Below are 50,000 nucleotides of genomic sequence, written 5' to 3'. Positions count from 1 at the left end.
TGACTCTGCGCCGAAAATGTACCGGGGCTAAATACACCACCGAAGCTGCGGATTGATACCAATGGTATCAGTGGTAGGGGAGCGTTCTAAGGACAGTGAAGTCAGACCGTAAGGACTGGTGGAGTGCTTAGAAGTGAGAATGCCGGTATGAGTAGCGAAAGACGGGTGAGAATCCCGTCCACCGAATGCCTAAGGTTTCCTGAGGAAGGCTCGTCCGCTCAGGGTTAGTCAGGACCTAAGCCGAGGCCGACAGGCGTAGGCGATGGACAACAGGTTGATATTCCTGTACCACCTCTTTATCGTTTGAGCAATGGAGGGACGCAGAAGGATAGAAGAAGCGTGCGATTGGTTGTGCACGTCCAAGCAGTTAGGCTGATAAGTAGGCAAATCCGCTTATCGCGTATGCTGAGCTGTGATGGGGAAGCTCCTTATGGAGCGAAGTCTTTGATTCCCCGCTGCCAAGAAAAGCTTCTAGCGAGATAAAAGGTGCCTGTACCGCAAACCGACACAGGTAGGCGAGGAGAGAATCCTAAGGTGTGCGAGAGAACTCTGGTTAAGGAACTCGGCAAAATGACCCCGTAACTTCGGGAGAAGGGGTGCTTTCTTAACGGAAAGCCGCAGTGAATAGGCCCAAGCGACTGTTTAGCAAAAACACAGCTCTCTGCGAAGCCGTAAGGCGAAGTATAGGGGGTGACACCTGCCCGGTGCTGGAAGGTTAAGGAGAGGGGTTAGCGTAAGCGAAGCTCTGAACTGAAGCCCCAGTAAACGGCGGCCGTAACTATAACGGTCCTAAGGTAGCGAAATTCCTTGTCGGGTAAGTTCCGACCCGCACGAAAGGTGTAACGATTTGGGCACTGTCTCAACCAGAGACTCGGTGAAATTATAGTACCTGTGAAGATGCAGGTTACCCGCGACAGGACGGAAAGACCCCGTGGAGCTTTACTGTAGCCTGATATTGAATTTTGGTACAGTTTGTACAGGATAGGCGGGAGCCATTGAAACCGGAGCGCTAGCTTCGGTGGAGGCGCTGGTGGGATACCGCCCTGACTGTATTGAAATTCTAACCTACGGGTCTTATCGACCCGGGAGACAGTGTCAGGTGGGCAGTTTGACTGGGGCGGTCGCCTCCTAAAGTGTAACGGAGGCGCCCAAAGGTTCCCTCAGAATGGTTGGAAATCATTCGTAGAGTGCAAAGGCATAAGGGAGCTTGACTGCGAGACCTACAAGTCGAGCAGGGACGAAAGTCGGGCTTAGTGATCCGGTGGTTCCGCATGGAAGGGCCATCGCTCAACGGATAAAAGCTACCCCGGGGATAACAGGCTTATCTCCCCCAAGAGTCCACATCGACGGGGAGGTTTGGCACCTCGATGTCGGCTCATCGCATCCTGGGGCTGTAGTCGGTCCCAAGGGTTGGGCTGTTCGCCCATTAAAGCGGTACGCGAGCTGGGTTCAGAACGTCGTGAGACAGTTCGGTCCCTATCCGTCGTGGGCGTAGGAAATTTGAGAGGAGCTGTCCTTAGTACGAGAGGACCGGGATGGACGCACCGCTGGTGTACCAGTTGTTCTGCCAAGGGCATAGCTGGGTAGCTATGTGCGGAAGGGATAAGTGCTGAAAGCATCTAAGCATGAAGCCCCCCTCAAGATGAGATTTCCCATAGCGTAAGCTAGTAAGATCCCTGAAAGATGATCAGGTTGATAGGTTCGAGGTGGAAGCATGGTGACATGTGGAGCTGACGAATACTAATAGATCGAGGACTTAACCATATAATATGTAGCAAATGTTATCTAGTTTTGAAGGAATATGCCTTCATAGTTTGGTGATGATGGCAGAGAGGTCACACCCGTTCCCATACCGAACACGGAAGTTAAGCTCTCTAGCGCCGATGGTAGTTGGGACCTTGTCCCTGTGAGAGTAGGACGTCGCCAAGCAACTAAAAACACAAGTCATTTGATTTGTGTTTTTTTGTATTGTTAAAAAGAACGGGAAAGAAGTAAGGGTGATACAAACACGTTGCCCAAGAGTTAATCATATTATATAAGAGATGGGTGTATATTTTTCTGTAAATTGTTAAGGATTAGAAGTATAAAATAGGTTCACTAAAATAGGGAGGGAAGGCTATGAAATTACAAAGTGAAGTTTGTATTGTTTGTGAGACAAAAAGAAAAGAAGGTATATATGTTTATAATAATTTAATATGCTATGAATGTGAAAAGGATATGGTGAATACAGAGACAGATGATCCGAAATATATACATTATTTAAAGCAGCTTCGAAAATTAGAAGTATCATATTTTTAAATAGGCATATGCCTATTATTTTTTTTGTTCTGTATAATAGATAGAGAATGAATAATAAGGAAGAGATGTAGATGAATCAAAATCGTATGCCTTTATATGAGGCGTTAATAGAGTTTAAAGAAAGAGGGCCGTTATCCTTTCATGTTCCAGGTCATAAGAATGGTTTAAACTTCCCTCAGGAGGCAATAAGAGAGTTTAAAGATATTCTATCTATTGATGTAACTGAGTTAGCAGGACTAGATGATTTGCATAGTCCGTTTGAATGTATAGATGAGGCACAACAATTATTGGCTGAAGTTTATAATACAAAGAGGAGCTATTTTTTAATTAATGGTTCAACAGTCGGGAACTTAGCAATGATTTTGTCTTGTTGTGGGGAACATGATATTGTTCTTGTACAAAGAAATTGCCATAAATCAATTATTAATGCTTTAAAACTTGCGGGAGCAAATCCCATTTTTTTAGATCCATGGATTGATGAAGCTTATAACGTACCGGTGGGAGTTCGTAACGAAATTATTAAGAAAGCAATTGAAAAGTATCCAAATGCGAAAGCACTCATTTTAACGCATCCTAATTATTATGGTATGGGTATGGATCTAGAGGCAAGCATCGCTTTTGCACATGCACATAAAATCCCTGTTTTGGTAGATGAGGCACATGGGGCACATCTGTGCTTGGGAGAACCATTCCCAAAGTCAGCATTAACATATGGTGCAGATATTGTAGTTCATTCTGCACATAAAACATTACCCGCAATGACAATGGGTTCCTATTTACATATAAATAGTCACTTAGTAGACGAAGAGAAGGTTACTACTTATTTAAGTATGCTACAATCTAGTAGTCCATCGTATCCAATTATGGCTTCCTTGGATATAGCACGCTTTACAATGGCGCGTATAAAAGAAGAAGGTCACAGTGAAATTGTTGAGTTTTTACGAAGATTTAAGGAACAATTACGTTCTATTCCCCAAATCGCCATTTTAGAATATCCGTTGCAAGATGAGTTAAAGGTCACCGTACAAACTCGTTGTCAGTTATCAGGGTACGAATTACAGTCTGTATTTGAAAAGGTCGGTATATATACAGAGATGGCTGATCCGTACAATGTCCTATTTATTTTACCCTTACAAGTAAATGAGGGATATATGAAGGTTATAGAGATGATCCGAGTAGCATTGCAACATTATGAGGTGAAAGACAAGAGGGAATCTATTCGTTATACTTATAAAGGTGAATTCTCTCTTTTACCGTATACGTATAAACAACTAGACGGATATGAAACAAAGATAGTATCTATAGAAGAGGCTGTTGGAATGATAGCGGCGGAAATGGTGATTCCGTATCCACCTGGAATTCCATTGATTATGTATGGAGAGAGAATTACTTCAGAGCATAAAGAGCAAATTATGTATTTAGAGAGAGCAGGAGCTCGTTTTCAAGGTAATACGAAATATATGAAAGTGTATGATATAGAAAGTAGGTTTTAGGATGAAGGGATTATTTGTAACAATTGAGGGCCCAGAAGGTTCAGGTAAAACAACGTTAATTAAAAGCTTATTGCCATATTTTGAAAAAAAAGCACAAAAGGTAATGGCGACAAGGGAACCAGGCGGTATTGCAATTTCTGAGGACATTAGGACGATTTTACATAAACAAGAATATACGATGATGGAAGCACGTACAGAAGCGCTTCTTTATGCTGCTGCGCGCAGACAACATTTAGTAGAAAAAGTTATGCCAGCACTTAATGAGAACTACCTCGTGTTATGTGATCGTTTTATAGATAGCTCTTTAGCATACCAAGGCTATGCAAGAGGATTGGGTATGGATAAGGTATTTGAAATAAATCGTTTCGCAACAGAGGACTGTATGCCTAGTTTAACAATTTATCTAGACATTGAGCCTGAGGTTGGTTTGGCTCGGATTGAAAAAGATGCAGGACGTGAAGTAAATCGACTAGATATGGAAGATATCTCTTTCCATAAACGTGTGCGCGAAGGGTATTTACAAGTTGTAGAACGTTTCTCGGATCGTATTGTATTGGTAAATGCTGATCAGCCGATGGAAAAACTTATAGAAGAAGTTGTTCAGATTATAGAAGATAAATTGTTATAATAGAAGGAAAGAATGAAATAAGTGAGGTATGCATTATGACGAAGACGTGGGAGCAGCTTTCTGCTATACAACCCATCGGTGTAAAAATGTTGATGAATAGCATTGCAAAAGAGCGTATATCCCACGCTTACTTGTTAGAGGGAGGGAAAGGGACAGGAAAGTTTGCGACAGCAATTCAAATGGCAAAGAGTTTCCTCTGTTCTGAGCGGAATGGGGTAGAGCCCTGCCATGTATGTACAAACTGTAAGCGAATTGATTCAGGTAACCACCCTAACTTACATATTGTAAAACCAGACGGATTATCTATTAAAAAGCAGCAAATTCATGATTTACAAGAAGAGTTTTCAAAAACAGGATTAGAGGCAAATAAAAAATTATATATTATTGAGCACGCAGATCGTATGACAGCAAATGCGGCAAATACACTTTTGAAATTTTTAGAAGAACCAAGTAGTGATACAACTGCTATTTTACTTACTGAACAAAGTCATCAAATTTTAAATACGATTTTATCTCGTTGCCAAGTTGTTACGTTTAGACCGTTACCTACGGAATCTTTAATTAGAAGATTACAGGATGAAGGGATTACAGCATCTTTATCGACACTTGCTGCTCAACTTACAAATAGTTTTGATGAAGCTTTAGCTTTATGTAGTGATGAATGGTTTGCACAAGCACGAGCTTTAGTGATAAAATTATGTGAAGCGCTCGAAAAAGATAAAACCTCTATTTTTTTTGTACAAGAAAAATGGGGAAAACACTTTGGAGAGAAAGAACAATTACAGCAAGGTTTAGATATGTTACTCCTTATTTATAAGGATTTATTATATGTTCAACTTGGAGAAGAAGATCGTCTTGTTTTTCATGATCAGAAAGAGATGTTTGAATCGTTTTCCTATGCTCAGAAGCGCATTGTATCAGCTCTCTTTAATATATTAGAGGCAAAAAATAGAATCAACGCTAATGTAAATGCGCAGCTTGTGTTCGAACAGTTAGTGTTGCGGTTGCAGGAGGGATGACCGTTTTGTATGATGTAGTAGGTGTTCGCTTTAAGAAGGCCGGAAAGGTATATTACTTTGATCCAAACCAGTTCGATATCTCTGAAAATGAGTTTGTCATTGTAGAAACGGTAAGAGGTATTGAATACGGAAAAGTAGTTATTACCAAAAAACAAGTTGATGAAAACGACGTTGTATTACCGCTAAAAAAGGTTATTCGTATTGCAAATGAAAATGATCGTACCATTGTTGAAGAGAACAAACATGCTGCCAAAGAAGCATATCAAGTCTGTCAACAAAAGGTAGTAGAGCATAATCTTGATATGAAACTTGTAGATGTAGAGTATACATTCGATCGTAATAAGATTATTTTCTATTTTACTGCGGATGGTCGGATCGATTTCCGCGAACTAGTGAAGGACTTAGCCGCAATTTTTAGAACAAGAATTGAACTAAGACAAATTGGTGTTCGTGATGAAGCGAAGATGCTAGGTGGTATTGGTCCATGTGGTCGTATGCTTTGTTGTTCTACTTTTTTAGGGGATTTTGAACCTGTATCCATTAAAATGGCAAAGGATCAAAATTTATCATTAAATCCTGCAAAAATCTCTGGTTTATGTGGTCGCTTAATGTGTTGCTTAAAATATGAGAATGATGAATATGAGGCAGCAAAGGAACAACTTCCTGATTTAGATCAACGTATACAAACCCCGCATGGTACTGGCCGTGTTATCGGATTAAATATTTTAGAAAGATTAATTCAAGTGGAACTAGTAGACAAGGAACGGATAGTAGAATATACGTTAGATGAGTTAGTGAATAAAGGGGTCGTTTCGAGTCAAACCACAGATTAATGAGGTGGGTGCTTGTGGAGAAAAAAGATATTTTTGAATCGGTTTCTAGTATGGAAGAGCAAATTGGACATTTATATAAACAGTTGGGAGAGTTAAAACAGCATCTTGCAGAGTTGTTGGAAGAAAACCAGCATATAAAAATGGAAAATAACAATTTGCGACACCGTTTTGAAGAAGTGCAGAATAAAGAAAAACAAAAAACTCAAAAACGTAAAGAAGTGAAGCCGAAAACAGATATTGGTGAAGGCTATGACAATTTAGCGAGACTGTATCAAGAAGGTTTTCATATTTGCAATCTACATTATGGAAGTGTACGTAAAGAGGGAGATTGTTTATTCTGTCTGTCATTCTTAAATAAAAAGTGAAATTACCTTTCCAATTATAATTGGAAAGGTAATTTTTTATACATGAAATAGGGTAGGTTAAGGGTAAGAAAAGGAGCAGTATATGAATTTATATGAAGATGAACGTTTAGATTACTTATTAGCACAAGACATGAAGATTATACAAAGCCCATCAGTATTTAATTTTTCTTTAGATGCCGTTTTACTTGCAGATTTTGCATGGGTACCAATTCAAAAGGGGAATTTACTTGATTTGTGTACAGGTAACGCGGTTGTTCCCCTTCTATTAAGTACAAGAACAAAAGGAAATATTACTGGGGTGGAAATTCAAGAACGCTTATATGATATGGGAGTAAGAAGTGTTCAATACAATGGGTTGGAGGAAAGAATTCACCTCATACATGGAGATTTGAAAGATATGCCAGAGAAACTTGGGCGTCATCAATATGATGTTGTTACATGTAATCCACCATATTTTCAAACACCTCAAACTTCAGAGAAAAATATGAATGAACATTTAGCGATAGCTCGTCATGAAATTATGTGTACATTAGAAGATGTTGTATCTGTAAGTAGTCAGTTAGTAAAACAAGGTGGGAAAGTAGCGTTTGTACATCGTCCAGGGCGATTACTAGACATTGTCACATTAATGCGTAAATATAAAATTGAACCAAAGCGTGTGCAATTTGTTTATCCTAAGGTTGGAAAAGAAGCAAATACATTGTTAATTGAAGGAATTAAGGATGGAAATGCAGATTTGAAAATTTTACCGCCTCTCGTTGTATATGAGAGCAATAACGAATATACAAAGGAGCTACGTTCGATTTTATATGGAGAAGAATAAGCACTTTTTTTATGTGGTAGAGTGCTCTGATGGAAGTTATTATGCTGGATATACAAACCATATAGAAAAGAGAATTCAGACTCATAATAGCGGCAAAGGGGCTAAGTATACACGCGTCAGGCTTCCTGTTGTTTTAAAATATGTAGAGACCCACGATGATAAGCGTACAGCTATGCAAGCGGAGTATTACTTTAAGCAATTAACGAGAAAACAAAAAGAGGCATATATGCAAAAAGGAGAACGCTATGTGGCAACAAAAAAGCTTTCAACAAAATGAAAAGGGAGTTTTATATTTAGTACCAACTCCTATTGGAAATCTAGAAGATATGACATTTCGTGCAATCCGAATTTTAAAAGAAGTTGATTTAATTGCTGCTGAAGATACGAGACAAACGAAAAAACTTTGTAATTATTTTGAAATTGAAACACCTGTTACGAGTTATCATGAGCACAATAAAGAAGTAAGTGGGAAGAAACTATTAGAGAAATTAGAGGATGGAAAGAATGTAGCACTTGTTAGCGACGCTGGTATGCCGTGTATTTCTGATCCAGGTTACGATATTGTCGTTGAGGCAGTAGCTGAGCAATATCATGTAATTCCGCTTCCTGGAGCAAATGCAGCCCTTACAGCATTAATTGCATCCGGTCTTGAAACAAAGCAGTTTTATTTCTATGGTTTCTTGCAGAGAAACAAAAAGGAACGAAAGATGGAGTTAGAAAAGCTTCGTTATGTACAAACTACAATGATGTTTTATGAAGCGCCTCATCGTTTAGACGATACTTTAATTTCGATGCAGGAAGTGTTGGGAAATAGAGAGATTGTATTATGTCGAGAGTTAACTAAAAAATTTGAGGAATTTATTCGAGGGACAATCGAAGAAGCAATTGAGTGGACGAAGCAAAATGAAGTACGTGGTGAGTTTTGTATTTTAGTAGCTGGTTCAACAGAAGAACCTGTTCCAGAAGAACAATGGTGGGAATCTCTTTCGGTATATGATCATATTGAATATTATATAAATGAAAAAAGTATGAATTCAAAAGAAGCGATTAAAACAGTCGCTAAAGATCGAGATTTGTCGAAAAGAGATGTATATCAAATCTATCATGTCGATAAAAAATAAGCTTCTCATAATTGAGAAGCTTATTTTGCTGTTTCGATATAATCTTGAAGTTCGTTTAAGATTTGCTCAGCGCCTTCTTTGCTTAAGATGATTTTACCTTCAGCTAAAGAAAGGTTACCGTCAGATACTTCACCAGTTACTTGGCAAGTCATGTTTGGTTTATATTTCTTTAAGATGATTTTTTCGTCATCAACATAGATTTCAAGAGCGTCCTTTTCTGCAATACCTAAAGTACGGCGTAATTCGATTGGAATTACTACACGACCTAATTCATCAACTTTACGAACAATACCAGTAGATTTCATAATTTTTTTCCTCCTAAATAAATAGTTTATAAGTTTCGAGTCTATTTTTAGATTCGTCATTTTTCGACAAAATACCCTATGGACATATGATACCAATCATTTACATTTCCGTCAATTCTTAAATTCTATATTTTTTAAAAAGATTTATAGATTTCTTATTTCTTATATATAATAGATTGAGAGGAAATTCCACAATTATTTACATTATTTTCTGAAAAAATAATAAATTAAAAGTGGAGATTGTATATTTTTGTGAAATATGAGCAATAGATGATAAAGATATCGAGCATTAAGACCTAAATTTAAAATTAGGTTGGCGTAAAGAAGATAAGTTAGATTTGGGCTGCTCGTAAAAGCCCAATTAATGTGGGCTAATAATTAGTAGGGAGGAACAAAAACCCTACTGATTAAAGTTTCACTTTATATATGAGTTTTTGATATACTGTTTATAAATACATATGAGGTTATTCGGGAGGTCCAAAACAATGACAGAGGAAAATAAGTCCTTTTATATTACTACCCCAATTTATTATCCAAGTGGAAAATTACACATTGGACATGCTTATACGACAGTAGCAGGAGATGCGATGGCACGATATAAGCGTATGCAAGGTTATAATGTGCATTATTTAACAGGAACTGATGAGCATGGACAGAAGATCCAAAAGAAAGCAGAAGAGTTAAATATTACGCCACAGGCATATGTTGATAACATTGTTGCAGGAATTAAAGAGCTTTGGGAGAAGATGGATATTTCTTATGATGATTTTATTCGTACAACTGAAGATCGTCATAAAGATGTTGTCGAAAAAATCTTTAAGCAATTAGTAGATCAAGGTGACATTTATCTTGATGAATATGAAGGTTGGTATTCTGTACAAGATGAGACGTTCTATACAGAGCATCAATTAGTAGATCCAATTATGGAAGGCGACAAAGTAGTTGGAGGAAAAAGCCCAGATAGTGGTCATGATGTAGAACTTGTTCGTGAAGAATCTTATTTCTTTAGAATGGGTAAATATGTCGACAGACTATTAAAGTTCTATGAAGATAATCCACATTTCATTCAGCCGGAGTCTCGTAAAAATGAAATGATTAATAATTTTATTAAACCAGGATTAGAAGATTTAGCGGTTTCTCGTACTTCATTTGACTGGGGAGTTCGTGTTCCTGGTAACCCAAAACATGTTATTTACGTATGGGTTGACGCACTATCTAATTATATTACGGCGTTAGGTTATGGAACAGCAAATGAAGAGAAATATAAAAAATTCTGGCCTGCAGATGTGCATTTAGTTGGGAAAGAAATTGTTCGTTTCCATACAATTTATTGGCCGATAATTTTAATGGCATTAGATTTACCTCTTCCGAAGAAAGTCTTTGCTCATGGCTGGATTTTAATGAAGGATGGAAAGATGAGTAAGTCAAAAGGAAACGTAGTAGATCCAGTTACATTAATCGATCGTTACGGATTAGATGCATTACGTTATTACCTACTTCGTGAAGTTCCATTTGGATCTGATGGTGTATTCACACCAGAAGGATTTGTGGAGCGTATTAATTTCGACTTAGCAAATGACTTAGGTAATTTATTAAATCGTACAGTAGCTATGATTGATAAGTATTTTAACGGAGAAATCCCTGCATTTAAAGAAAATGTGACGGAATTTGATGAAACGTTAGTAGCGTTTGCACAAGATACTTTGAAAAAAGTAGAAGAAGCAATGGAGAATATGGAGTTCTCTGTAGCGTTAGGATCTATTTGGCAACTAGTTAGTCGTACGAATAAATATATTGATGAAACACAACCATGGGTATTAGCAAAAGATGAGAATGATCGTGAAAAGTTAGCTTCTGTAATGGCTCATTTAGCAGAAGTACTTCGTCAAACAGGTATTATGCTTATGCCATTCTTAACAGTAGCACCAAGCAAGATGTTTGCTCAGCTTGGCCTTACTGATGAAGCTCATAAATCTTGGGAAAGTCTATCTACAATTGGCTGCATTCCAGCTGGAACAAAAGTAGAAAAAGGAAACCCAATTTTCCCTCGTTTAGAAATGGAAGTGGAAGTAGAGTACATTAAAGAACAAATGAAAAGCTCTGCTCCTAAAGTAGAAGAGAAAAAAGAAGAAGAACCGAAGGCAGAAGAAATTACAATTGATGATTTCTTTAAAGTAGAATTACGCGTAGCTGAAGTACTATCTGCTGAACCTGTGAAAAAAGCAGACAAGTTGTTAAAAATTCAACTAGACTTAGGCACAGAAAAGCGTCAAGTTGTTTCTGGAATTGCAAAATTCTATTCGCCGGAAGACTTAAAAGGTAAAAAGGTTATTTGTGTAACAAACTTAAAACCTGTAAAATTACGCGGTGAATTATCGCAAGGTATGATTTTAGCGGGTGAAGAGAATGGCGTATTGTCATTAGCATCAATTGACCAAAATCTACCAAATGGTACAAAAATCAAGTAATTAAGACAAGAAAAGAGATGTTTCACGTGTAACATGTGTGAAGCGTCTTTTTTCTTTTTACACTCTCTATTTTTGCATTAAGATTGTAGTATTGTTATCGTTAAGTTATTAAAGAACTTATTTTTGTAGAATAAACTTGATTTCAATATAAAAGGAGTTATGTATTATGTTGTTTGATACACATTCACATTTGAATGCAGAGCAATTCGAAGAAGATTTGCAAGAGGTTATTGCCCGAATGAAAGAAGCGGGAGTTACTTATACAGTTGTTGTTGGTTTTGATGAAGTAACGATAAAAAAGGCGATGGAATTAGCTGAAGCCTATGATTTTATTTACGCTGCGGTTGGCTGGCATCCAGTTGATGCAATCGACATGACAGAAGAACATTTAGCTTGGTTAGAAGAACTTGCTTCTCATCCTAAAGTCGTTGCACTTGGAGAAATGGGCTTAGATTATCACTGGGATAAGTCTCCAAAAGAAATACAGAAAGAAGTATTTCGTAAACAAATTGCATTAGCGAAAAAAGTAAATTTGCCGATTATTATACATAACCGCGATGCAACTCAAGATATTGTCGATATTCTAGAAGAAGAGAATGCAGCTGAAGTAGGAGGCATTATGCATTGCTTTAGCGGTAGCGTAGAAGTAGCAGAGCGATGTGTTGATATGAACTTTTTAATTTCGTTAGGTGGACCAGTTACATTTAAAAACGCTAAGAAACCGAAAGAAGTTGCTACGGAGATTCCATTAGAGAAATTGTTAATAGAGACGGATTGTCCCTATTTAACGCCGCATCCATTTCGCGGGAAACGAAATGAACCGAGTTATGTAAAACTCGTAGCAGAAGAAATTGCGAATTTAAAAGGAATTTCTTATGAGGAAGTAGCAGAAATGACAACTAAAAATGCAAAAGTTTTATTTGGTGTTGAATAAAAAGAACGGGGGAAACCTGTTCTTTTTTATTTTGAGAAAAACTAGTAGAAGTAATCAAGAAAATAAATGTGAATGATGAAGTGTTACAATAAGGACAGAGAACAAAGATTTTTCTATTCTATTTTTTAAAATATAAGAATGGGGAAAATAATAATGGAAAAGTCGTCATTTTTTTGTTTTACTAAGTAGAGACGAAATGAGTGTGGAGGCAAGCATGAAAATAAAAGAGATTATCGTTGTAGAAGGTAAAGATGATACAGTTGCGATTAAGCGTGCTGTTGATGCGGATACAATTGAAACGAACGGTTCAGCAATCGGTGATCATGTTATTGAGCAAGTTAAATTAGCGCAGCAAAAAAGGGGCGTTATTATTTTCACAGATCCGGATTATCCTGGAGAGCGTATTCGAAAAATTATTTCTGACAAGGTTCCTGGCTGTAAGCATGCTTTTTTACCGAAGGAAGAAGCGCTTGCTAAAAGGAAAAAGGGTGTTGGGATTGAACATGCTTCTAATGAGTCGATTCGCCGTGCTCTAGAGAATATACATGAAGAAATGGAAGCTTACACAAGTGAAATTAGTTGGAGTGATTTAGTCGATGCAGGCTTAGTGGGCGGAGAAATGGCAAAGAGCCGCAGAGAAAGAATGGGTAAGTTATTAAAGATTGGTTATACAAATGCAAAACAGTTACATAAACGATTACAGATGTTTCAAGTTTCAAAGGAATCATTTGCAGAAGCTTATAAGCAAGTAATACAGGAGGAAAAAAAATGAAGGATATCGCAACGCCAAATCGTACAAAAGACATTGTTGAAAAGTATGGATTTTCATTCAAAAAAAGTTTAGGACAAAACTTTTTAATTGATACAAATGTATTAAATCGTATTGTCGATCATGCAGAAATTGGTTCAGAAAGTGGTGCAATTGAAATTGGACCAGGTATTGGTGCATTAACAGAGCAATTAGCGAAGCGTGCTAAAAAAGTAGTGGCTTTTGAAATTGATCAAAGACTATTACCAATTTTAGATGAGACGTTAGCGCCATATGGTAATGTTACAGTTATTAATAAAGACGTACTAAAAGCAGATGTACATGAAGTATTTAATGAGCAATTTGAAGAAGGGCAAGATGTAATGGTAGTAGCTAACTTACCGTACTATATTACAACGCCAATTTTATTTAAATTGCTTGAAGAAAAGTTACCAGTTCGTGGATTTGTTGTTATGATGCAAAAAGAAGTTGGAGATCGTTTAGCTGCTAAACCTGGAACAAAAGAGTATGGTTCTTTATCGATTGCCATTCAGTACTATACAGAGGTTGAAACAGTTATGACTGTACCGCGTACAGTGTTTGTACCACAGCCAAACGTTGATTCTGCAATTATCCGCCTTCTAAAGCGTCCTAAACCGGTTGTAGAGGTGACAGATGAAACGTTTTTCTTTGAAGTAGTACGAGCAAGTTTCGCACAGCGCCGTAAAACTTTAATGAATAATTTATCAAATAATTTAAATGGTTTCCCGAAAGATAAGGAGTTATTGGATCGAATTTTAACAGAAGTAGGAATTGATCCAAAGCGAAGAGGCGAAACGCTATCTATTGAAGAGTTTGCAACATTAAGTAATGCATTAGTTCTTCATAAATTATCATAAGAATATGAAAGGGACAGTTCAAGTTGAACTGTCCCTTTTGTCACCTTTCGCTCTCTAAATTCATACTTTAAAAACAGGTAAGATGGCCTAATGAGTTTGGAGGTAGGAGAATGGTTTTACATGTTGGAGAATTAGTGGAACGATATTCTCATAAGAGGGATATTCTTTTTCGTATTATAGAAATAAAAGGCGAGATAGCTATATTGTTTGGAGAGGAAATTAGACTGGTGGCGGATGCGCCACTTGAAGATTTAATTAGTATAGATCAAAGAGAACATAAAAAAAGGGTGAAGCGTGAGAAAGAAACAATGGAGCGCACGTATCGTTTGTTTCAACAAGATTATGTACTGATGAAACAAAGGCATGAACATACTTCAACTGGTGGATACACAAGTGAGGTAAATTATTTTCAAATGCCGGGACGTGTATTGCATATAGATGGAGACCCTTTATATTTGCGCAAGTGCTTAGATTTATATAATAAAATTGGCGTTCCTGTTCAAGGTATTCATTGTAAAGAAACGGAGATGCATGAAAAAGTAGTAGACTTAATAGATCACTTTCGCCCAGACATTCTCGTTATTACAGGGCATGATGCATATACAAAATCAAAAGGAGTGAAGGGAGATTTAGCGGCATATAGGCATTCAAGGCATTTTGTACAGGCTGTTCGTGAAGTGCGAAAAAAATATCCATCATTGGATCAACTTGTTATTTTTGCTGGGGCATGTCAATCACATTTTGAGGCACTAATTCGTGCAGGGGCCAATTTCGCTAGTTCACCATCTAGAATTAATATTCATGCACTAGATCCTGTATATGTAGTTGGTAAAATTAGTTTTACTTCATTTATGGAGAGAGTCAATGTATGGGATGTCGTACGTAATACAATTACTGGTGAAAAGGGACTAGGTGGAATTGAAACGAGAGGGATTTTACGAACGGGATTACCTTTTCAACATTACGAAGAGTAAGCAGGATACATATGTATCTTGCTTTTTGTATGGAAGGATTTAAATGAATTTGGATAAAAAGAGGTAAGAACGTAAAGACTACGTAATGATACTTTTACAATATAGTATTTCTTCTATCTATTCAAACGCAGGATGATATTAGCTGTGAATCGCGGTTAATAATTAGGATAGATATATCGTGCTTTAAGTGTTCAATCTAAATTACAGCGAGGTGTAGCGAAGTATATGTCAAAACGTTTAGATGAAATTAAAAGCGAATTAGATCACCATCTTGGACAGCGACTTATGTTAAAAGCAAATAGTGGAAGAAGAAAAACTGTGGAGCAATCAGGTGTACTAGCAGAAACATACCGTTCCGTTTTTGTTGTACAATTGGATCAACAAGAAGATGCGTTGCAACGTGTATCTTATAGTTATGCAGATGTTTTAACAGAGACAGTAGAGTTAACATTTTATGGAGACCCTCATAATGAGGTCATTTTATAATCCATATATCATTACATATATTCCCATAAATGAAAAGCTATATTATTTTGCATACTAACTATACCGTAGCAAAATAAGGAGGGACTCTGCATTGAGTAGACGAAGAGGTGTCATGTCAAACCAATTTAAAGAAGAGCTAGCAAAAGAGCTTGGCTTTTATGATGTTGTTCAGAAAGAAGGATGGGGCGGAATTCGTGCGAAAGATGCTGGTAACATGGTGAAACGTGCTATAGAAATTGCAGAACAGCAATTAATGAAACGAAACCAGTAGTTGTAAGATACTTTCTGTGCTACGGTAGCCGAGGAGACATTCCTCGGCTTTTTGTACTCTAAAAGGTGCCATCATTTTACATAAGTAGTTTCATTCTGAATGCTTTTCGTTATAATTAGGGAAGTGTCATCGTCTTACTATAAATTTATGGTAAAATAAACGATAAAAGATTGAGTACATAGAGTGGGTGAATAGATTGAAGCTACTAGTGAAAGCACCAGCAAAGATTAATCTGTCGTTAGATGTACTGGGAAAAAGACAAGACGGATATCATGAAGTGAAAATGATTATGACAACCATTGATTTAGCAGATCGTCTAGAACTAACGGAATTAGCAGAAGACCGTATTGAAATTTTATCCCATAATCGGTATGTCCCAGACGACCAACGAAATTTAGCTTATCAGGCAGCGAAATTATTAAAAGAGAAGTTTAATGTAAAAAAAGGTGTATCTATTACTATTGAAAAAACGATTCCAGTAGCAGCTGGATTAGCAGGTGGAAGTAGTGATGCAGCAGCGACATTACGTGGTCTTAATAAATTATGGAATTTAGAGCTTACAATTGATGAGTTAGCAGAGCTTGGTGCAGAAATTGGATCAGATGTATCGTTCTGTGTATACGGAGGCACAGCAATTGCCACTGGAAGAGGAGAGAAAATTGAGCATATAAAGACTCCGCCTTCTTGTTGGGTTATTTTAGCGAAACCACATATAGGTGTATCTACTGCTGATGTGTATGGAAATTTAAAGTTAAATCGAGTTACACATCCAAATGTAGATAAAATGGTTGATGTCATAAATTCTGGTGATTATAAAGGAATTTGTGATACTGTTGGTAACGTTTTAGAAGATGTAACATTTGGAATGCATCCTGAAGTTGCCCGTATTAAATCACAGATGAAGCGATTTGGAGCGGATGCTGTATTAATGAGTGGAAGTGGTCCAACTGTATTTGGACTTGTACACCATGATTCACGAATGCATCGCATTTATAACGGATTAAAAGGATTTTGTGAACAAGTCTATGCGGTACGTTTATTAGGAGAGCGAGAAACGCTTGAATAAAGACGTATAATACGTTATGATTTGTTTAGAATATTCGTGATTTGAGGTGAGAGTATGAAAATTAGAAGAAGTACAAGATTAGTCGATATGACTTATTACTTGCTACAAAACCCTCGTCAGCTAGTATCTCTCACTTTTTTTGCTGAAAGGTATCAATCGGCTAAGTCTTCCATTAGTGAAGATTTAGTTATTATTAAGCAAACGTTTGAACAACAAGGGGTCGGCACATTGCAAACGATACCAGGAGCAGCAGGAGGAGTGAAATATATACCGTATATAAGTGAAGAAGAGGCAGATCTAATTATTGATGAGCTTTGTGGCTTATTTGAAAACCCAGATCGTATTTTGCCTGGCGGTTACTTATACATGACAGATTTATTGAGTAATCCTCGCCATATTAATGGCGCAGGTCGTTTGTTTGCTTCTGTTTTTGCTAGGCAACCAATTGATGCAGTTATGACGGTGGCAACGAAGGGGATTCCACTTGCTTATGCAGTGGCAAATTACTTAGATGTACCAGTTGTAATTGCAAGGAAAGATAATAAGGTAACAGAAGGTCCGACTGTTAGTATTAACTATGTGTCGGGTTCTTCTAAACGAATTCAAACAATGACGTTAGCAAAACGCAGTCTTCCAGAAGGGTCGAATGTTTTAATTATTGATGACTTCATGAAAGCTGGCGGAACAATTCAAGGTATGATGAGTATGCTAGAAGAATTCAAGGCTAATGTTGTTGGTATTGGTGTATTAGTAGAATCCACAGATATTGAAGAACGACTAATTAATAATTTTGTATCATTAATTCGTCTATCGGAAGTTGATGTGAAAGAAAAAACGATTCAAGTGGAAAAAGGGAATTATTCTCTTGCACCATTTGATGAAGGGCTTGTAGAGGCGGAATAAAAGATAGAGCAGATAGCTCTATCTTTTTTATTTTATTTATAGATTATAAAATAGATGGACAAACTGCCTTTCGTACACTATTTTTAAAGAGTAAAATAAATAATAAAAGGGTGAAAAGTATGAAAGTTGTTCAAACAAGCAAGGCACCACAAGCAATTGGACCTTATTCACAGGGGATTATTGTAAATAACATGTTCTATAGCTCAGGACAAATTCCATTGATGGCAAATGGGGAGCTTGTAACAGGAGATGTAACAGTACAAACAGAACAAGTATTTCAAAATTTACAAGCGGTATTAGAGGAAGCAGGTGCTTCATTTGATACAGTCGTAAAAACAACAGTATTTTTAAAGGACATGGATGATTTTAATGCTGTGAATGAAGTGTATAGCTCTTATTTCTCTACTCATAAACCAGCTCGATCTTGTGTGCAAGTAGCAAAATTACCGAAAGATGTTTCCGTTGAAATTGAAGTAATCGCCCTAGTTAAGTAACCTTTTGTAAGCGATAACCTCCACTAATCTCTATATTCAACTACTTTAAAAATTTTTATCTTAAAAATTTTTAAAAAATTAAAGGGAAAATAGAAAATTTGTGGAATTTATACAAATATATCGCTTATTTAGAAAAGGGTGGTGAACACAAGATGGAAGTGACTGACGTAAGATTACGCCGCGTAAACACAGAAGGCCGCATGAGAGCAATTGCCTCTATTACTCTAGACCATGAATTTGTTGTTCATGATATTCGTGTAATTGATGGTAATAATGGATTATTTGTAGCAATGCCAAGTAAACGTACTCCAGATGGAGAGTTCCGTGACATTGCACATCCAATTAATTCTGGTACACGCTCTAAAATTCAAGATGCGGTTTTAACAGAGTATCATCGTTTAGGCGAGTTAGAAGAGGTTGAGTTTGAAGAAGCAGGTGCTTCGTAAAATTCGAATGAAAAGGGCTTTTGACAAAAAGCCTTATAATTTTGTAGCAAACTCCTGTAAGCATTTACAGGGGTTTGTTTTTTTTGCTTTATATTTGGAAACTGTATAATTTATTAACATAAAAAGAAGAAACTACTAATTTTTTCAAAATCATTTTAAATAGTATAGCTTATTTCTTAAAAAAGATACTAAAGAGTAAAACATCTTATAAGAATTATGGTAAAATTTAATAGTTAAAATGTGTTTCTTGAAATATATGATGATTTAGGATAATATCTTTAATGGATAAATAGGTTGCGATGGAGGGTCTATATGTCAAACAGATTTGCAGTGATTCTAGCTGCAGGTAAAGGCACACGTATGAAGTCTAAGCTATACAAAGTGCTGCATCCTGTATGTGGAAAACCTATGGTACAACACGTAGTCGATCAAGTATCTCAATTAGGATTGCAGAAACTTGTAACGGTTGTTGGACATGGTGCTGAAATGGTACAAGAACAGCTAGGGAACGTAAGTGAATTTGCATTACAAGCAGAACAACTTGGTACAGCACATGCTGTAGATCAAGCTGCAAGTGTACTTGCAAATGAAGAAGGAACAACTTTAGTTATTTGTGGTGATACGCCTCTAATAACTGCTGAAACAATGGAAGCATTACTTCAGCAACATAAAGAAGCAGGAGCAATGGCGACGGTGCTAACAGCATACATAGAAGAGCCTGCTGGATATGGCCGTATTGTTCGTAATGAGAATGGTCATGTTGAAAAGATTGTTGAGCATAAAGATGCAAATGAGAAAGAATTAGCTATTAAAGAAATCAATACAGGTACGTATTGTTTTGATAATAAGGCTTTATTTGCTTCACTTTCTAAAGTTTCAAATGATAACGTGCAAGGTGAATATTACCTTCCAGATGTTATTGAGATTTTAAAAAATGAAGGTCATATCGTATCAGCTTATCAAACAGAGCAGTTCGATGAAACGTTAGGTGTTAACGACAGAGTCGCTCTATCGCAAGCGGAAATTATTATGAAAAACCGTATCAACCGAAAGAACATGGTAAATGGTGTTACAATTATTGATCCAAGTAACACTTATATTTCTGCTGATGCAATTATCGGTAGCGATACAGTTCTTCATCCAGGAACAATTATTGAGGGGAACACTGTAATTGGTTCTGATTGTGAAATTGGACCGCATACAGTAATTCGCGATAGTGAAATTGGAGATCGTACGACAATTCGACAATCTACTGTACATGATAGTAAGCTTGGTACAGAAGTATCGGTTGGTCCATTTGCACATATTCGCCCAGATTCAGTTATTGGAGACGAAGTACGCGTTGGAAACTTCGTGGAAATCAAAAAAACTGTCTTTGGTAATAGAAGTAAAGCTTCACACTTGAGTTATATCGGGGATGCACAAGTTGGAGAAGACGTGAATCTTGGTTGTGGTTCAATTACGGTGAACTATGACGGTAAGAATAAATTCAAAACTGTGATTGGTAATGGGGTATTTATTGGATGTAATTCAAACCTTGTTGCTCCAGTAACAGTTGAAGATGGTGCTTATGTGGCGGCAGGCTCTACAATTACAGAGAATGTTCCATCAAAAGCATTATCGGTAGCACGTGCACGTCAAGTTAACAAAGAAGACTATGTTGATCAATTGCTGAATAAGAAAAAATCATAATAATGTGGAGGGTTAATCTAGATGTCGACTCAATATCTAAATTCTAATTTGAAAGTATTCTCTTTAAACTCTAATAAGGAACTTGCTGAGCAGATTGCAAAGCATATTGGAGTAGGACTAGGAAAATGTTCTGTTGATCGTTTTAGTGATGGAGAAGTTCAAATTAACATTGAAGAAAGTATCCGTGGTTGCGATGTATTCATTATTCAATCTACAAGCTTCCCAGTAAACGAACATATCATGGAATTACTTATTATGATCGATGCATTAAAACGTGCATCTGCGAAAACAATTAATATTGTTATTCCTTACTATGGTTATGCGCGTCAAGACCGTAAAGCGCGTTCTCGTGAACCAATTACATCGAAACTTGTAGCAAACTTGCTTGAAACAGCAGGTGCAACTCGTGTAATCACTCTAGATTTACATGCTCCACAAATTCAAGGGTTCTTTGATATCCCAATCGACCACTTAATGGGTGTACCGATTCTTTCTGATTACTTTGAAACAAAAGGTCTTAAAGATATCGTAATCGTGTCTCCTGATCATGGTGGTGTAACTCGTGCGAGAAAAATGGCAGATCGTCTAAAAGCGCCAATCGCTATTATTGATAAGCGTCGTCCTCGCCCGAACGTTTCAGAGGTAATGAACATTATCGGTAATATTGAAGGCAAAACAGCGATTTTAATTGATGACATCATTGATACAGCTGGTACAATTACATTAGCAGCAAACGCTCTTGTTGAGAACGGTGCTTCTGAAGTATATGCTTGCTGTACACACCCAGTATTATCTGGTCCAGCAATTGAGCGTATTCAAAATTCAAACATTAAAGAGTTAGTTGTAACGAACTCTATCGTATTACCAGAAGAGAAGAAAATCGACAAAGTACATGAACTTTCAGTTGCTCCATTAATCGGAGAAGCAATCATTCGTGTATACGAAGAAGAATCTGTGAGTGTATTATTCAATTAATTGGATAGAATGAGACGTAACCAAAATTGGTTACGTCTTTTCGTATCGAAAAAAGAAAGTAGTGGTACAAGAATGAAATTGATAGTAGGACTTGGGAACCCAGGTAGAGAATATGAATTAACAAGGCATAATATTGGATTTATGGCCATTGATGAACTTGCGAAGCGTTGGAACATTTCTTTGAATGAACAAAAATTTAAAGGTGTATTTGGTGCAGGGTTTGTTAATGGAGAAAAGGTAATCTTATTAAAGCCGCTAACATACATGAATTTATCTGGGGAAAGTATTCGTCCACTTATGGATTATTATAAAATTGATGTTGAGGACTTCGTTGTTATGTACGACGATTTAGACATTCCTGTAGGTAAATTGCGTCTTCGCATGAAAGGTAGTGCTGGTGGACATAATGGTGTAAAGTCAACGATTTCGCACTTAGGAACACAAGAATTTCAACGTATCCGTATGGGAATTGATCGCCCGAAAAATGGAATGAAGGTAGTCGATTATGTATTAGGACGCTTTACATCTGAAGAGATTCCGGATGTTAACCATTCTATTGAAAAAGCAGCGGATGCATGTGAAGAGTGGCTAAATAAGCCTTTTCTTCAAATCATGAATACTTTCAATAGTTAAAAATGAGATTGGGAATATTTCTCTTTTGTTTTACCCATACTAGTAGTAATTGAATTTTTAGGAGGCTAGTATGGAAGGGTATTATTATTGCAGACACTGCGGAGGTAATGTAGGCTCCATTAACGCAGAAAAAGTATATAGCGACGTTTTATTTCAACTAACGGAGCAAGAAGTAGTAGAAATGATTCATTTTCATGAGAATGGAAATATATATATAAAAACGATTTGTGAATCGTGTCAAGAAACGCTCGCATCTTATCCTGAGTATTATGAGTATGAAAAATTTCTGCAATAAAATGTTGTCGCTTTGGCATGTCCAAAGCATTTTTCTGTTTTCCTTTTCCAAAATATTTGCATAAAATAGAATGACTTGCTCTTTATGTTGAGAGGAGTTTTAAAAATGATAGGTTTATTAGAGCAATTTTATAAAAATGAAGAGATACAATCGGTTATTAATGGGTTAGAAGATGGGTTAAAAGAACAACTTATATCAGGGATGGCAACGTCTTCTCGTTCATTATTAATGGCGGCTTTATATAAAAAAACAAAAAAATCACAATTAATCGTGACACATAACTTATACCAAGCACAAAAAGTACATGAAGATTTAGTGGCGTTACTTGGTGAAAAAGATGTGTGGTTATATCCAGTGAATGAACTGATAGCATCGGAAATTGGAGTTGCAAGTCCAGAATTGAAGGCGCAACGTATAGAAGTGTTAAATCGCTTGGCTGCGGGAGAGAATGGAATCATTGTAGCGCCAGTGGCAGGATTGCGTAGATTTTTACCAATAAAAGAATTGTGGAAGCAAAAGCAAGTTGAAATCAATCTAGGGCAAGAGATTGATTTAGATGCGCTCTTGCATACTTTACATCATATTGGCTATGAACGTAAGTCGATGGTAGAAGCTCCAGGGGAGTTCAGTTTGCGTGGGGGAATATTAGATATTTATCCTTTAACTGAAGAACTACCATTTCGTATTGAATTCTTTGATACAGAAGTCGATTCTATTCGATTATTTGATGTGGATGAACAGCGTTCTCAAGGTAAAAAAGAAAACGTTAGGTTTGGTCCGGCAACAGAGTTTTTATTTTCACAGGAAGAATTAAAATCAGGAATTCAGCATCTTGAAGAAGGCTTGACTAAGACGATGCAAAAACTTTCTGATGATAAACTAAAGACTAAAGTGCTTGAGACGGTAAGTCATGAAATTGAGATGTTGAAAAACGGGCAAAGTATAGAACAGATGTTTAAATACTTATCTATTTTCTATAAAGAACCTGCTAGTCTGATAGATTATTTACCAGAAGATGGTGTTGTAATTTTAGATGAGATTTCCCGTATTCAAGAAACAGCATCACATCTTGAAACAGAAGAGGCGGAATGGTATATATCACTTCTTGGTGAAGGAACAATTATTCAAGATTTATCTTTCTCTCACCCATTCGAGGGGTTTCTTCATCATAAAAAAAGAAGTTTTGTATATTTAACGTTATTCTTGCGTCATATCGCACACACACATCCGCAAAATATTGTTAATGTAACATGTAAAACAATGCAAGATTTCCATGGACAGATGAATTTGTTAAAAACAGAAATTGATAGATGGAATGAAGGGCATTTTACGACTGTTGTACTCGGAACAGATGATGAACGTGTGAAAAAATTACAACATATTTTAAGTGATTATGATATTGAGGCAGATATTGTAGAAGGTACAGATATTTTATTGCCTGGAAGGTTACAAATTGCTGTAGGTGATTTACATGCAGGATTTGAAATGCCGATGCAAAAGCTTGTTGTCATTACTGAAAAGGAGCTTTTTCATAAGAAAGTTAAAAAATCACAACGTAAACAAAAGCTATCGAATGCTGAACGTATTAAAAGTTATTCGGAATTAAAAGTTGGAGATTATGTAGTTCATGTAAATCATGGTATAGGTAAATTTTTAGGTATTGAGACATTAGAGATTAATGGTGTTCATAAAGATTATTTAAATATTAAATATCAAGGTAATGATAAGCTATACGTTCCAATTGAACAAATTGATCAAGTTCAAAAATATGTAGGATCTGAAGGTAAGGATCCGAAAGTTTACAAATTAGGTGGTAATGATTGGAAAAAGGTTAAAACGAAAGTTGAAAAATCTGTACAAGACATTGCGGATGACCTAATTAAACTATATGCTGAGCGCGAAGCTTCAAAAGGCTATGCATATACGCCAGATACGGCAGAACAACAAGAGTTCGAATCATCTTTCCCATACCAAGAGACAGAGGATCAGTTACGTTCTATTGACGAGATTAAAAAAGATATGGAACGCGGACGCCCGATGGATAGGCTCCTTTGTGGTGATGTAGGGTATGGGAAGACTGAAGTGGCTATTCGTGCGGCATTTAAAGCGATTATGGATGAAAAACAAGTTGCAATTTTAGTACCGACAACGATTCTTGCGCAGCAACACTATGAAACAATTCGAGAGCGTTTTCAAGATTATCCAATCAATATAGGCTTATTAAGTAGATTCCGTACGAGGAAACAACAAAATGAAACAATTAAGGGCTTAAAGGATGGAACAGTAGATATTGTAATCGGAACACATCGTATTTTATCTAAAGATGTTACTTATAAAGATTTAGGGCTTCTTATTATTGATGAAGAACAAAGATTTGGTGTGACACATAAAGAAAAAATTAAACAATTGAAGGCGAATGTTGACGTATTAACATTAACGGCAACTCCGATTCCGCGGACGCTTCATATGTCTATGCTTGGTGTGCGCGACTTATCTGTTATTGAGACACCACCAGAAAATCGTTTCCCAGTCCAAACGTATGTAGTCGAGTATAATCCAGCGTTAATGCGAGAGGCGATAGAGCGAGAGCTTGCAAGAGGTGGTCAAGTTTACTTCCTATATAACCGTGTAGAGGATATTGAAAGAAAAGCAGATGAAATTTCGATGTTAGTTCCAGATGCCCGCGTAACCTACGCACATGGGAAAATGAACGAAAGCGAATTAGAGTCTGTTATGCTATCATTTTTAGAAGGACAGCATGATGTTCTTGTAAGTACAACAATTATTGAGACGGGTGTAGATATTCCGAATGTAAATACGTTAATTGTATTTGATGCAGATCGTATGGGATTATCACAGTTGTATCAGCTTCGTGGGCGTGTTGGACGTTCTAATCGTGTTGCATATGCATACTTTGCATATAAACGTGACAAAGTGCTGTCAGAGGTTGCAGAGAAGCGTCTACAAGCAATTAAAGAGTTCACGGAACTTGGATCTGGTTTCAAAATTGCGATGAGAGATTTATCTATTCGTGGAGCAGGTAATTTGTTAGGGGCAGAACAGCATGGATTTATTGATTCTGTCGGATTTGATCTATATTCTCAAATGTTAAAAGATGCAATTGAACAGCGTAGAGGAACAGATGGGGCTGAAAATATAGTTAATGTTGAAATTGACTTAGAGGTAGATGCATACTTACCAGATGCTTATATTTCAGATAGTAAGCAAAAAATTATGATGTATAAACAATTTAGAGGTGTTTCTGCAATTGAGGATATTGAAGAATTGCAGGAAGAAATGATCGATAGATTTGGCGATTATCCACAAGAAGTTGGTTATTTATTACAAATTGCAAATATTAAAGTGTTGGCAATGAAAGAACAAATTGAATTAATTAAGCAGAATAAATTTGAAGTAACATTCCTGTTTTCTGAACAAGCAAGTCAAAATATTGATGGTGGAAAATTATTCATGCTCGGAAATAGTTTTGGACGTATGATTGGTTTAGGAATGGAAGGATCACAATTGAAAATTGTTATGAAAACAAATGGCTTAGAGACATCGAAGTGGTTAACGATTGCTGAAAATTTATTAAAAGGCTTACCAGATGTAAAAAAAGAAGTAATAAATGCCTAAAATAAGATAAAAAAATACAATTCGACGTGCATAGAAGAACTAATGTGTAAAATACTATATCTAACAGTTGGTGATTTTTACATGAACAGGTAAATTCACCACTTTGATCATCAGTAGAAAGTGAGGCAGCATTAGAATGAAAGCAACTGGAATCGTACGTCGAATTGATGATTTAGGCAGGGTCGTAATCCCGAAGGAAATTCGTAGAACTTTACGTATTCGAGAAGGAGACCCACTAGAAATATTTGTTGATCGCGATGGAGAGGTAATTTTAAAGAAGTATTCTCCAATTAGTGAGCTAGGTGATTTTGCAAAAGAATATGCTGATGCTTTATATGACAGCTTAGGACATAATGTGCTTGTGTGTGATCGAGATTCTATCATCGCAGTATCAGGCGTATCGAAAAAAGAATACTTAAATAAAAGTGTTGGCGATTTAATTGAAAAAACGATGGAAGAACGAAAGTCTGTTATTATGACGGATGAAAGTGATATTTCCATTATTGATGGTGTAACAGAAAAGGTTCATTCTTATACAGTTGGACCAATTGTTGCAAACGGAGATCCGATTGGAGCCGTCATTATTTTTTCAAAAGAAGCTATTATAAGCGAGATCGAGCATAAAGCGGTTAATACTGCTGCCAGTTTCTTAGCGAAACAAATGGAACAGTAAGGGTATATTGATTTTAGAAGTAGCAATCTTTCCTAATTATGATCTTTCTTTTTGAGAAATCAATTATTTGGAGATATATGTATATTGAATGAAGGTAGCACTTTGCTACCTTTTTTCGTTGAATATTTTTAACGTGTAGGAACTCATTATTACCCGTGTTGGGAAGGGAGTTTGTTCTTTTCTTTATGATATAATACGAGAGGTGAGAATAGAAAAAGGAGTTTTCTTGTATGGAAGCGAAGAAGTATCAAGCCTTTTGGCGTGGGGCTATTATATTAACGATTGCAAGTTTCGTTACAAAAGTATTAAGCGCTTTTTACCGTATTCCATATCAAAATATAGCGGGGGATATTGGGTTTTATATTTACCAACAAATTTACCCGTTTTATGGATTTTGTTTAATTTTAGCTACTTATGGATTTCCTGTTATCATTTCGAAAATGGTTGCAGAACGATTAGAGCGGGGAAAACAAAAAGAAGCAGAAGAAATTATTTGTGTATCTTTTTGGTTCTTATTAGGAATTGGTTTTATAGGCTTCTTTACATTGTTTTTTGGGGCCGAAACAATTGCGGTAGCTATGGGCGATATACACTTAGATAAGTTACTACGTGTTATTTCATTTTCATTCTTATTGATGCCATTTTTGTCTGTAGCAAGAGGGTATTTTCAAGGATTTAATAATATGATGCCAACGGCTGTTTCGCAAGTAATAGAACAAACAATTCGAGTTTCTATTATTGTATTTTTATCGCTATTCCTAATTGCTCACGGATTTGATTTATATACAGTTGGTGCAGGAGCTATGTTAGGCTCAATTGCGGGTGGTCTTATTGGGATTATTGTACTTATATTGTATATGCGTCAAGATTTTCGTTCTATATTCTTCAAAAGTGCAGCGAGAATTAAGGGTAAAAGGAAGATAGTTAAAATCCTTTTTTGGCAGGGGTTAGCGATTTGTGTTAGTAATTTAGTGCTTATTTTTATACAGATGGCTGATTCAGTGTCCTTTTACAGCTTACTTATTGGTGCGGGAGAACAGGCTGAAAATGCAAAGGTATTAAAGGGTGTTTATGATAGAAGTATTCCGCTAATGCAATTAGGTACTGTTGTGACGACTTCTTTCTCGTTGTCACTTATTCCGATTATTACAGCGGCGAAGGAAAGAGGAGATCTTTCCTTTATTCAAGAAAAGGTAAAGTTAGCAGTGAAAATAACATGTGTTATTGGACTTGCAGCAGCTATTGGACTAACTTGTATTATTCAACCTACGAATATTATGTTGTTTGAAAACAGTGATGGATCAGATGTTTTATCTATTTTATCGTTATCTATTTTATTTAGTTCATTGTCAATTACGACAGCTTCTATTTTACAAGGATTGGGGCAAACGTTTAAGCCAGCATTATTTGTTGTATTTGGAGGTTGCTTAAAGTTAGCGTTAAATTATATATTCATGCCTTATTTTGGTGTGAAAGGTGCAGCCTTTGCGACTTTATGTGCGTTAATTATAATCTCTGGACTAAATACTTTGTTGCTTACGAGAGCTGTATCAGGGTCACTTATCAATAAGCGAAATATGTTAGGGATAGTAATTAGTGGTATCTGTATGGGATTTGTATTAATGATGTTCACACGTGTGTTACAGATGTCTGGATTAGTAATTGATATGGAACATAGAGGAAGCGCGACACTTGAAGCGTTGTTAGGTGTAGCCATTGGCGGATTGACATATATGTTTTTTATTTTGAAATTACGTGTATTTACAAAAAAAGAATTAGGAACCGTTATGAAACAAGAGAAAAAAGAAGGTTCATTGAAGAAGAGTGGATAGAGGTGACTGGTTGTGAGTGGAATCATTACTATTTTAGGTTTAGGAGCTGGTGAATTAGATCAGCTAACGATGGGTGTATATCGAAAAATAAAAGAAGCAGACCATCTGTTTGTTAGAACGAAAGAACATCCAGTTATAGAAGAATTGGAGAAAGAAGGCGTACAATATACGTCTTTTGATGCTGTATATGAAGCACATGATACGTTTGAAATTGTATATGAAACAATTGCGAATAAATTGCTAGAACAAGCTGAAGGTACAGAAATTATCTATGCTGTTCCCGGGCATCCACTTGTAGCAGAAAGAACAGTTCAGCTACTGTTGGAAAAAGGAGAAGTTTCAAATGTTGAAGTGCGAATTGAGGGTGGACAAAGTTTCCTTGATCCTATGTTTGCAAGTCTAAAGATTGATCCGATTGAAGGATTCCAATTACTTGATGCTACATCATTTGAAAGAGGGCAATTAGAACTGCGTCAACATTTAATCTTTTGCCAAGTATATGATGCATTCGTTGCATCTGATGTGAAATTAACATTAATGGAGATGTTACCAGATGATTATGAAGTGTATATCGTAACAGCTGCAGGAACTTCATTTGAACAAGTAAAGAAGGTACCGTTGTACATGTTAGATCATGAAACGGAATTGAATAATTTAACGAGTGTGTACGTGCCGCCAGTTCAGGAGCGTGCGTCCTTGTATCAACAGTTTGATGTTCTTAGAGAAATTATTGCGGAACTTCGTGGTCCAAATGGTTGTCCGTGGGATAAAAAGCAAACACATCAATCATTAAAGAAATATTTAATTGAGGAAGCTTATGAAGTGTTGGAAGCAATCGATGAAGAGGATGATGATCACTTAGTAGAAGAATTAGGTGATATATTATTACAAGTTATGCTTCATGCTCAAATCGGAGAAGATGAAGGTTGGTTCTCTATAGATGATATCATTCGAACTCTATCTGAGAAAATGGTTCGTCGCCATCCGCATGTGTTTGGAAATACGGATGTAAACAGCGCTGATGAAGTGATTGCAAATTGGGAAGAAATTAAAAAACAAGAAAAAGGATTCGTGAAAGAATCTGTTTTAAATGGCGTTCCCAAAAGTTTGCCGCAGTTACTACGCGCCTATGAAATTCAGAAGAAAGCTGGTAAGGTTGGATTTGATTGGGTTGATGTGCAACCGATGATAGAGAAAGCTTTGGAAGAATGGCAAGAGTTCCAACAAGAGGTTACAAATATGGATGAGAAAAAGATGCTGGGTGAGTTTGGTGATTTACTATTTGCATTTGTTAATATAGCTCGTCATTACAAAATAGATCCAGAAGAGGCGTTACGTTCAACTAATGAGAAATTTACTGGTCGTTTTTTATACATGGAGGCAAAAGTAGCTGAAATGAATAAAGAGATGAAAGATTTATCATTAGAACAGTTAGATGTTTTATGGGAAGAAGCGAAACAGACAGAGCGTTAATAGGGGGATTTGATATGCGTCTAGATAAGTTTTTAAAAGTATCACGTTTAATTAAAAGAAGAACATTAGCGAAAGAAGTAGCTGATCAAGGAAGAATATCTATTAATGGTCAAGTGGCAAAAGCAAGTTCTGATGTGAAAGTAGCTGACGAATTAACAATTCGTTTTGGTCAAAAAATAGTGACTGTGAAAATAAATGAATTAAAAGAAACAACTAAAAAAGAAGATGCAGCAAATATGTATAGCTTAGTTCGTGAAGAAAAAGTAAAAGCGGAAGAAGGCTTGTTCTAAAATCATTTATCCCCTCATACATTACTATTAGCTAGTAAAAACCTATGGGGGGATTTACGTGAATAATGGTTACTCACCTACGTCTTCTAATCAACAAAATGTTTCTGTAGAGCATGACATTATTATGCGTGGCAGGCGTATAATTGATATTACCGGTGTGAAGCAGGTAGAGAGTTTTGATAGCGAAGAGTTTTTACTAGAGACCGTAATGGGTTTTTTAACAATTCGTGGTCAAAATTTACAAATGAAAAATTTAGATGTGGAAAAAGGTATTGTGTCGATTAAAGGGAAAGTTAATGAGATGCTGTATATTGATGAAAATCAAGGGGAAAAAACTAAAGGTTTCTTTAGTAAGTTGTTTAAATGAGCTTAACAATTCAGTTGTATACAATGCTTTCAATGATTGGAATGGGTGCTTGGATTGGAGCGTCTTTAGATACATATCAACGTTTTTTAAAGCGCCAAGAACGTAAACGTTGGCTTGTATTTATACATGATATATTATTTTGGATTGTCCAAGCATTATCCGTCTTTTATGTATTGCTTCTCGTAAATGAAGCTGAGCTACGTATATATGTGTTTTTGGCATTATTATGTGGTTTTGCGGCATATCAAAGCTTACTGAAGGCACTATACATGAAGCTGTTAAATTTTCTCATCTATATTTTTATGCAAACAACATATTTTTTTGTTCGAATTATACAGCTACTCATGATAAAACCTGTTATTATTATAGCGCAGCTATTTATTGCATTTATATTATTCTTATTTCGTATACTGCTTTCAATTGGACATGTGTTATGGAAAATGGTGATTTGGATATTACTTTTCATATGGAAAGTTTTTTTCTGGCCTGTTCGATTTATTGCTTCGCTCATATGGAAACTTCTCCCTAATCGTGTTAAACTTTTTATAGTGAAACATATAGGGTTCCTGCAATATATAGCAAAATTGAAGGGACATATCTTCCAACTATGGGAGCATATAAAAAAGAAGTTAGGGGGACCTCGGAAATGAGGGAACTGAGACAAAGAACAATCGAAAAACAGAGTCCAAATCCTGTTAAAGAGCATATAATACAAACGGATGAGAACAGGAAGCGACTTTATCGCCGTTTAGCGGTTTTTCTTGTCTTTACTTTTACAATTATTGCGAGTATTAGTGTAACGTTTTATCAACAAAACAGTTCCATTAAAGCAAAAGAAGCAAAAGTTAAGGACATGAAAAAAGAACTGGATTCATTAACGAATAAAGAAAAAAGTCTAAAAGACGAAGTTCAAAAGTTAAATGATGAAGAGTACGTATTAAAGATTGCTAGAAGGGATTATTTCTTCTCTGGTAAAGGGGAGATAATTTTTCCTGTTTCTAAGTAGAGTATGTCTTATTGACACTATATTTTAGGATTATATATAATAAAGTAAAATTTGACTTTTTAACCACTAAGGAGGAGCATTTTTTTTATGTCAATCGAGGTAGGCAGCAAGTTACAGGGTAAAGTAACAGGTATTACAAATTTTGGGGCTTTTGTGGAGCTGCCAGAGGGCTTAACGGGTCTTGTTCATATTAGTGAAGTTGCTGATAACTATGTAAAAGATATTAACGATCACTTAAAAGTGGGCGACCAAGTAGAAGTAAAAGTTATTAATGTTGAAAAAGATGGAAAGATTGGTTTATCTATCAAAAAAGCGAAAGAACGTGAAAAAACAGAAGGAGATCGTCCACGCGGTGAATACCAACGCGGTGGTGATCAACAACGTTCTGGACGTCCACAACGTAATAATCGCTCTTTCAACAGAGATAATCGCGGTGGCGGTAACGACCGAGCTCCGAAAGAAACATTTGAGCAAAAGATGGCACGCTTCTTAAAAGATAGCGAAGATCGTTTAACTTCTTTAAAGCGTAACACAGAGTCTAAACGTGGTGGCCGTGGCGCGCGTCGCGGATAATAAGGACGTTTAGTTTTTAACATATAGAGAGGTACCCAGAGTGATGGCTCAGGGTGCTTTTTTATATGTTAAAAATATTTTTAAAAAAGTTTTTGAGATGTGTTGACTTTAATTAGTATCTGATGTAAGATAATAATTGTCCGTTAAATAAGACGACATGGCGGTGTAGCTCAGCTGGCTAGAGCGTACGGTTCATACCCGTGAGGTCGGGGGTTCGATCCCCTCCGCCGCTATATTTAATTTAACGGCCCGTTGGTCAAGTGGTTAAGACACCGCCCTTTCACGGCGGTAACACGGGTTCGAATCCCGTACGGGTCATCTAAAAAGATCATGCAAATTTGCATGATCTTTTTTTGTTAAATAAATTAAGATATACAACACTTCTACAAAATCACCCTATATTTTCTGAATATTTAATTAAAATCTCAAAAATAACTTACATACCGTGTATATCTGTAGAGTTATTTCGAATAAAAAGTCGAACGATTATAAAAGTGAAAACTGTTGTTTTGACAAAAAAACCAACAATCATCTTTTATAATGACAGTAATTAAACTATGCAGGTGGTGTTAAAAATATGCCTAAAGCAGGAAGGAATACTATGAATACAAGTGCATTGGCAATGAATGAGAGTCAGCTTGGAGGAATAAAGTGGACGAGTAAGTTGCGAATGAAATTTGAGCAAGTTTTCTTTAGATGGGGATTTATTATTGTTGTTATTGGTTTTCTTTTGGGACGAGCATATATATTAACAAATATTTTACCGTTTGCACTGCCATTTTTTGCTGCTGTTTATGTTATGAAGCGGGATAAGATGCCGCTAGCATTTTTAGCTCTAATGGGAGGAGCTCTTTCGGTATCGATAGATAATTTGTTTTTTACCTTTGCATCTATCTTTACCTTCTTCATTTATAATATCTTCTTTAGTCGATTTACACGTAAAACTGTTGGACTTGTTCCATTTCAAGTATTTATCTCCGCATTAACCGCACACTTAGTTGTTGTATATTTTGCGCAACAAACTGTCACCATGTACGATTTACTCGTTAGTACCATTGAGGCTGGGCTTAGTTTCGTATTAACTATGATATTTTTACAAAGCGTCCCGCTTTTAGTGGAAAGGAAAGGAAAACAACAGGCATTAGAGACGGAAGAAATTGTTTGTTTGATTATATTACTAGCATCTGTTTTAACGGGTACAACAGATTGGTTTGTATATGATGCTTCTATTCAACATATTTTTACAAGGTATTTAGTGCTAGTATTTGCATTTATTGCAGGTGCTGCCACAGGATCCACAGTAGGGGTTGTAACAGGACTAATATTAAGTTTAGCAAATGTGTCTAGCTTGTCTCAGCTTAGCCTTCTTGCTTTCTCTGGATTGCTTGGTGGATTGTTAAAAGAAGGGAAGCGTTTAGGTGTTAGTTTAGGTTTATTAATTGGGACAAGCTTAATTACATTATATGTGGACAAACAGACAAATATTGTAACAACTTTAATTGAGTCAGGTGTAGCGATTGTTATCTTCTTATTAACACCGAAGCTTGTTTTGGATCGTATTGCTAAATTTATGCCAGGTACACAAGAGCATTCGCAAGACCAACAACAATATTTAAGAAGGATGCGTGATGTTACAGCAAATAAAATCAACCAATTTGCAAATGTATTTGCTGCTTTATCTAATAGCTTTTCTGTATATGGGTATGTAGAGGAAGAAGATAAAGAGACAGAAGCAGATTTGTTTTTGAGTACAATTACTGCGAAAACATGTCAAACATGCTTTAAAAAGGATCAATGCTGGGTAGTGAATTTTGATAAAACGTACGATTATATGAAACAAATAATGAATGAAACGGAAGAAGGAACCCTGCAACATAATCGTAAATTAGTTCGTGAGTGGGACAAGCATTGTGTGAGAGGGAAAAAAGTGACGGATTTAGTAGCGGGTGAATTAGATCACTTCTATGAGGGACAAAAATTACGAAAACAAATGAAGGAAAATCGTAGAATAGTAGCGGAGCAACTATTAGGTGTATCAAAGGTTATGGAGGATTTTGCTAAGGAGATACAACGAGAGCGTGAAAATCATCAAGTGCAGGAAGAACAGATTATGCAAGCATTCCGTGATTTTGGTGTCGAAGTAGAGCATGTTGATATTTATTGTTTAGATAGAGGAAGTATTGATATTGAAATGTTAATTCCAGTTGCATCTAATGAACATGGTGAATGTGAAAAGTTAGTTGCACCGATGCTTTCGGATATCCTTAAAGAAAATATTGTCGTTAAACATGAAGAAAAGTCTTCTTATCCAAATGGCCATAGTTTAATATCATTTGGTTCGGCGAAGACGTATTCTCTTGATACAGGATTGGCTACAGCTGCAAAAGGCGGTGGATTTGTTTCGGGTGACTCTTATGCGATGATGGATTTAAGTGTTGGTAAATATGCACTTGCAATTAGTGATGGTATGGGGAATGGGCAAAGGGCTCATATGGAAAGTAAGGAAACGGTGAAATTATTACAAAAAATACTCCAATCGGGCATTGATGAAGAAATAGCAATTAAGTCTATCAATTCAATTCTTTCTTTGAGAACGACAGAAGAGATGTTTACGACGTTAGATTTAGCTATGGTAGATTTGCGGGATGCGAGTGCAAGGTTTTTAAAGATTGGATCGACGCCGAGTTTTGTTAAACGCGCAAATAATATTTTGAAAATTGAAGCAAGTAATTTGCCGATGGGAATCATTGAAGATGTTGAAGTTGATGTGGTGGGTGAACAATTAAAAACGGGCGATATTCTTATTATGATGAGCGATGGGATTTTTGAAGGAGCACAGCATGTGGAGAATCATGAATTGTGGATGAAACGAAAAATTAAAGAATTGCAAACCGAAGACCCGCAAGAAATTGCTGATATCATTATGGAAGAAGTGATTCGCTCTTGTGATGGTTATATAAATGATGATATGACTATTGTAGTGGCAAAAGTGAAGAAAAATATGCCGAAGTGGGCTACGATTCCGATTGTAGGAATGCAGGCGCAGTAAAATGTAAGTGGAATGTTTATCTATAATTTGATTTTAAAAACCTAGGTGAATACCTAGGTTTTTTTGTGGAAAAAGGTAATGTTATTAATTTTGTGAATATACACGGAGGATGTAAGATAAAAATGTAATTTTTGTATATCTTTTTTTTGCACAATGTTTGTAAAAGTTGTACCATTGTAGACAAGGCAACTAACGTTGCTGTTCTTGTTTAATGAAAGGTGATTACGAAGTTGAAAGATACATTTGTTGAAAAAGTAGATGACTTTGTAAAGCAGCATGATGTATTAAAGAATGATTCAACAATTGTTGTGGGAGTTTCTGGTGGTCCTGACTCGTTAGCGCTTTTATATTATTTATTAGAAAAAAGAGCGGAAAAACAGTTGAAAATTGTAGTAGCTCATGTGGATCATATGTTTAGAGGTGATGAATCTCATGAGGATTTACGGTTTGTGCAGGGCCTTTGTGAAGAACTGGGAATTATTTGTGAAACGATAAGGATTAATGTATCACAATATCAACAGCAATACGGAATGAATGCACAGGTTGCTGCTAGAGAATGCAGATATGCATTTTTGGAAAGAATAATGAAGAAATATGATGCAAGATATGTTGCTCTTGGACATCATGGAGATGATCAAGTCGAGACAATTTTAATGCGTCTTGTAAGAGGGAGTACTCCGAAAGGATATGCAGGAATTGCAGTGAAGCGTCCTTTTCATAATGGGTATTTAATTAGGCCGTTACTTGGGGTAACGAAGGAAGAAATTGTTGATTACTGTAATAAGCTAAATTTAATGCCACGTATAGATCCGAGTAATAAAAAGGAAGTATATACAAGGAATCGATTACGTAAATATGTCCTTCCTCATTTGAAAGAAGAAAATCCACAAGTGCATGAGAAATTCCAAAAATTTAGCGTGCAGATGCAAGAGGATGAGGCTTATTTGCAGGAATTAGCTTTTGAGAAAATGAATAAAGTAATTACAAAAAAAATTGATAAACAAATTAGCTTATCAATTCCTGCCTTTGAATCCATGTCTATGCCTTTACAAAGAAGAGGGATTCAACTAATATTAAACTATCTTTATGAATATAAGATTCCATCTTCTCTTTCTTCCATACATATTGACAAGGTGATTGAGTTTTTTAAGCGGACACAACCTTCAGGTTCACTTGATTTTCCAGGTGATTTGAAAATTGTTCGTACATACGAGGAGTGTAGCTTTAGATTTAAACAAGAAATTGTTTCTCCTTTTTTACAAGATTTATCAGTACCCGGGACCATTACGCTATTGAACGGGGATGAATTTGTAACAGAGGTGAGCGAAGATATACCAAGTAACATGAATGAAACAGTATTTGTTGCTAAGTATAATGATATATCATATCCACTTCGTATTCGTTCTAGGGAAAATGGAGATCGCATGTCAATACAAGGTATGAATGGCACGAAAAAGATAAAAGCTATTTTTATCGAAGCAAAAGTACCGAAAGAAAAAAGAGAAGAATGGCCGGTCGTTTGTGATGCAAGTGGGACCATTATTTGGGTACCCTTGTTGAAGCGATCTGCATTTGCAATTTCGAAAGAGATGGCAAAGAAGGATAAATATATGATTATTCACTACAAAAGCAAGGAGTCTTCCGGGAGGATAATGAAATGATGAATCAAGATATCGAAAAAGTATTAATTTCTGAAGAGCAAATACAAGAAAAGGTGCGCGAACTAGGTGCAATTGTTGCAGAGGATTATAAAAACACAGTACCTCTTGCAATTGGTGTATTAAAAGGCGCAATGCCATTCATGGCAGATTTATTAAAGAGAACAGATACATATCTTGAAATGGATTTTATGGCTGTATCTAGTTACGGTCACTCTACAGTTTCAACAGGCGAAGTGAAAATTTTAAAAGATCTTGATACTTCTGTAGAAGGTCGCGATATTTTAATCGTCGAAGATATTATTGATAGTGGTCTTACACTAAGCTACTTAGTAGACTTATTCAAATATCGTAAAGCGAAGTCTGTAAAAATTGTTACATTATTAGATAAGCCAACAGGCCGTAAGGTTGATCTGAAAGCGGATTATGTTGGATTTACTGTTCCACATGAATTTGTAGTAGGATATGGATTAGATTATAAAGAGCAGTACCGTAATCTTCCTTATGTAGGCGTATTAAAACCAAGCGTTTACTCAAATTAATTAAATATAGGCTTCACAATTGTATAGGAAAGTTTTTCTATGTTACGATTTACTATAGTGTTTATGCCGTGAGAGGAGGTTAGGAATGAATCGTATCTTCCGTAATACCATCTTTTATTTACTGATATTCTTAGTAGTAATTGGAATCGTGAGCTATTTTAATGGTTCGACACAAAAAACGACATCAGTTAGCTACGACAAATTCATTACTAAACTAGAAAGCGGTGAAGTGCGTAATGTGCAACTTCAACCGAAAAATGGTGTATTTGAGGTAAAAGGACAATTTAATAACTCTAGCCAAGGAGAACAATTTGTTACTTATGCACCAAATACTGAGGAATTACAAAAGAAAATTAATGATAAAGCGAAAGGTGCCGAAGTTAAGTATCAACCAGCAGAAGAAACAAGTGCCTGGGTAACATTCTTTACTTCAATCATTCCATTTGTCATCATCTTCATTTTATTCTTCTTCTTATTAAACCAAGCTCAAGGCGGCGGTAGCCGTGTTATGAACTTCGGGAAAAGTAAGGCGAAGTTATATAATGATGAAAAGAAAAAAGTTCGTTTCAGAGATGTTGCTGGTGCGGATGAAGAGAAACAAGAACTTGTTGAGGTAGTTGAATTCTTGAAAGACCCTCGTAAGTTCTCTGAAGTTGGTGCTCGTATTCCAAAGGGTGTCCTATTAGTTGGACCTCCAGGTACAGGTAAAACTTTATTAGCACGTGCTGTTGCAGGTGAGGCTGGCGTTCCATTCTTCTCTATCAGTGGTTCTGACTTCGTAGAGATGTTTGTCGGTGTCGGTGCATCACGTGTACGTGATTTATTTGAAAATGCAAAGAAAAATGCTCCTTGTATCATTTTCATTGATGAAATTGATGCAGTAGGGCGTCAACGTGGCGCAGGTCTTGGTGGTGGCCATGATGAGCGTGAGCAAACGTTGAACCAATTACTTGTTGAAATGGATGGATTCGGTGCAAACGAAGGTATTATTATCATCGCTGCGACAAACCGTCCTGATATTCTTGATCCAGCATTATTACGTCCAGGTCGTTTTGACCGTCAAATTACAGTAGATCGTCCAGATGTAAATGGCCGTGAAGCTGTACTGAAGGTGCATGCTCGTAATAAACCGCTTGATGAGAATATCAACTTAAGAGCAATTGCAACTCGTACGCCAGGATTCTCTGGTGCTGATCTTGAAAACTTATTAAACGAAGCTGCTTTAGTAGCTGCGCGTCAAGATAAGAAGAAAATTGATATGAGTGATATTGATGAAGCAACGGATCGCGTTATTGCAGGTCCGGCTAAGAAAAGTCGTGTTATCTCTGAAAAAGAACGTAATATCGTTGCTTTCCATGAAGCGGGTCATACTGTAATTGGTGTTGTTCTTGATGAAGCTGATGTCGTTCATAAAGTAACAATTGTCCCTCGTGGTCAAGCTGGTGGATATGCAGTAATGCTTCCGAAAGAAGATCGTTACTTCATGACAAAGCCAGAGTTACTTGATAAAATCACTGGTTTACTTGGTGGTCGAGTAGCTGAGGAGATTGTATTTGGTGAAGTGAGTACAGGTGCTCACAACGACTTCCAACGTGCGACGGGCATTGCAAGACGTATGGTTACAGAATTCGGTATGAGTGATAAGCTTGGACCAATGCAATTTGGTAGTTCGCAAGGTGGTCAAGTGTTCTTAGGAAGAGACTTCCATTCAGAGCAAAACTACAGTGATGCAATTGCGCACGATATCGATGTAGAAATGCAAACGATTATGAAAGAATGTTATGCTCGTGCAAAAGACATTCTTACTGAAAATCGTGATAAGCTAGATCTTATTGCAAAAACGTTACTTGAAGTAGAAACGTTAGATGCTGAGCAAATCAATCATTTATGTGATTACGGCAGATTGCCAGAACGTCCAACATCTTCAGATGATGTGAAAGTAAACATCAACATGAAGAAAGACGATGAAGATAAAGAAGATAAGTAAGAAACGAAGGAGTGACTATCGTCACTCCTTTTTTGTTTGTTAAAACCTTTGTTAATTACTATTGAGAACTTAGTGGATAAAGTAATTTAAGTAAAACTAGTATTAAAAATTGAAATAGAGAGCAATCTTTTTGTAAAATGATGAGGATAGGAAAGCTGATTATATAAGTATGTGTGATATGATGTTTTTATAAGTTTTATACATACTGCACAAATATAGATTAAATAAGATAAGTGGTGAGAATATGATTTTTGTATTGGATGTAGGGAACACAAATGCTGTACTAGGTGTGTTTGAAGAGGGGGAACTTCGTCAGCATTGGCGCATGGAAACAGATCGTCATAAGACAGAAGATGAATATGGAATGCTTGTAAAGCAATTGCTTGAGCATGAAGGTCTTTCGTTTGAAGATGTGAAAGGTATTATTGTGTCTTCAGTCGTACCACCAATTATGTTTGCTTTAGAGCGCATGTGTGAAAAATATTTTAAAATTAAACCGCTTGTAGTAGGGCCTGGGATAAAAACAGGGCTAAATATTAAATATGAAAATCCGCGTGAAGTAGGCGCAGACCGAATTGTAAATGCAGTAGCAGGAATCCACTTATATGGAAGTCCGCTTATTATTGTTGATTTTGGTACGGCTACTACATATTGTTATATTAACGAAGAAAAGCATTATATGGGTGGAGTTATTACGCCAGGAATTATGATTTCAGCAGAGGCTTTATATAGCAGAGCAGCAAAACTTCCTCGTATCGAAATTACAAAACCAAGCAGTGTAGTTGGGAAAAATACAGTAAGTGCGATGCAATCGGGTATTCTTTATGGTTATGTTGGACAAGTGGAAGGTATTGTTAAGCGTATGAAAGAAGAAGCTAGACAAGAACCTAAAGTTATTGCAACAGGTGGATTAGCAAAATTAATTTCCGAAGAATCGAATGTAATTGATATTGTAGATCCATTTTTAACGTTAAAAGGTTTATACATGTTATATGAACGTAATGCAAATTTACAGCATGAGAAAGGTGAATAAATACGTATGAAAGATTATTTAGTAAAAGCGTTAGCGTTTGATGGAGAAGTGCGTGCGTATAGTGTACGTACAACAAATACAGTAAGTGAGGCGCAAAGACGTCATGATACATGGAGAACAGCTTCAGCGGCACTAGGGCGTTCTTTAACTGCGGGTACAATGATGGGCGCAATGTTAAAAGGTGAGCAAAAGTTAACGATTAAGGTAGAAGGTAACGGTCCGATTGGTCCTATCTTAGTAGATGCTCATGCAAATGGAGATGTACGTGGTTATGTAACGAATCCGCATGTTGATTTTGAAGGAACAGAACAAGGGAAGTTACGTGTATATCAAGCGGTAGGTACAGAGGGGTTTGTAACTGTAATTAAAGATATTGGAATGCGTGAGCCGTTTATTGGTCAATCTCCAATCGTTTCAGGAGAATTAGGAGAAGACTTTACGTATTATTTTGCAGTTTCTGAACAAACGCCTTCTTCTGTAGGTGTTGGTGTTCTTGTAAATGGAGATGATAGCATATTAGCGGCAGGTGGATTCATCCTTCAAATTATGCCGGGTGCGCAAGATGAAACGATTTCATTTATTGAAGACCGTTTACAAAAGATTCCACCTGTATCAACGTTGATTGAACAAGGACTTTCTCCGGAAGAGCTACTATATGCAGTTCTTGGAGAAGATAAAGTAAAAGTATTAGAAACAATGGATGTTCAATTTAATTGCACATGCTCACGCGAGCGTATTGAGAGTGTGTTAATTAGTTTAGGTAAAACAGAGTTAGAGCAAGTTCGTGAAGAAGAGGAAGAGACGGAAGTTCACTGTCATTTCTGTAATGAACGATACAAGTTCTCTAAAGAAGATATTACAAATTTAATCGAGAATTTGTAATAAGGGAATTAAGAGGAGCAATCCTCCAAATGAATTGACAAACAGGGAATTTTCTGACAAAATCTAAATATAGATAAAACCAATAAAAATACTCGGTGTTAGGAGTGACAGGAATGCGAGTGGCACAATCAGTTTCAGAATTAATCGGGAAAACGCCGATCGTTAAGTTGAACCGCATCGTAGAATCAGACAGCGCAGATATATACTTAAAATTAGAATTTATGAATCCGGGGAGTAGCGTTAAAGATCGTATCGCATTAGCTATGATTGAAGATGCTGAAAAAAATGGATTATTAAAAGAGGGCGATACAATCATTGAGCCGACAAGTGGTAACACAGGAATTGGTTTAGCGATGGTAGCGGCTGCTAAAGGATATAATGCAATCTTAGTAATGCCAGAAACAATGAGTATTGAGCGTCGTAATTTATTACGTGCTTACGGTGCGGAATTAGTATTGACTCCAGGGCCTGAAGGAATGGGTGGAGCAATTCGTAAAGCGACTGAATTAGCAAAAGAGCATGGCTACTTTATACCACAACAGTTCAAAAACCAATCGAATCCAGAAATTCACCGTTTAACAACAGGTCCAGAAATTATTGAACAAATGGGTGACCAATTAGATGCGTTTATTGCAGGTATTGGTACAGGTGGAACGATTACTGGTGCTGGTGAAGTACTGAAGGAAGCGTATAAAGATATTAAAATTTATGCAGTAGAACCTGCAGATTCACCAGTATTATCTGGTGGGAAACCAGGTCCACATAAAATCCAAGGAATTGGGGCGGGATTTGTTCCGGAGACGTTGGATGTAGAAGTATATGATGAAATTATTCAAGTGAAAACAGAGCAAGCATTTGAATATGCGAGAAGAGTGGCTAAAGAGGAAGGTATTTTAGTTGGTATCTCTTCAGGCGCAGTTATTTATGCAGCAACAGAAGTTGCGAAAAAGTTAGGTAAAGGGAAAAAGGTACTTGTTATTATCCCGAGTAACGGTGAACGTTATTTAAGTACACCACTTTATCAATTTGAATCATAATTAAACGCGATTGAAAAAGCATCCTTGAAAAAGGGTGCTTTTTCTTTTGGGATTGGAAATAGGAAAAGAGTGAATGACTAGAAAACTTCATGTAAAATAAGAGGTAGTATAATTAAATTATTTTCACTAGCCTTCGAGTATAATCAATCTCTATATAAATAACTTATGTAGTTTGAGCTGGTTAATCTAAGAGGGTGGGATAAAAGAAGACGGGGTGTTGATATGCAACGAAGAAAATCTTTAGCGCTTTCTATTCCATATCAGTTAGATTTCTTTAAGCAATATAAATTTCTTTCTCAGGGTAAATCGCAACATATTTTGTTAGAAAGTGGCCGTGGCGGTCGTTATAACATTGTAGGGCTGAACCCAGTAGCGGTAATCCGAGGGAAGGATGAAACGTTACATATAAGTGAAAGTGGTAAGGAAACAATAAAACGAGGGAATCCGTTAGATTTAATGCAAGAATATATGGAACAATGGAAGACGGACTATAACCCAGAGTATCCGCCTTTTCAAGGTGGTGCAATTGGCTATTTCAGTTATGACTGTATCCGTTATATTGAAAAGCTGCCTTCTCTTGCGGAAGATGATATTAATATACCTGACATCTTCTTTTTATTATTTGATGACGTATTTGTCTATGATCAAAAAGAACAAGTGTTATGGGTTATTACGCATTATGTAGATAAATATGAAGAGGCAAAAGAACGGCTAAATGAGTGGAAGAGTCTTTGGATGACAGAAGCGCCTGAAGTGACTGTGCCCTTTGAAAGTCCTGAAAAGAAAAGTGAAGCAGTTGCTTTTACTGAAGCCGGCTTTATGAAGGCAGTTGAATGTATTCAAGAATATATTGGGGCGGGTGATGTGTTCCAAGTAAACTTGTCGACGAGACAAGAAAGAACGTTACAGACACACCCACTAGAAATTTATACAAGTCTTCGTGAAATTAATCCATCTCCATATATGGGTTACCTGGAGCTTGGGGATTTTCAAATTGTTAGTGGATCGCCAGAGTTGTTAATTAAGAAACAAGGAACTGAAGTAAGTACAAGACCAATTGCTGGAACGAGATCTAGAGGCGCGGATGAGCAAGAGGATGAAGAATTAGCAAGAGAATTAATTGAGAACGAAAAAGAAAGAGCAGAGCATGTAATGCTTGTGGATTTAGAAAGAAATGATTTAGGACGTGTTTGTAAATATGGCACTGTAGAAGTAGATGAATTTATGGTAATTGAGAAATACTCACATGTTATGCATATTGTTTCTAATGTGCGTGGTGAGGTGGAAGAAGATAAAGATGCTTTTGATTTAGTGAAGGCTGTATTCCCTGGGGGAACAATTACTGGTGCCCCGAAAATACGTACGATGGAAATTATTGAGGAATTAGAACCTGTTCGAAGAGGGATTTATACAGGTTCAATCGGTTGGATTGGTTATTCTGGAGATACAGAATTGAATATTGTAATTAGAACACTTCTTGCTAAAGATGGAAAAGCTCATGTACAAGCAGGGGCGGGAATTGTAATTGATTCAAATCCAGAAAATGAATATAAAGAGTCGTTAAAAAAGGCGATTGCTTTATGGCGTGCAAAAGAACGTAGCGAAGAAACGGTTAGGTGAGAGAAATGATATTAATGATTGATAATTATGATTCTTTTACATTTAATTTAGTGCAGTTTCTTGGAGAACTTGGACAAGAGCTCGTTGTTAAACGTAACGATGAAGTGACCATTTCAGATATTGAGAATATGAAACCAGATTTTCTAATGATTTCTCCAGGTCCATGTAGTCCTAATGAAGCGGGGATTAGTATGGAAGTTATTAAATACTTTGCTGGAAAGATTCCGATTTTTGGAGTTTGTCTAGGGCATCAATCCATTGCACAAGTGTTTGGTGGAGAGGTTGTCCGTGCAGAACGATTAATGCATGGGAAAACGTCGCTTATGCATCATGATGGAAAGACGATTTTTTCGGATATTCCTAATCCGTTTACTGCGACGCGCTATCATTCCCTTATTGTTAAGAAAGAGACGTTACCCGATTGCTTAGAGGTAACATCTTGGACAGAGGAAGGAGAAATTATGGCACTTCGTCATAAGACATTGCCGATAGAGGGTGTGCAATTCCATCCGGAATCTATTATGACTTCTCATGGGAAAGAGTTGTTACAGAATTTCATTTGTAAATACAGTCCAAGTGCAACGTTATGTTAATTTACGTAAATGGTCAGTATGTAGAAGCAAGTGAAGCGAAAATTTCTCCTTATGATCATGGTTATTTATATGGTCTTGGAGTTTTTGAAACGTTTCGTATTTATAATGGTCACCCTTTCTTATTGGATGATCATTATGACCGTTTAATAGAAGCGCTGGATACATTGCAAATTAAATGGACAATGACAAAAAATGACGTGATGCTTATTTTGAAAGATTTACTCGCTAAGAATGAATTGAAGCATGCATATGTACGTTTTAATGTATCAGCGGGTATAGATGAAATAGGATTACAAACGGAAATGTATGAAGAGCCTTCGGTTATTGTTTTTATAAAACCTTTAACAGCTCCAGGAGATGTAGTGGAAAAAGAAGGTGTTATTCTAAAACAAGTGCGAAATACACCGGAAGGAACATTTCGTCTGAAGTCTCATCATTATTTAAATAATATTTTAGGGAAGCGTGAAATTGGAAATGTTGTGAGTAAGGAAGGTATTTTTCTTACTGAAGCAGGTTATGTTGCAGAGGGTATTGTTTCCAATCTATTTTTTGTGAAAGGTGATGTTTTATATACACCTTCGTTAGAGACAGGGATTTTAAATGGTATCACTCGTGCGTTTATTATAAAGAGTGCTGAAGAATTAAATATAGAAGTAAAGGAAGGTTTCTTTACAAAAGATGAGCTGCTTTCAGCGGATGAAGTCTTCGTAACAAACTCCATTCAAGAAATTGTTCCGCTTTATCGTATAGAAGCGCAGGATTTCCCGGGTAAAGTAGGAGTGGTTACAAAAAGTTTAATGTACCTTTATGGAATGCAAAGAGAGAAATTATGGAGCAAAAATGAATTACGAAGAGGAGATGTGTAGTTTGAAGTGGGATTATGATTTACGCTGCGGCGAATATACATTGAATTTAAATGAAAAGACATTAATTATGGGGATTTTAAATGTAACACCAGATTCGTTTTCTGATGGTGGGAGTTACAACGAGGTAGATGCTGCGGTACGTCACGCAAAAGAAATGCAAGGTGAAGGTGCTCATATTATTGATATTGGTGGCGAATCTACTCGCCCGGGTTTTGCTAAAGTATCAGTAGAAGAAGAAATAAAGCGAGTTGTCCCGATGATTCAAGCAGTTTCAAAAGAAGTAAAATTGCCTATATCTATCGATACATATAAAGCTGAAGTTGCAAAGCAAGCAATTGAGGCTGGTGCTCATATTATTAATGATATTTGGGGAGCGAAGGCGGAGCCGAAAATTGCTGAAGTCGCAGCTCATTACGATGTACCCATCATTTTAATGCATAACCGCGATGACATGAATTATCGTAATTTAATGGCGGATATGATTGCTGATTTGTATGACAGTATTAAAATTGCTAAAAATGCTGGTGTGCGAGATGAGAATATTATTTTAGATCCAGGTATCGGTTTTGCTAAAACACCTGAGCAGAACTTAGAGGCGATGCGTAATTTAGAACAGTTAAATGTGCTAGGTTATCCGGTTCTCTTAGGTACTTCGAGAAAGTCCTTTATTGGGCACGTATTAGATTTGCCAGTAGAGGAACGCCTTGAGGGAACGGGAGCTACTGTTTGTCTTGGTATTGAAAAGGGCTGTGAGTTTGTTCGTGTCCATGATGTGAAAGAAATGGCGCGTATGGCTAAAATGATGGATGCGATGATTGGTAAGGGGGTAAGGTAATTGGATAAAATTTATATCCATGATATGGAGTTTTATGGTTATCATGGCGTGTTCCCAGAGGAGAATAAATTAGGTCAGAGATTTAAAGTTGACTTAACGGTGGAGTTGGATTTAAAGCGTGCAGGGGAAAGTGATGACTTAGAGCATTCGGTCAATTATGGAGAGCTTTTCGAATTATGTAGAAAAGTTGTTGAGGATAGAAAGTATAAGCTTGTGGAGAGTATCGCTGAAAATATTGCTGCAGATATATTAAAACAATATGAAAGTATTTCGCGCTGTACAATTAAGGTAATTAAGCCGGATCCACCGATACCGGGTCATTATCGTGCTGTAGCAGTAGAAATTACGAGAGAACGTCCATGAACAATATAGCTTACATTGCATTAGGATCAAATATTGGAGAGCGTTATACGTATCTAACCGAAGCGATTCAGTTTTTAAATAAAAATCCTTATATTCAGGTTGATGATATTTCATCTGTATATGAAACTGAGCCAGTTGGCTATACTGACCAAAGTTGCTTTTTAAATTTAGTTATAAAAATTTCTACCAATTTATCACCACAAGAATTATTGAAAGTAACACAAAAAGTAGAAAATGACCTAGGAAGAAAAAGGGAAATTAGGTGGGGGCCGAGGACTATCGACCTTGACATTTTACTTTATAATCAAGAGAATATTGAAGCAGAGAATCTTATTGTTCCGCATCCGCGGATGTTTGAAAGAGCTTTTGTTATCGTTCCGTTGTTAGAAATTAATCAAGACATAAAACAAAACATTTCATGTTCACAAGTAGAAGAAATGAAAAGGCGAGAGGGAGTAACGGTATGGAAGCAGAAAAATGGGGAAGGCGCATTCGTGCTTTTCGAAAGCTAAAAGGTTACACACAAGAAGGTTTTGCTAAAGCACTAGGGGTATCTGTATCTGTTTTAGGTGAGGTTGAGAGAGGGAATAGATCGCCTTCTCAAGATTTTGTAGTAGAAGTTGCTAAGGCATTAAATGTTTCGATAGAGGAATTAATGCCAAAGTGATTGTACAGGAAGGAGTAGATTGATTGTTAAAGATTGCAAATATCGAGATGAAAAATCCGGTTGTACTAGCACCGATGGCGGGAGTGTGTAACTCTGCATTCCGTTTAACAGTAAAAGAATTTGGTGCCGGATTAGTTTGTGCTGAAATGGTAAGTGATAAGGCAATATTACTTAATAATAAAAGAACATTAGATATGTTATATATCGACGAGAGAGAAAAGCCATTAAGTTTACAAATTTTTGGTGGAGAAAAAGAAACTCTTGTAGATGCTGCGAAATATGTAGATAAATATACGACAGCAGACATAATTGATATTAATATGGGTTGTCCAGTGCCGAAAATCGTTAAATGTGATGCTGGAGCAAGGTGGCTTTTAGACCCGAATAAAATATATGAAATGGTAGCAGCGGTTGTAGATGCTGTTGAAAAGCCGGTTACAGTTAAAATGCGTATCGGTTGGGATGAAGAACATATTTTCGCAATAGAAAATGCTAGGGCTGTTGAGCGTGCTGGTGGCCAAGCTGTGGCGGTTCACGGACGTACACGAGTGCAAATGTATGAAGGAAAAGCGGATTGGGATATTATTAAACAAGTAAAACAATCTGTAAATATCCCGGTTATCGGAAATGGTGATGTCGCAACGCCGCAAGATGCAAAGCGTATGCTTGATGAAATTGGTGTAGATGGTGTTATGATTGGTCGTGCTGCTCTTGGAGATCCGTGGATGATTTATCGTACGGTAAAGTATTTGGAGACAGGTGAATTAATGCCGGAACCAACAGTGCGCGAGAAAATTGATGTATGTATGTTGCATCTAGATCGTCTTATCGACTTAAAGAATGAAAGTGTCGCTGTAAGAGAGATGAGAAAACATGCAGCTTGGTATTTAAAAGGTGTTCGTGGTAATGCGAGTGTACGTAATGGTATTAATGCTTGTAACACACGGGAAGACCTTGCGAATGTGTTAGGTACATTTGTAGAAGAAGTGGAAGCGAAACAACAAACAATTTACGTTGGTTAATAATGGACATAGGAGATTGACATTCTTCTATACACTTCCTATAATTACGTGAAAGAAAGAAGAGCTGCCAGTTAGTTGCTGGCAGTTTTTCTAGTTGAGTAGAAAATGCTATACTGTATATATTGTAAAATTAAATAGAGCTGGAGTGATATCAATATCATGGATAACATGAACCACGAAGAATTAAACGACCAATTGATTGTTCGTCGTGAAAAGCTACATAATTTACGTGAACAAGGAATTGACCCGTTCGGTAAAAGATTTGAACGCACAAATTCAACAACTGACTTAGTGAGTCTATATGGAGAGTTCTCTAAAGAGGAATTAGAGGAGAAGGAAATCGCTGTTTCTATCGCTGGTCGTATTATGACAAAACGCGGAAAAGGGAAAGCTGGATTTGCACATGTTCAAGATTTACATGGACAAGTTCAAATTTATGTTCGTAAAGATGCTGTTGGAGATGACGAGTACGAATTATTTAAAACAGCAGATTTAGGTGATTTAGTAGGTATTGAAGGTAAAGTGTTCAAAACAAACGTTGGAGAACTTTCAGTAAAAGCAACAGGCTTTACGCTATTAACGAAATCTCTTCGTCCATTACCAGATAAATACCATGGATTAAAAGATGTTGAACAACGCTACCGTCAACGTTACTTAGACTTAATTACAAGTATGGAAAGTCGTGAAACGTTCGTTACTCGTAGTAAAATCATTCGTGAGATGAGAAGATACCTAGATGACAACGGTTATCTTGAAGTGGAAACACCTATGATGCATGCAATTGCAGGTGGAGCTTCAGCGCGTCCTTTCACTACACACCATAATGCGTTAGATATGGAATTATATATGCGTATCGCAATTGAGCTACATTTAAAGCGTCTTATTGTGGGTGGTTTAGAAAAAGTATATGAGATCGGCCGTGTATTCCGTAATGAGGGTGTATCAACTCGTCATAACCCTGAGTTTACGATGATTGAATTATATGAAGCATACGCTGATTATAAAGATATTATGAAGTTAACAGAAGATATGGTTGCTCATATCGCGAAAAAAGTACTGGGTACAACAACAATCCAGTATGGTGATTATGAAATTAATCTAGAACCAGAATGGACACGTCTTCATATGGTAGATGCGATTAAGCAATACTCTGGAGCTGATTTCTGGAATCCGATGAGTGTAGAAGAAGCGCGTGAACTTGCAAAAGAACATAATGTAGAAATTAAAGATACAATGGAAGTTGGTCATATTATAAATGAATTCTTCGAACAAAAAGTAGAAGATAAATTAATCCAACCAACATTTATTTACGGTCATCCGGTAGAAATCTCGCCGCTTGCGAAAAAGAATGATGAAGATCCAAGATTTACAGATCGTTTCGAATTATTTATCGTTGCGCGTGAACATGCAAATGCATTCACTGAGTTAAATGATCCAATCGATCAAAAAGAACGTTTTGAAGCGCAATTAAAAGAGCGCGAACAAGGTAATGACGAAGCTCACATGATGGATGACGATTATATTGAAGCTCTTGAGTACGGTATGCCTCCTACGGGTGGATTAGGAATCGGTATTGATCGTCTAGTTATGTTATTAACAAATGCACCATCTATTCGTGATGTATTATTATTCCCTGCTATGCGCCATAAACAAGACTAAGCTTTGGAGATTTCTCCAAAGCTTTTTTTATTTGAGCATGAGTTGCGTGGGTATAGTAAATCTTGATAGTGCGAGAAATTATATTTATATAGAAGAAATGTGCTGTTTTTATACTTTTTTACTAAGTTAAAAATTTTATTAGAAAAACTATTGCATTTTAATAATCAA

At 36.6% G+C, this 50,000-nt stretch carries 50 protein-coding genes, 2 tRNA genes and 2 rRNA genes (1 of these 54 only partly in view); 53 read left to right on the top strand and 1 reads right to left on the bottom strand.

The window, feature by feature from the left end; translation table 11 throughout:
* The 11 genes from QCI79_RS13285 to rsmI all read left to right on the top strand — a co-directional run.
* Positions 1 to 1,764 (top strand): 23S ribosomal RNA (locus QCI79_RS13285); it begins 1,158 nt to the left of the window's first position.
* Between the two features lie 49 nt (positions 1,765 to 1,813).
* Positions 1,814 to 1,929 (top strand): 5S ribosomal RNA (rrf, locus tag QCI79_RS13280).
* Positions 1,930 to 2,118: 189 nt separating this feature from the next.
* Positions 2,119 to 2,298, top strand: coding sequence for a sigma factor G inhibitor Gin (locus tag QCI79_RS13275; protein WP_000776279.1), 180 nt, complete (start codon positions 2,119 to 2,121; stop codon positions 2,296 to 2,298).
* 71 nt (positions 2,299 to 2,369) lie between these two features.
* Positions 2,370 to 3,791 (top strand): aminotransferase class I/II-fold pyridoxal phosphate-dependent enzyme, encoded by a 1,422-nt coding sequence (locus QCI79_RS13270; RefSeq protein WP_001075296.1) that lies wholly within the window; start codon positions 2,370 to 2,372, stop codon positions 3,789 to 3,791.
* A gap of 1 nt (position 3,792) precedes the next feature.
* A complete protein-coding gene (gene tmk / locus QCI79_RS13265) occupies positions 3,793 to 4,419 on the top strand; it encodes a dTMP kinase (protein WP_000677214.1) in 627 nt (208 codons plus the stop codon).
* Positions 4,420 to 4,454: 35 nt separating this feature from the next.
* On the top strand, positions 4,455 to 5,438 hold the full coding sequence (gene holB, locus QCI79_RS13260) for a DNA polymerase III subunit delta' (protein WP_000169563.1): 984 nt from the start codon (positions 4,455 to 4,457) through the stop codon (positions 5,436 to 5,438).
* A 5-nt stretch (positions 5,439 to 5,443) separates the two neighbouring features.
* Positions 5,444 to 6,271 carry a PSP1 domain-containing protein gene (locus QCI79_RS13255; protein WP_000272429.1) on the top strand — a complete coding sequence of 276 codons (828 nt, stop codon included), beginning with the start codon at positions 5,444 to 5,446 and terminating at the stop codon, positions 6,269 to 6,271.
* A gap of 14 nt (positions 6,272 to 6,285) precedes the next feature.
* Positions 6,286 to 6,636, top strand: coding sequence for a DNA replication initiation control protein YabA (yabA, locus tag QCI79_RS13250; protein WP_000412063.1), 351 nt, complete (start codon positions 6,286 to 6,288; stop codon positions 6,634 to 6,636).
* An 82-nt stretch (positions 6,637 to 6,718) separates the two neighbouring features.
* A complete protein-coding gene (locus QCI79_RS13245; protein ID WP_001055369.1) occupies positions 6,719 to 7,459 on the top strand; it encodes a tRNA1(Val) (adenine(37)-N6)-methyltransferase in 741 nt (246 codons plus the stop codon).
* Positions 7,446 to 7,736 (top strand): GIY-YIG nuclease family protein, encoded by a 291-nt coding sequence (locus QCI79_RS13240; RefSeq protein WP_000414350.1) that lies wholly within the window; start codon positions 7,446 to 7,448, stop codon positions 7,734 to 7,736. The genes QCI79_RS13245 and QCI79_RS13240 overlap by 14 nt, the downstream gene beginning before the upstream one ends.
* Positions 7,705 to 8,580: a 16S rRNA (cytidine(1402)-2'-O)-methyltransferase gene (gene rsmI, locus QCI79_RS13235; RefSeq protein WP_000267822.1), complete on the top strand. Its 876-nt coding sequence runs from the start codon at positions 7,705 to 7,707 to the stop codon at positions 8,578 to 8,580. The genes QCI79_RS13240 and rsmI overlap by 32 nt, the downstream gene beginning before the upstream one ends.
* 20 nt (positions 8,581 to 8,600) lie before the next feature.
* On the opposite strand, the gene QCI79_RS13230 is transcribed toward rsmI, so the two are convergent.
* Positions 8,601 to 8,885: a transition state genes transcriptional regulator AbrB gene (locus tag QCI79_RS13230; protein WP_000843036.1), complete on the bottom strand. Its 285-nt coding sequence runs from the start codon at positions 8,883 to 8,885 to the stop codon at positions 8,601 to 8,603.
* 485 nt (positions 8,886 to 9,370) lie between these two features.
* On the opposite strand from QCI79_RS13230, the gene metG reads away from it, so the two are divergent.
* The 42 genes from metG (at position 9,371) to lysS (ending at position 49,832) form a co-directional block, all read left to right on the top strand.
* A complete protein-coding gene (gene metG / locus QCI79_RS13225; protein ID WP_000134135.1) occupies positions 9,371 to 11,353 on the top strand; it encodes a methionine--tRNA ligase in 1,983 nt (660 codons plus the stop codon).
* Between the two features lie 166 nt (positions 11,354 to 11,519).
* Positions 11,520 to 12,287, top strand: coding sequence for a TatD family hydrolase (locus tag QCI79_RS13220; protein ID WP_000895843.1), 768 nt, complete (start codon positions 11,520 to 11,522; stop codon positions 12,285 to 12,287).
* A 214-nt stretch (positions 12,288 to 12,501) separates the two neighbouring features.
* A complete protein-coding gene (rnmV, locus tag QCI79_RS13215) occupies positions 12,502 to 13,059 on the top strand; it encodes a ribonuclease M5 (protein WP_000692835.1) in 558 nt (185 codons plus the stop codon).
* Positions 13,056 to 13,934, top strand: coding sequence for a 16S rRNA (adenine(1518)-N(6)/adenine(1519)-N(6))-dimethyltransferase RsmA (gene rsmA / locus QCI79_RS13210; protein ID WP_000651548.1), 879 nt, complete (start codon positions 13,056 to 13,058; stop codon positions 13,932 to 13,934). Before rnmV ends, rsmA begins: the two co-directional genes overlap by 4 nt.
* 110 nt (positions 13,935 to 14,044) lie before the next feature.
* Positions 14,045 to 14,908, top strand: coding sequence for a sporulation peptidase YabG (gene yabG / locus QCI79_RS13205; protein ID WP_000242868.1), 864 nt, complete (start codon positions 14,045 to 14,047; stop codon positions 14,906 to 14,908).
* Between the two features lie 225 nt (positions 14,909 to 15,133).
* On the top strand, positions 15,134 to 15,394 hold the full coding sequence (veg, locus tag QCI79_RS13200) for a biofilm formation stimulator Veg (protein ID WP_000044347.1): 261 nt from the start codon (positions 15,134 to 15,136) through the stop codon (positions 15,392 to 15,394).
* Positions 15,395 to 15,485: 91 nt separating this feature from the next.
* A complete protein-coding gene (gene sspF, locus QCI79_RS13195) occupies positions 15,486 to 15,665 on the top strand; it encodes an acid-soluble spore protein SspF (RefSeq protein WP_002094215.1) in 180 nt (59 codons plus the stop codon).
* Between the two features lie 196 nt (positions 15,666 to 15,861).
* On the top strand, positions 15,862 to 16,731 hold the full coding sequence (ispE, locus tag QCI79_RS13190) for a 4-(cytidine 5'-diphospho)-2-C-methyl-D-erythritol kinase (RefSeq protein ID WP_000772101.1): 870 nt from the start codon (positions 15,862 to 15,864) through the stop codon (positions 16,729 to 16,731).
* Positions 16,732 to 16,785: 54 nt separating this feature from the next.
* Entirely contained in the window at positions 16,786 to 17,634 is an 849-nt protein-coding gene (purR, locus tag QCI79_RS13185; RefSeq protein ID WP_000702466.1) for a pur operon repressor, read from the top strand.
* Positions 17,635 to 17,753: 119 nt separating this feature from the next.
* A complete protein-coding gene (locus QCI79_RS13180; RefSeq protein ID WP_000869811.1) occupies positions 17,754 to 18,128 on the top strand; it encodes a RidA family protein in 375 nt (124 codons plus the stop codon).
* Between the two features lie 152 nt (positions 18,129 to 18,280).
* Positions 18,281 to 18,574: a septation regulator SpoVG gene (spoVG, locus tag QCI79_RS13175; protein ID WP_000454041.1), complete on the top strand. Its 294-nt coding sequence runs from the start codon at positions 18,281 to 18,283 to the stop codon at positions 18,572 to 18,574.
* A 312-nt stretch (positions 18,575 to 18,886) separates the two neighbouring features.
* Entirely contained in the window at positions 18,887 to 20,266 is a 1,380-nt protein-coding gene (gene glmU, locus QCI79_RS13170; RefSeq protein ID WP_000071039.1) for a bifunctional UDP-N-acetylglucosamine diphosphorylase/glucosamine-1-phosphate N-acetyltransferase GlmU, read from the top strand.
* A gap of 21 nt (positions 20,267 to 20,287) precedes the next feature.
* Positions 20,288 to 21,241 carry a ribose-phosphate diphosphokinase gene (locus QCI79_RS13165; protein WP_000107420.1) on the top strand — a complete coding sequence of 318 codons (954 nt, stop codon included), beginning with the start codon at positions 20,288 to 20,290 and terminating at the stop codon, positions 21,239 to 21,241.
* A 72-nt stretch (positions 21,242 to 21,313) separates the two neighbouring features.
* Positions 21,314 to 21,874, top strand: a complete 561-nt coding sequence (gene pth / locus QCI79_RS13160; RefSeq protein WP_000767702.1) for an aminoacyl-tRNA hydrolase — start codon at positions 21,314 to 21,316, stop codon at positions 21,872 to 21,874.
* Positions 21,875 to 21,944: 70 nt separating this feature from the next.
* Positions 21,945 to 22,169 carry an anti-sigma-F factor Fin family protein gene (locus QCI79_RS13155; protein WP_000399438.1) on the top strand — a complete coding sequence of 75 codons (225 nt, stop codon included), beginning with the start codon at positions 21,945 to 21,947 and terminating at the stop codon, positions 22,167 to 22,169.
* Positions 22,170 to 22,274: 105 nt separating this feature from the next.
* Positions 22,275 to 25,805: a transcription-repair coupling factor gene (gene mfd, locus QCI79_RS13150; RefSeq protein WP_000579678.1), complete on the top strand. Its 3,531-nt coding sequence runs from the start codon at positions 22,275 to 22,277 to the stop codon at positions 25,803 to 25,805.
* Positions 25,806 to 25,941: 136 nt separating this feature from the next.
* Positions 25,942 to 26,478, top strand: coding sequence for a stage V sporulation protein T (gene spoVT / locus QCI79_RS13145; protein WP_000648302.1), 537 nt, complete (start codon positions 25,942 to 25,944; stop codon positions 26,476 to 26,478).
* Positions 26,479 to 26,708: 230 nt separating this feature from the next.
* On the top strand, positions 26,709 to 28,310 hold the full coding sequence (locus tag QCI79_RS13140) for a putative polysaccharide biosynthesis protein (protein WP_000387589.1): 1,602 nt from the start codon (positions 26,709 to 26,711) through the stop codon (positions 28,308 to 28,310).
* Between the two features lie 12 nt (positions 28,311 to 28,322).
* Complete coding sequence (gene yabN / locus QCI79_RS13135) at positions 28,323 to 29,783, top strand: bifunctional methyltransferase/pyrophosphohydrolase YabN (protein ID WP_000014241.1); 1,461 nt, start codon at positions 28,323 to 28,325, stop codon at positions 29,781 to 29,783.
* 14 nt (positions 29,784 to 29,797) lie between these two features.
* Positions 29,798 to 30,073, top strand: a complete 276-nt coding sequence (locus tag QCI79_RS13130) for an RNA-binding S4 domain-containing protein (RefSeq protein WP_001234876.1) — start codon at positions 29,798 to 29,800, stop codon at positions 30,071 to 30,073.
* Between the two features lie 58 nt (positions 30,074 to 30,131).
* Positions 30,132 to 30,440: a sporulation protein YabP gene (gene yabP, locus QCI79_RS13125; protein ID WP_001059104.1), complete on the top strand. Its 309-nt coding sequence runs from the start codon at positions 30,132 to 30,134 to the stop codon at positions 30,438 to 30,440.
* Positions 30,437 to 31,090, top strand: a complete 654-nt coding sequence (yabQ, locus tag QCI79_RS13120; RefSeq protein ID WP_000059777.1) for a spore cortex biosynthesis protein YabQ — start codon at positions 30,437 to 30,439, stop codon at positions 31,088 to 31,090. Before yabP ends, yabQ begins: the two co-directional genes overlap by 4 nt.
* Positions 31,087 to 31,446 carry a cell division protein DivIC gene (gene divIC, locus QCI79_RS13115; protein WP_001208739.1) on the top strand — a complete coding sequence of 120 codons (360 nt, stop codon included), beginning with the start codon at positions 31,087 to 31,089 and terminating at the stop codon, positions 31,444 to 31,446. The genes yabQ and divIC overlap by 4 nt, the downstream gene beginning before the upstream one ends.
* Before the next feature lie 87 nt (positions 31,447 to 31,533).
* Positions 31,534 to 32,019 (top strand): S1 domain-containing RNA-binding protein, encoded by a 486-nt coding sequence (locus QCI79_RS13110; RefSeq protein WP_000021451.1) that lies wholly within the window; start codon positions 31,534 to 31,536, stop codon positions 32,017 to 32,019.
* A gap of 159 nt (positions 32,020 to 32,178) precedes the next feature.
* A tRNA-Met gene (locus QCI79_RS13105) sits at positions 32,179 to 32,252 on the top strand.
* Between the two features lie 13 nt (positions 32,253 to 32,265).
* Positions 32,266 to 32,337 (top strand) — tRNA-Glu (locus tag QCI79_RS13100).
* Between the two features lie 259 nt (positions 32,338 to 32,596).
* A complete protein-coding gene (spoIIE, locus tag QCI79_RS13095; protein ID WP_001123552.1) occupies positions 32,597 to 35,068 on the top strand; it encodes a stage II sporulation protein E in 2,472 nt (823 codons plus the stop codon).
* 230 nt (positions 35,069 to 35,298) lie between these two features.
* The gene (tilS, locus tag QCI79_RS13090) at positions 35,299 to 36,729 is read left to right on the top strand and encodes a tRNA lysidine(34) synthetase TilS (protein WP_021727771.1); all 1,431 of its coding nucleotides are present in this window, start codon (positions 35,299 to 35,301) and stop codon (positions 36,727 to 36,729) included.
* The gene (gene hpt, locus QCI79_RS13085; RefSeq protein ID WP_000981844.1) at positions 36,726 to 37,268 is read left to right on the top strand and encodes a hypoxanthine phosphoribosyltransferase; all 543 of its coding nucleotides are present in this window, start codon (positions 36,726 to 36,728) and stop codon (positions 37,266 to 37,268) included. Before tilS ends, hpt begins: the two co-directional genes overlap by 4 nt.
* A gap of 85 nt (positions 37,269 to 37,353) precedes the next feature.
* Positions 37,354 to 39,255, top strand: a complete 1,902-nt coding sequence (ftsH, locus tag QCI79_RS13080) for an ATP-dependent zinc metalloprotease FtsH (protein ID WP_001079672.1) — start codon at positions 37,354 to 37,356, stop codon at positions 39,253 to 39,255.
* Between the two features lie 244 nt (positions 39,256 to 39,499).
* Positions 39,500 to 40,288 (top strand): type III pantothenate kinase, encoded by a 789-nt coding sequence (locus QCI79_RS13075; RefSeq protein WP_000578368.1) that lies wholly within the window; start codon positions 39,500 to 39,502, stop codon positions 40,286 to 40,288.
* 6 nt (positions 40,289 to 40,294) lie between these two features.
* Complete coding sequence (hslO, locus tag QCI79_RS13070; protein ID WP_000656372.1) at positions 40,295 to 41,170, top strand: redox-regulated molecular chaperone HslO; 876 nt, start codon at positions 40,295 to 40,297, stop codon at positions 41,168 to 41,170.
* 113 nt (positions 41,171 to 41,283) lie between these two features.
* Entirely contained in the window at positions 41,284 to 42,207 is a 924-nt protein-coding gene (gene cysK, locus QCI79_RS13065) for a cysteine synthase A (protein ID WP_001261719.1), read from the top strand.
* A gap of 222 nt (positions 42,208 to 42,429) precedes the next feature.
* Positions 42,430 to 43,827 carry an aminodeoxychorismate synthase component I gene (pabB, locus tag QCI79_RS13060; RefSeq protein WP_001189719.1) on the top strand — a complete coding sequence of 466 codons (1,398 nt, stop codon included), beginning with the start codon at positions 42,430 to 42,432 and terminating at the stop codon, positions 43,825 to 43,827.
* A 5-nt stretch (positions 43,828 to 43,832) separates the two neighbouring features.
* Positions 43,833 to 44,420 (top strand): aminodeoxychorismate/anthranilate synthase component II, encoded by a 588-nt coding sequence (gene pabA / locus QCI79_RS13055; RefSeq protein WP_000602296.1) that lies wholly within the window; start codon positions 43,833 to 43,835, stop codon positions 44,418 to 44,420.
* Positions 44,414 to 45,286: an aminodeoxychorismate lyase gene (gene pabC, locus QCI79_RS13050; protein ID WP_000909872.1), complete on the top strand. Its 873-nt coding sequence runs from the start codon at positions 44,414 to 44,416 to the stop codon at positions 45,284 to 45,286. Before pabA ends, pabC begins: the two co-directional genes overlap by 7 nt.
* On the top strand, positions 45,261 to 46,121 hold the full coding sequence (gene folP / locus QCI79_RS13045; protein WP_002101619.1) for a dihydropteroate synthase: 861 nt from the start codon (positions 45,261 to 45,263) through the stop codon (positions 46,119 to 46,121). Before pabC ends, folP begins: the two co-directional genes overlap by 26 nt.
* Positions 46,122 to 46,484: a dihydroneopterin aldolase gene (folB, locus tag QCI79_RS13040; RefSeq protein WP_000358062.1), complete on the top strand. Its 363-nt coding sequence runs from the start codon at positions 46,122 to 46,124 to the stop codon at positions 46,482 to 46,484.
* Positions 46,481 to 46,996: a 2-amino-4-hydroxy-6-hydroxymethyldihydropteridine diphosphokinase gene (gene folK, locus QCI79_RS13035; RefSeq protein WP_001059448.1), complete on the top strand. Its 516-nt coding sequence runs from the start codon at positions 46,481 to 46,483 to the stop codon at positions 46,994 to 46,996. The genes folB and folK overlap by 4 nt, the downstream gene beginning before the upstream one ends.
* On the top strand, positions 46,948 to 47,151 hold the full coding sequence (locus QCI79_RS13030) for a helix-turn-helix domain-containing protein (protein ID WP_000387024.1): 204 nt from the start codon (positions 46,948 to 46,950) through the stop codon (positions 47,149 to 47,151). The genes folK and QCI79_RS13030 overlap by 49 nt, the downstream gene beginning before the upstream one ends.
* Before the next feature lie 23 nt (positions 47,152 to 47,174).
* Positions 47,175 to 48,173 carry a tRNA dihydrouridine synthase DusB gene (gene dusB, locus QCI79_RS13025; RefSeq protein WP_000912251.1) on the top strand — a complete coding sequence of 333 codons (999 nt, stop codon included), beginning with the start codon at positions 47,175 to 47,177 and terminating at the stop codon, positions 48,171 to 48,173.
* Positions 48,174 to 48,332: 159 nt separating this feature from the next.
* The gene (gene lysS / locus QCI79_RS13020) at positions 48,333 to 49,832 is read left to right on the top strand and encodes a lysine--tRNA ligase (protein WP_000369668.1); all 1,500 of its coding nucleotides are present in this window, start codon (positions 48,333 to 48,335) and stop codon (positions 49,830 to 49,832) included.
* Positions 49,833 to 50,000 lie beyond the last annotated feature (168 nt).

This window comes from Bacillus cereus group sp. MG1 (genome assembly GCF_040460035.1).
In the GTDB taxonomy this organism is placed as follows: domain Bacteria; phylum Bacillota; class Bacilli; order Bacillales; family Bacillaceae_G; genus Bacillus_A; species Bacillus_A cereus.
The sequence above is the reverse complement of the archived record's forward strand: the minus strand, read 5'-3'. Positions and strand labels throughout refer to the sequence as shown.

Bases quoted from the DNA above. Each gene is read 5' to 3' on its own strand.
- holB (WP_000169563.1), top strand. From the start codon at position 4,455: ATGACGAAGACGTGGGAGCAGCTTTCTGCTATACAACCCATCGGTGTA.
- folP (WP_002101619.1), top strand. From the start codon at position 45,261: ATGAATTACGAAGAGGAGATGTGTAGTTTGAAGTGGGATTATGATTTA.
- QCI79_RS13220 (WP_000895843.1), top strand. From the start codon at position 11,520: ATGTTGTTTGATACACATTCACATTTGAATGCAGAGCAATTCGAAGAA.
- QCI79_RS13180 (WP_000869811.1), top strand. From the start codon at position 17,754: ATGAAAGTTGTTCAAACAAGCAAGGCACCACAAGCAATTGGACCTTAT.
- QCI79_RS13240 (WP_000414350.1), top strand. From the start codon at position 7,446: ATGGAGAAGAATAAGCACTTTTTTTATGTGGTAGAGTGCTCTGATGGA.
- QCI79_RS13275 (WP_000776279.1), top strand. From the start codon at position 2,119: ATGAAATTACAAAGTGAAGTTTGTATTGTTTGTGAGACAAAAAGAAAA.
- QCI79_RS13130 (WP_001234876.1), top strand. From the start codon at position 29,798: ATGCGTCTAGATAAGTTTTTAAAAGTATCACGTTTAATTAAAAGAAGA.
- ftsH (WP_001079672.1), top strand. From the start codon at position 37,354: ATGAATCGTATCTTCCGTAATACCATCTTTTATTTACTGATATTCTTA.
- QCI79_RS13245 (WP_001055369.1), top strand. From the start codon at position 6,719: ATGAATTTATATGAAGATGAACGTTTAGATTACTTATTAGCACAAGAC.
- QCI79_RS13110 (WP_000021451.1), top strand. From the start codon at position 31,534: ATGTCAATCGAGGTAGGCAGCAAGTTACAGGGTAAAGTAACAGGTATT.
- QCI79_RS13230 (WP_000843036.1), bottom strand. From the start codon at position 8,885: ATGAAATCTACTGGTATTGTTCGTAAAGTTGATGAATTAGGTCGTGTA.
- yabQ (WP_000059777.1), top strand. From the start codon at position 30,437: ATGAGCTTAACAATTCAGTTGTATACAATGCTTTCAATGATTGGAATG.
- yabG (WP_000242868.1), top strand. From the start codon at position 14,045: ATGGTTTTACATGTTGGAGAATTAGTGGAACGATATTCTCATAAGAGG.
- cysK (WP_001261719.1), top strand. From the start codon at position 41,284: ATGCGAGTGGCACAATCAGTTTCAGAATTAATCGGGAAAACGCCGATC.
- rsmI (WP_000267822.1), top strand. From the start codon at position 7,705: ATGTGGCAACAAAAAAGCTTTCAACAAAATGAAAAGGGAGTTTTATAT.
- metG (WP_000134135.1), top strand. From the start codon at position 9,371: ATGACAGAGGAAAATAAGTCCTTTTATATTACTACCCCAATTTATTAT.
- mfd (WP_000579678.1), top strand. From the start codon at position 22,275: ATGATAGGTTTATTAGAGCAATTTTATAAAAATGAAGAGATACAATCG.
- spoVG (WP_000454041.1), top strand. From the start codon at position 18,281: ATGGAAGTGACTGACGTAAGATTACGCCGCGTAAACACAGAAGGCCGC.
- QCI79_RS13030 (WP_000387024.1), top strand. From the start codon at position 46,948: ATGGAAGCAGAAAAATGGGGAAGGCGCATTCGTGCTTTTCGAAAGCTA.
- pabA (WP_000602296.1), top strand. From the start codon at position 43,833: ATGATATTAATGATTGATAATTATGATTCTTTTACATTTAATTTAGTG.
- folK (WP_001059448.1), top strand. From the start codon at position 46,481: ATGAACAATATAGCTTACATTGCATTAGGATCAAATATTGGAGAGCGT.
- QCI79_RS13075 (WP_000578368.1), top strand. From the start codon at position 39,500: ATGATTTTTGTATTGGATGTAGGGAACACAAATGCTGTACTAGGTGTG.
- glmU (WP_000071039.1), top strand. From the start codon at position 18,887: ATGTCAAACAGATTTGCAGTGATTCTAGCTGCAGGTAAAGGCACACGT.
- pabB (WP_001189719.1), top strand. From the start codon at position 42,430: ATGCAACGAAGAAAATCTTTAGCGCTTTCTATTCCATATCAGTTAGAT.
- pth (WP_000767702.1), top strand. From the start codon at position 21,314: ATGAAATTGATAGTAGGACTTGGGAACCCAGGTAGAGAATATGAATTA.
- QCI79_RS13155 (WP_000399438.1), top strand. From the start codon at position 21,945: ATGGAAGGGTATTATTATTGCAGACACTGCGGAGGTAATGTAGGCTCC.
- QCI79_RS13140 (WP_000387589.1), top strand. From the start codon at position 26,709: ATGGAAGCGAAGAAGTATCAAGCCTTTTGGCGTGGGGCTATTATATTA.
- QCI79_RS13165 (WP_000107420.1), top strand. From the start codon at position 20,288: ATGTCGACTCAATATCTAAATTCTAATTTGAAAGTATTCTCTTTAAAC.
- lysS (WP_000369668.1), top strand. From the start codon at position 48,333: ATGGATAACATGAACCACGAAGAATTAAACGACCAATTGATTGTTCGT.
- QCI79_RS13270 (WP_001075296.1), top strand. From the start codon at position 2,370: ATGAATCAAAATCGTATGCCTTTATATGAGGCGTTAATAGAGTTTAAA.
- rsmA (WP_000651548.1), top strand. From the start codon at position 13,056: ATGAAGGATATCGCAACGCCAAATCGTACAAAAGACATTGTTGAAAAG.
- spoVT (WP_000648302.1), top strand. From the start codon at position 25,942: ATGAAAGCAACTGGAATCGTACGTCGAATTGATGATTTAGGCAGGGTC.
- veg (WP_000044347.1), top strand. From the start codon at position 15,134: ATGTCAAAACGTTTAGATGAAATTAAAAGCGAATTAGATCACCATCTT.
- purR (WP_000702466.1), top strand. From the start codon at position 16,786: ATGAAAATTAGAAGAAGTACAAGATTAGTCGATATGACTTATTACTTG.
- hslO (WP_000656372.1), top strand. From the start codon at position 40,295: ATGAAAGATTATTTAGTAAAAGCGTTAGCGTTTGATGGAGAAGTGCGT.
- pabC (WP_000909872.1), top strand. From the start codon at position 44,414: ATGTTAATTTACGTAAATGGTCAGTATGTAGAAGCAAGTGAAGCGAAA.
- rnmV (WP_000692835.1), top strand. From the start codon at position 12,502: ATGAAAATAAAAGAGATTATCGTTGTAGAAGGTAAAGATGATACAGTT.
- spoIIE (WP_001123552.1), top strand. From the start codon at position 32,597: ATGCCTAAAGCAGGAAGGAATACTATGAATACAAGTGCATTGGCAATG.
- tmk (WP_000677214.1), top strand. From the start codon at position 3,793: ATGAAGGGATTATTTGTAACAATTGAGGGCCCAGAAGGTTCAGGTAAA.
- hpt (WP_000981844.1), top strand. From the start codon at position 36,726: ATGATGAATCAAGATATCGAAAAAGTATTAATTTCTGAAGAGCAAATA.
- divIC (WP_001208739.1), top strand. From the start codon at position 31,087: ATGAGGGAACTGAGACAAAGAACAATCGAAAAACAGAGTCCAAATCCT.